The sequence below is a fragment of the Intestinibacillus sp. Marseille-P6563 genome, from assembly GCF_900604335.1.
Taxonomy (GTDB): Bacteria; Bacillota; Clostridia; order Oscillospirales; family Butyricicoccaceae; genus Butyricicoccus_B.
This window is the reverse complement of record NZ_UWOD01000002.1, coordinates 1,199,183-1,256,853: the sequence shown is the minus strand read 5'-3', so window position 1 is coordinate 1,256,853 and position 57,671 is coordinate 1,199,183. Positions and strand designations below refer to the sequence as shown.

At 54.0% G+C, this 57,671-nt stretch carries 50 protein-coding genes, 2 tRNA genes, 2 pseudogenes and 1 riboswitch (2 of these 55 running past the window's edge); of the genes and pseudogenes, 35 read left to right on the top strand and 19 right to left on the bottom strand.

The window, feature by feature from the left end:
• The 5 genes from EFB11_RS14405 to EFB11_RS14385 all read right to left on the bottom strand — a co-directional run.
• Window positions 1-54, bottom strand: partial view of an Mrp/NBP35 family ATP-binding protein gene (locus EFB11_RS14405; protein WP_122790878.1) — the 5' end (the start) only. The gene continues 768 nt to the left of window position 1, outside the view; only the first 54 of its 822 coding nucleotides appear in the window; its start codon is at window positions 52-54; its stop codon lies off the left edge, out of view.
• A 543-nt stretch (window positions 55-597) separates the two neighbouring features.
• Window positions 598-963, bottom strand: a complete 366-nt coding sequence (locus tag EFB11_RS14400) for a hypothetical protein (RefSeq protein WP_122790876.1) — start codon at window positions 961-963, stop codon at window positions 598-600.
• Between the two features lie 48 nt (window positions 964-1,011).
• On the bottom strand, window positions 1,012-2,184 hold the full coding sequence (locus tag EFB11_RS14395; protein WP_122791330.1) for a cation:proton antiporter domain-containing protein: 1,173 nt from the start codon (window positions 2,182-2,184) through the stop codon (window positions 1,012-1,014).
• 60 nt (window positions 2,185-2,244) lie between these two features.
• Window positions 2,245-2,317: riboswitch (Fluoride riboswitch) on the bottom strand.
• A gap of 76 nt (window positions 2,318-2,393) precedes the next feature.
• The gene (locus EFB11_RS14390) at window positions 2,394-2,789 is read right to left on the bottom strand and encodes a PadR family transcriptional regulator (RefSeq protein WP_164706791.1); all 396 of its coding nucleotides are present in this window, start codon (window positions 2,787-2,789) and stop codon (window positions 2,394-2,396) included.
• Window positions 2,790-3,036: 247 nt separating this feature from the next.
• Window positions 3,037-3,795, bottom strand: a complete 759-nt coding sequence (locus EFB11_RS14385) for a tRNA lysidine(34) synthetase (protein WP_279220566.1) — start codon at window positions 3,793-3,795, stop codon at window positions 3,037-3,039.
• Window positions 3,796-4,343: 548 nt separating this feature from the next.
• Here EFB11_RS14385 and EFB11_RS14375 point away from each other — a divergent pair.
• The 4 genes and pseudogenes from EFB11_RS14375 (at window position 4,344) to EFB11_RS14355 (ending at window position 6,660) form a co-directional block, all read left to right on the top strand.
• Window positions 4,344-4,428 (top strand) — tRNA-Leu (locus tag EFB11_RS14375).
• A 24-nt stretch (window positions 4,429-4,452) separates the two neighbouring features.
• Window positions 4,453-4,538, top strand: a tRNA-Leu gene (locus tag EFB11_RS14370).
• A 119-nt stretch (window positions 4,539-4,657) separates the two neighbouring features.
• Window positions 4,658-4,780: pseudogene (locus tag EFB11_RS14365) on the top strand (helix-turn-helix domain-containing protein); the annotation flags it as partial.
• A 513-nt stretch (window positions 4,781-5,293) separates the two neighbouring features.
• A protein-coding gene (locus EFB11_RS14355) for an IS3 family transposase (protein ID WP_122789290.1) occupies window positions 5,294-6,660 on the top strand; the annotation gives its coding sequence in 2 pieces (ribosomal slippage) (window positions 5,294-5,795 and window positions 5,795-6,660; 1,368 coding nt in all).
• 72 nt (window positions 6,661-6,732) lie between these two features.
• Here EFB11_RS14355 and EFB11_RS14350 read toward each other — a convergent pair.
• Window positions 6,733-7,509, bottom strand: a complete 777-nt coding sequence (locus EFB11_RS14350) for an ANT(9) family aminoglycoside nucleotidyltransferase (protein ID WP_002578722.1) — start codon at window positions 7,507-7,509, stop codon at window positions 6,733-6,735.
• Window positions 7,510-7,811: 302 nt separating this feature from the next.
• On the opposite strand from EFB11_RS14350, the gene EFB11_RS14345 reads away from it, so the two are divergent.
• Window positions 7,812-9,059 carry an IS110 family transposase gene (locus EFB11_RS14345; protein ID WP_122790868.1) on the top strand — a complete coding sequence of 416 codons (1,248 nt, stop codon included), beginning with the start codon at window positions 7,812-7,814 and terminating at the stop codon, window positions 9,057-9,059.
• 123 nt (window positions 9,060-9,182) lie between these two features.
• Here the strand turns inward: EFB11_RS14345 and EFB11_RS14340 are convergent, their stop codons facing one another.
• Entirely contained in the window at window positions 9,183-9,953 is a 771-nt protein-coding gene (locus EFB11_RS14340) for a nucleoside phosphorylase (protein ID WP_002578723.1), read from the bottom strand.
• A 24-nt stretch (window positions 9,954-9,977) separates the two neighbouring features.
• Window positions 9,978-10,775 carry a helix-turn-helix domain-containing protein gene (locus EFB11_RS14335; protein WP_002578724.1) on the bottom strand — a complete coding sequence of 266 codons (798 nt, stop codon included), beginning with the start codon at window positions 10,773-10,775 and terminating at the stop codon, window positions 9,978-9,980.
• A 339-nt stretch (window positions 10,776-11,114) separates the two neighbouring features.
• Here EFB11_RS14335 and EFB11_RS14325 point away from each other — a divergent pair, with 339 nt between their 5' ends.
• The 6 genes from EFB11_RS14325 (at window position 11,115) to EFB11_RS14295 (ending at window position 15,653) form a co-directional block, all read left to right on the top strand.
• A complete protein-coding gene (locus EFB11_RS14325) occupies window positions 11,115-11,528 on the top strand; it encodes a cysteine-rich VLP domain-containing protein (RefSeq protein WP_058722955.1) in 414 nt (137 codons plus the stop codon).
• 111 nt (window positions 11,529-11,639) lie between these two features.
• Window positions 11,640-12,035: a replication initiator protein A gene (locus EFB11_RS14320; RefSeq protein WP_008666017.1), complete on the top strand. Its 396-nt coding sequence runs from the start codon at window positions 11,640-11,642 to the stop codon at window positions 12,033-12,035.
• Between the two features lie 182 nt (window positions 12,036-12,217).
• The gene (gene mobV, locus EFB11_RS14310; protein ID WP_122790866.1) at window positions 12,218-13,162 is read left to right on the top strand and encodes a MobV family relaxase; all 945 of its coding nucleotides are present in this window, start codon (window positions 12,218-12,220) and stop codon (window positions 13,160-13,162) included.
• A gap of 72 nt (window positions 13,163-13,234) precedes the next feature.
• Window positions 13,235-13,429: a hypothetical protein gene (locus EFB11_RS14305; RefSeq protein ID WP_002334813.1), complete on the top strand. Its 195-nt coding sequence runs from the start codon at window positions 13,235-13,237 to the stop codon at window positions 13,427-13,429.
• A 99-nt stretch (window positions 13,430-13,528) separates the two neighbouring features.
• On the top strand, window positions 13,529-15,151 hold the full coding sequence (locus EFB11_RS14300) for a recombinase family protein (protein ID WP_087231426.1): 1,623 nt from the start codon (window positions 13,529-13,531) through the stop codon (window positions 15,149-15,151).
• Between the two features lie 61 nt (window positions 15,152-15,212).
• On the top strand, window positions 15,213-15,653 hold the full coding sequence (locus EFB11_RS14295) for an XRE family transcriptional regulator (RefSeq protein ID WP_206424194.1): 441 nt from the start codon (window positions 15,213-15,215) through the stop codon (window positions 15,651-15,653).
• A gap of 37 nt (window positions 15,654-15,690) precedes the next feature.
• Here the strand turns inward: EFB11_RS14295 and EFB11_RS14290 are convergent, their stop codons facing one another.
• The 3 genes from EFB11_RS14290 to EFB11_RS14280 all read right to left on the bottom strand — a co-directional run bounded on the left by EFB11_RS14290 (window position 15,691) and on the right by EFB11_RS14280 (window position 19,956).
• Window positions 15,691-16,896 (bottom strand): cofactor-independent phosphoglycerate mutase, encoded by a 1,206-nt coding sequence (locus tag EFB11_RS14290; protein ID WP_122790864.1) that lies wholly within the window; start codon window positions 16,894-16,896, stop codon window positions 15,691-15,693.
• Window positions 16,897-17,123: 227 nt separating this feature from the next.
• Entirely contained in the window at window positions 17,124-18,521 is a 1,398-nt protein-coding gene (locus tag EFB11_RS14285; RefSeq protein ID WP_122790862.1) for a sodium-dependent transporter, read from the bottom strand.
• Between the two features lie 184 nt (window positions 18,522-18,705).
• Window positions 18,706-19,956 carry a glycosyltransferase family 2 protein gene (locus EFB11_RS14280; RefSeq protein ID WP_122790860.1) on the bottom strand — a complete coding sequence of 417 codons (1,251 nt, stop codon included), beginning with the start codon at window positions 19,954-19,956 and terminating at the stop codon, window positions 18,706-18,708.
• Window positions 19,957-20,227: 271 nt separating this feature from the next.
• Between EFB11_RS14280 and EFB11_RS14275 the strand changes: the two genes are divergently transcribed.
• The 10 genes from EFB11_RS14275 to EFB11_RS14230 all read left to right on the top strand — a co-directional run bounded on the left by EFB11_RS14275 (window position 20,228) and on the right by EFB11_RS14230 (window position 30,421).
• Window positions 20,228-20,452 carry a hypothetical protein gene (locus EFB11_RS14275; RefSeq protein ID WP_122790858.1) on the top strand — a complete coding sequence of 75 codons (225 nt, stop codon included), beginning with the start codon at window positions 20,228-20,230 and terminating at the stop codon, window positions 20,450-20,452.
• The gene (locus EFB11_RS14270; protein WP_122790856.1) at window positions 20,439-21,770 is read left to right on the top strand and encodes a terminase large subunit domain-containing protein; all 1,332 of its coding nucleotides are present in this window, start codon (window positions 20,439-20,441) and stop codon (window positions 21,768-21,770) included. Before EFB11_RS14275 ends, EFB11_RS14270 begins: the two co-directional genes overlap by 14 nt.
• Window positions 21,771-21,784: 14 nt before the next feature.
• Window positions 21,785-22,015, top strand: coding sequence for a hypothetical protein (locus EFB11_RS14265; RefSeq protein ID WP_164706790.1), 231 nt, complete (start codon window positions 21,785-21,787; stop codon window positions 22,013-22,015).
• Complete coding sequence (locus EFB11_RS14260) at window positions 22,002-23,555, top strand: hypothetical protein (RefSeq protein WP_122790852.1); 1,554 nt, start codon at window positions 22,002-22,004, stop codon at window positions 23,553-23,555. Before EFB11_RS14265 ends, EFB11_RS14260 begins: the two co-directional genes overlap by 14 nt.
• On the top strand, window positions 23,521-23,982 hold the full coding sequence (locus EFB11_RS14255; RefSeq protein ID WP_122790850.1) for a hypothetical protein: 462 nt from the start codon (window positions 23,521-23,523) through the stop codon (window positions 23,980-23,982). The genes EFB11_RS14260 and EFB11_RS14255 overlap by 35 nt, the downstream gene beginning before the upstream one ends.
• A 20-nt stretch (window positions 23,983-24,002) precedes the next feature.
• Window positions 24,003-25,028, top strand: coding sequence for a chitobiase/beta-hexosaminidase C-terminal domain-containing protein (locus tag EFB11_RS14250; protein WP_122790848.1), 1,026 nt, complete (start codon window positions 24,003-24,005; stop codon window positions 25,026-25,028).
• A gap of 61 nt (window positions 25,029-25,089) precedes the next feature.
• Window positions 25,090-25,458 carry a hypothetical protein gene (locus EFB11_RS14245; protein WP_122790846.1) on the top strand — a complete coding sequence of 123 codons (369 nt, stop codon included), beginning with the start codon at window positions 25,090-25,092 and terminating at the stop codon, window positions 25,456-25,458.
• Window positions 25,458-27,275 (top strand): hypothetical protein, encoded by a 1,818-nt coding sequence (locus tag EFB11_RS14240; protein WP_122790844.1) that lies wholly within the window; start codon window positions 25,458-25,460, stop codon window positions 27,273-27,275. Before EFB11_RS14245 ends, EFB11_RS14240 begins: the two co-directional genes overlap by 1 nt.
• A 21-nt stretch (window positions 27,276-27,296) precedes the next feature.
• Window positions 27,297-28,361, top strand: a complete 1,065-nt coding sequence (locus tag EFB11_RS14235; RefSeq protein WP_122790842.1) for a hypothetical protein — start codon at window positions 27,297-27,299, stop codon at window positions 28,359-28,361.
• A gap of 188 nt (window positions 28,362-28,549) precedes the next feature.
• Window positions 28,550-30,421 carry a DUF4914 family protein gene (locus EFB11_RS14230; RefSeq protein WP_122790840.1) on the top strand — a complete coding sequence of 624 codons (1,872 nt, stop codon included), beginning with the start codon at window positions 28,550-28,552 and terminating at the stop codon, window positions 30,419-30,421.
• 80 nt (window positions 30,422-30,501) lie between these two features.
• Here EFB11_RS14230 and nrdG read toward each other — a convergent pair whose 3' ends face one another.
• The 3 genes and pseudogenes from nrdG to EFB11_RS14215 form a co-directional block, all read right to left on the bottom strand.
• On the bottom strand, window positions 30,502-31,011 hold the full coding sequence (nrdG, locus tag EFB11_RS14225; RefSeq protein ID WP_122790838.1) for an anaerobic ribonucleoside-triphosphate reductase activating protein: 510 nt from the start codon (window positions 31,009-31,011) through the stop codon (window positions 30,502-30,504).
• Between the two features lie 3 nt (window positions 31,012-31,014).
• Window positions 31,015-31,152: pseudogene (nrdD, locus tag EFB11_RS14220) on the bottom strand (anaerobic ribonucleoside-triphosphate reductase); the annotation flags it as partial.
• Window positions 31,153-31,249: 97 nt separating this feature from the next.
• Entirely contained in the window at window positions 31,250-33,568 is a 2,319-nt protein-coding gene (locus EFB11_RS14215; RefSeq protein ID WP_122791328.1) for an anaerobic ribonucleoside triphosphate reductase, read from the bottom strand.
• A 285-nt stretch (window positions 33,569-33,853) separates the two neighbouring features.
• Between EFB11_RS14215 and EFB11_RS14210 the strand changes: the two genes are divergently transcribed.
• Entirely contained in the window at window positions 33,854-34,357 is a 504-nt protein-coding gene (locus EFB11_RS14210; RefSeq protein WP_164706789.1) for a ferritin family protein, read from the top strand.
• A gap of 138 nt (window positions 34,358-34,495) precedes the next feature.
• The gene (locus tag EFB11_RS14205; protein WP_122790832.1) at window positions 34,496-34,876 is read left to right on the top strand and encodes a desulfoferrodoxin family protein; all 381 of its coding nucleotides are present in this window, start codon (window positions 34,496-34,498) and stop codon (window positions 34,874-34,876) included.
• A 125-nt stretch (window positions 34,877-35,001) separates the two neighbouring features.
• Here EFB11_RS14205 and gap read toward each other — a convergent pair whose 3' ends face one another.
• Window positions 35,002-36,030: a type I glyceraldehyde-3-phosphate dehydrogenase gene (gene gap, locus EFB11_RS14200; RefSeq protein ID WP_122790830.1), complete on the bottom strand. Its 1,029-nt coding sequence runs from the start codon at window positions 36,028-36,030 to the stop codon at window positions 35,002-35,004.
• A gap of 246 nt (window positions 36,031-36,276) precedes the next feature.
• Between gap and EFB11_RS14195 the strand changes: the two genes are divergently transcribed.
• The 8 genes from EFB11_RS14195 (at window position 36,277) to EFB11_RS14160 (ending at window position 44,171) form a co-directional block, all read left to right on the top strand.
• Window positions 36,277-37,344: a sensor histidine kinase gene (locus EFB11_RS14195; RefSeq protein ID WP_164706788.1), complete on the top strand. Its 1,068-nt coding sequence runs from the start codon at window positions 36,277-36,279 to the stop codon at window positions 37,342-37,344.
• A 299-nt stretch (window positions 37,345-37,643) separates the two neighbouring features.
• A complete protein-coding gene (gene rsxC, locus EFB11_RS14190; protein ID WP_122790826.1) occupies window positions 37,644-39,032 on the top strand; it encodes an electron transport complex subunit RsxC in 1,389 nt (462 codons plus the stop codon).
• A gap of 14 nt (window positions 39,033-39,046) precedes the next feature.
• A complete protein-coding gene (locus EFB11_RS14185) occupies window positions 39,047-40,057 on the top strand; it encodes an RnfABCDGE type electron transport complex subunit D (protein ID WP_122790824.1) in 1,011 nt (336 codons plus the stop codon).
• A 1-nt stretch (window position 40,058) separates the two neighbouring features.
• Window positions 40,059-40,637, top strand: a complete 579-nt coding sequence (locus EFB11_RS14180) for an RnfABCDGE type electron transport complex subunit G (RefSeq protein ID WP_164706787.1) — start codon at window positions 40,059-40,061, stop codon at window positions 40,635-40,637.
• 21 nt (window positions 40,638-40,658) lie between these two features.
• Window positions 40,659-41,288: an electron transport complex subunit RsxE gene (gene rsxE, locus EFB11_RS14175; protein ID WP_122790820.1), complete on the top strand. Its 630-nt coding sequence runs from the start codon at window positions 40,659-40,661 to the stop codon at window positions 41,286-41,288.
• A 42-nt stretch (window positions 41,289-41,330) separates the two neighbouring features.
• Window positions 41,331-41,921: an electron transport complex subunit RsxA gene (gene rsxA, locus EFB11_RS14170; protein ID WP_122791327.1), complete on the top strand. Its 591-nt coding sequence runs from the start codon at window positions 41,331-41,333 to the stop codon at window positions 41,919-41,921.
• A 26-nt stretch (window positions 41,922-41,947) separates the two neighbouring features.
• Complete coding sequence (locus EFB11_RS14165; protein ID WP_122790818.1) at window positions 41,948-42,853, top strand: RnfABCDGE type electron transport complex subunit B; 906 nt, start codon at window positions 41,948-41,950, stop codon at window positions 42,851-42,853.
• Window positions 42,854-42,977: 124 nt separating this feature from the next.
• Window positions 42,978-44,171, top strand: a complete 1,194-nt coding sequence (locus EFB11_RS14160; protein ID WP_122790816.1) for an iron-containing alcohol dehydrogenase — start codon at window positions 42,978-42,980, stop codon at window positions 44,169-44,171.
• A 41-nt stretch (window positions 44,172-44,212) separates the two neighbouring features.
• On the opposite strand, the gene EFB11_RS14155 is transcribed toward EFB11_RS14160, so the two are convergent.
• Window positions 44,213-44,977 (bottom strand): M23 family metallopeptidase, encoded by a 765-nt coding sequence (locus tag EFB11_RS14155; protein WP_122790814.1) that lies wholly within the window; start codon window positions 44,975-44,977, stop codon window positions 44,213-44,215.
• Window positions 44,978-45,042: 65 nt separating this feature from the next.
• Entirely contained in the window at window positions 45,043-46,053 is a 1,011-nt protein-coding gene (spoIID, locus tag EFB11_RS14150) for a stage II sporulation protein D (RefSeq protein ID WP_164706786.1), read from the bottom strand.
• Window positions 46,054-46,182: 129 nt separating this feature from the next.
• Between spoIID and EFB11_RS14145 the strand changes: the two genes are divergently transcribed.
• Window positions 46,183-47,559 carry a citrate/2-methylcitrate synthase gene (locus EFB11_RS14145; RefSeq protein WP_243115257.1) on the top strand — a complete coding sequence of 459 codons (1,377 nt, stop codon included), beginning with the start codon at window positions 46,183-46,185 and terminating at the stop codon, window positions 47,557-47,559.
• Window positions 47,560-47,891: 332 nt separating this feature from the next.
• On the top strand, window positions 47,892-51,986 hold the full coding sequence (locus EFB11_RS14140) for an S-layer homology domain-containing protein (RefSeq protein WP_122790810.1): 4,095 nt from the start codon (window positions 47,892-47,894) through the stop codon (window positions 51,984-51,986).
• Between the two features lie 71 nt (window positions 51,987-52,057).
• On the opposite strand, the gene EFB11_RS14135 is transcribed toward EFB11_RS14140, so the two are convergent.
• Window positions 52,058-52,723 (bottom strand): hypothetical protein, encoded by a 666-nt coding sequence (locus tag EFB11_RS14135; protein WP_122790808.1) that lies wholly within the window; start codon window positions 52,721-52,723, stop codon window positions 52,058-52,060.
• Between the two features lie 155 nt (window positions 52,724-52,878).
• Between EFB11_RS14135 and EFB11_RS14130 the strand changes: the two genes are divergently transcribed.
• On the top strand, window positions 52,879-53,508 hold the full coding sequence (locus EFB11_RS14130) for a hypothetical protein (RefSeq protein ID WP_122790807.1): 630 nt from the start codon (window positions 52,879-52,881) through the stop codon (window positions 53,506-53,508).
• A gap of 53 nt (window positions 53,509-53,561) precedes the next feature.
• Here the strand turns inward: EFB11_RS14130 and EFB11_RS14125 are convergent, their stop codons facing one another.
• Window positions 53,562-56,765, bottom strand: coding sequence for an S-layer homology domain-containing protein (locus tag EFB11_RS14125; RefSeq protein WP_122790805.1), 3,204 nt, complete (start codon window positions 56,763-56,765; stop codon window positions 53,562-53,564).
• A gap of 534 nt (window positions 56,766-57,299) precedes the next feature.
• On the opposite strand from EFB11_RS14125, the gene EFB11_RS14120 reads away from it, so the two are divergent.
• Window positions 57,300-57,671, top strand: the 5' portion of a protein-coding gene (locus EFB11_RS14120) for a hypothetical protein (protein ID WP_122790803.1). 255 nt of this gene lie beyond the right edge of the window; the window shows 372 of its 627 coding nt (coding positions 1-372); its start codon is at window positions 57,300-57,302; its stop codon lies off the right edge, out of view.

Sequence of the window (57,671 nt, the reverse complement as noted above, 5' to 3'; positions counted from 1 at the left end):
TTCCGGCTGGCCGCAGGAACCCGAGCAGGATTCGCAGTTGTGCGAGCAACCCATGGTTAAAACAACTCCTTTTGATGTACGATTATCCCTAGTATACCGCATTTGGGGCGGTTTATCAATGTTTGCACCGCTTGTTAGCACAGGCAAACCGAGAGACGGCAAAGCGGTAGCTGGCTGTCCACTGCGGCTTTACTAAATAAACAACATTGAGACTGTGAAAAACGCAAAAGGAAACGGTGGATTCTGTACAAAAAATCACAGAGAATACACAACATATTGGACAAAAATACCGTTGCATTCTGCGTAATATTGACTATAATAAAATCAAACAGCAAAACAAATGCTTTGGTATCCAGCCGAAGCGTCCACACGATGGAGGTGTGAAAAATGAACAAAAAGACTTATATTCAGCGCTTGGGTGAAATCTGCGACTCCATGGCGATGGCCAATGGCGTGATGACAGCTGGCCTGGCAATGTGCCGCCGCAAGAACAAGTAAAAAAACAGACTGCAAAACCGGACGGAGTGGGTCAAACCAGTTCCGCCCGGTTTTTTTAAGCGAAAAAAACCCCGCCGGATGATTCCGGCGGGGAAAGGGTCAATCTTGAGCCGATTCGTTTTCACGCTGTTTTTCGATGTGGCCGCCCAGTTTGCCCAGGCCATACATCAAAACAACCATCAGGCCATATTTGAAAACCGGATTTTCCAAAACACTGCGGATGCCGAAGGAAAATTTGCTGTCCAGCAGGCCGAGGACGCCGATGAGGATGTAGCCAAGCGCCAGACCCAGGATGCCGCCATGCCAAGTTCCGGCGGTGAACCGGCCAAAGTACAGCTGCTTTTCTTCCTGTGGTGTGTTTTCCGCCTCGTCCGGTGCATCGGAAATATCGGCTGCCTCATCTACCGGCGCGGGGACCTCTTCGGTTTCGGCCTGCGGCGCGGTGCGGGCTTCTTTCTCTTCCATCGTCGTTACACGTCCTTTCTGCGGGGATAGGACAATTATAGCAAACTTTTATGGTTTCGACAACAGTTTTTCGGCAAAATGGTCGATGAGAAAGGCGCCGAGCGGGGCGGTCAGCAGAATGGACAGCACGGCGGCCGTCAGCACCGTATGGCCGCAGGCAAAGCCCATGGCGAGAGGGACGCCGCCGATGGCCGCCTGCACGGTAGCCTTGGGCGAGTAGGCGAACATGGAAAACAGCCGCTCACGCGGGGTCAGGGCCGTGCCGGTCACCGATACGCCCACACCGGCCATACGGAACACCAGCGCGCCCAGCACCAGTGCAATGGCGGCAAGGCCGGCCATGCGCACATAAGCGAGATCGACAGCGGCGCCGACCAGTGCAAACAAAATCAGTTCCGCGGCCACCCAAATCGACCCCAACTTGGCCGAAAAGGCTTGCGCCAGTTCGGCATCCCGCCGCAGGATGGTGATGCCCAGCACCATGACGGCCAGCATGCCCGAGAAGGGGATGGGGCTCATATCTTCCAGCGTCATCAGCAGGAAGCAGAGCGCGAGCAGTACCAGCAATTTGGCGGTCACGCGTAGCAGCATCCGGCGGAAAAAGGCGACGAACAGCACGCCGATGACCAGTCCGGCGGCACAGCCCAGGGCAATCGATACCGGCACACGGGCCAGCGTCAGCGGAGAGAAGCCGCCGCCCGACAGCATGGAGCAGAACGCCGAAAACATGACCAGGACAAACACATCGTCCACCGAGGAGCCCGCCAGAATCATCTGGGGGATGGAATGGCTGGTACCCAGACCGCGATCGATCAGCGAAAGCATGCGCGGTACGACCACGGCAGGCGATACTGCCGCGATGACCGCGCCCAGCAGCGCCGCTTCCAGGCGGGTCAGCCCAAGAAGCGGGGGCGCGAGCACGATGCAGCCCACCATTTCAAAGCAGGCGGGCACAAAACACAGCAAGACCGCCGGACGGCCGACCTGTTTGAGTGCGCCCAGGTCGAGCGCCAGTCCGGCGCGCAGCAGGATGACGATGAGCGCCAGCCGCCGCAGTTCGGCCGACAGGGCGAGAAAGTCCGGCTGCAAGGCGCCCAGCACATCAGGCCCGAGCAGGATGCCGGCCGCGATGTACCCGACCAGCGCGGGCAGGTGCAGCCGCACGCACAGCTGGCCGAGCGCCAGACCCAGAAGAAACAGAAAAGCAAGACTCAGAAGCATAACAAAAATACGTCCTTTCGTGGTGCAGGCAAACAAAAAAGCCGATAACTTGCCTGCAAAAGATTTGCAGAAGTCATCAGCCGGAAATGGCGGTTTGGGTTTCCCCGAGGAGCACTTCATTCCTCTATTTCGGTTGTGATTATACCCCAAAGGGCGCGGTCTGTCAAGCACAGAAAAAAGCACATCCGAAAAAGGGATGTGCCTCTTGCTTACGGGGAATCAGACGGGCTGGCCAGAATTTTGGCCACGCCGTCGGACAGATGCCGGTAAAACGCCAGAAGCTCCTTGAGATAGGACGAGCCATCGGGCGTGATGCCGTAATACTGGCGCAGCCGCCCGTCGGGCGCGCGCTGCTTCTGCGTCTCATCGATGTAGCCAAAGCGCTGCATCCGGTAAATGACCGCGTAGGGAAATACGATTTGGAAGGATTCGCCGCTGCGGCGGGACAGTTCCGCGGTGATTTCGTTGATGTACATCTCCCGTTCGTTGAGCAGGAACAGCACCAGTAATTCGGTGATTGCCTTTTTGAAATTGTTTTCCATGCCGGCCAGCGAACCGCTGCGGGAATGGGCGGCTGCCGCGGGCGGATAAGTCGAATGTTCCATGTCAGGTCCCTTCTCCGAAACAAATAAAATGGGGTAAACACATTTCCTGTGATACCGCCAGGAGAAGCAATGCTTCTGCAAGACGGAAGGGGAATACATGCCGTGCGCAGGCCAAACGCTGAAGCGGTGCTACGAAAAAGCGTGCAAATGGTATGTCGTCTTATGGTTTCATTATAGCGTAGAAAGCAAAAAATGGCAAGTGTTAAATCTTTTTTTAGGACAAAAAATGGACCAATTCGACAAAATATCAAGAAAATTTGTCAACGAAAGTATGTTTTGGCCCCGAGCCTTCCCGCCAGCCCAGCACCTTGTCCACATCCACATTTTTGACCGCGTTGAGGATGTTGGCTTCGATCTGCGGGTTCTCGGCCGCCAGCGAGGCGATCAGCGCTTTGATTTGCGCGCGTTTGGTGTCCTGCTTGCGCGCGGATGCCGGGCAGCCACAGGGGAGAAAGGTCAGACCGCAGGCCTCGGCCCAGTCCTGTACGGCGCGCTCGCGCACCTGATACAGCGGACGGATGAGCTCCATACCCGGATAGTTGCGGCTTTGCAGCCGGGGCAACATGGCCTGCACCTGGCCGCCATACATCAGGCCCATCAGAACGGTTTCAATGGCGTCATCGTAATGGTGGCCCAGGGCAATTTTGTTGCAGCCGCGGGCCTGTGCCTCGGTATAAAGATGGCCCCGGCGCATTTTGGCGCACAGGAAACAGGGGTGTTCGGCGGCATGGTTGGCCGCCACGCGCAGTACATTGGTGTGGAAGAATTCGACCGGAAGTTCCAAGCGTTCGGCATTTTCCTCAATGTGGCGGCGCACTTCGGGTGCATACCCAGGGTCCATGGCCAGAAAAATCAGGGAAAAGGGGATGCGGCCATACTTTTGTTGGTTTTGCAGCAGTTTGGCCAGCAGCATGGAGTCCTTGCCGCCCGAAATGCAGACCGCAATGCGGTCGCCGGGGACGATCAGATGGTATTCGTTTAACGCGCGGACAAAGGGGTCGCGCAGGGTGCGCGCAAAGCGGGTGGTCAGTACGCGTTCAATCTCACGGCAGTCGATGAAAACCGCTCCTTTCTATTTGACAGTGCGAATGTTGCATAAGATTATGATGCACCAAAATGCGCGGTCTGTCAAACCGGCGGCATGCGCAGGCCGGACCGGCAAATCAGGCAAAATGTGCAGGGTTTCCGCCGTTCGCCGGATGGCATCCGGAAGTGTTGGGCGAAATGTCTATTTTGAAGCGAAAAAATTCGTGTATTTTGTCTATTGCTATGCTTGCATTTTTTTTGTATTCGCAGTATCCTAAATACATCAAAAGAAACAAACAAATGGTCAACCGGAACCAGAAATGCTCATAAAGCAGACTGGCCGACCGGCATTTCAATTGCTCATATCACCTCTTTTCTCTTCTTCTCAGGCAACTTCGCTCCCAAAGAGCGAAGTTGTTTTTTTGTTGGAAAAAATCGTGCAAAAAAATTTTTTTAAAAAATTGCAAATTTCCTCTGGACAAATGCCGCCCCATGCGCTATAATAAATATCGCTGACGCGGAAGAAACGCGGGTATGGCGGAATTGGCAGACGCGCCAGATTTAGGTTCTGGTACCGCGAGGTGTGCAGGTTCAAGTCCTGTTACCCGCACCAACTTCGACCAAAAAAATTTGACATGCAGATGTGGCGGAATGGCAGACGCGCTAGCTTCAGGTGCTAGTGCTCGCAAGGGCGTGAGGGTTCAAGTCCCTCCATCTGCACCAAACACATCGCAGACGATAGTCTGCGATGTGTTTTTTTATATCCAAATGCCAAACTCTACGGAGCGTTCCTTGCCCGGATGCGCAAATCCGGGTACAATAAGCTGCGGGAGGTGAAAACCGTGGATGCAAGCAAAATCGGTGCGCTCATCCGTTCGCTGCGGCGCGAAAAGGGATTGACCCAAAAACAACTCGCCGACCGGCTGCTGGTCAGCGACAAGGCGGTGAGCAAGTGGGAGCGTGGGGGTTCACTTAGATAAAGATACCACATCAATCCCACGCTGACTTTTGCTCAACCGATACAGCCGGAGGGCTGGATAACAAGAAAAGGCGGTATGCGCCCCGTGGAGGGGTAGCGTACCGCCTTTTCTTGTGGGGGTTTCCAAAGGGGGCAACGCCCCCATTTGGCACACGACTTTGCGAAGCAAAGTGTAGTGTGTTATACGCTCTGTCGGCGTTGCCGTGAAAATGCCGTTGCCGCCGGGGAGGGCAAGGGCATTTGGAGCAGCAGGAAAACAGGGCTGTGCTTGCGTGGCGTAGAGCCGTAAGCACAGGTCTGGTTTCAACAGCAGACTGGGCGTATATGAAAGCCCCCGTCCCTCGTCCTACGCTCCGACTTGTGGACAAAGTGTCCCGAAGTTGTGGCTACACTCCCGGAAAAGTAACAGGACAGCGGGCAACCGTCAAGGCTGAAATGAACGGGTGAACTGCACCCCAAAAGTTGGACAAGAAAGTCAACGAAAGGGGTGCAGAAATCTATGGGAAAAGAATTGTTCAGTGAGGAATTAAAATTAGCAGTTGTTCAGTATGTACTGGAAGGGCATACACGCAAAGAGGCATCCGAGAAATTTTGCGTATCCTGTACGCCGATTGAAAAATGGGTAAACTTGTATAAGCTGCATGGTGCAAAAGGACTTCTAAGCAGAAATCTGGTTGGCCGACAAAAAGGCTTTGATGGCGAGTTTCGCCTAAAAGTGTTACAATACAAGCAGGAACATCACTTATCCTGTACACAGACAGCTATGCACTTTTGCCTTGATGTTGTAACAGTGTGCCGGTGGGAGAAGAAATTCCAAAAGGAAGGTGCACGGGGACTTATGAAAAAGCAGGCGACAAAAGGTAGCGAAAAACGACAAAAGAAGCAGGAACAGTCGGAGCTGCAACAGGAAAACAAGCGGCTGTCAGAAGAAAATTACCGGTTGAGAATGGAGAATGATTACCTAAAAAAATTAAACGCCTTAATTCAGAAGCGGGAAGAACCCGAATAAGCGATGTTGTGGCTGCTGTTACAGAATTAAGGCGTGATTATCCTCTGGCAGCATTACTTAAACTGGCCGGCATTCCCCGAAGTACATACTACTATCATTCCCGGAAAGCCAATGCTGTGGATAAATACGCAAAAGAAAGGGCGGAAATCATAGCAATTTATCAGGAGAATCAAGGCCGGTACGGGTATCGGCGGATTGGTATGGAATTACGCAACAGAGGCTTTTGTCTGAACCACAAGACGGTACAAAAGCTGATGAAGGAGTCAGGCCTAAAATGTATGGTACGAATGAAAAAGTATCGTTCTTACCGTGGAGAAGTCGGCAAGATTGCACCAAATCTACTGGCTAGAGATTTCCATGCGGAAAGGCCGAATCAGAAATGGGTAACTGATGTGACTGAGTTTTCCCTGTTTGGAAACAAACTTTATCTTTCTCCTGTGCTTGACCTGTATAATGGTGAGATCATCAGCTATGCCATCAGTGAACGGGCTAATTACCGCCAGGTGGATGAGATGCTGGATAAAGCATTCTCCCGGCTCCCGGACAGCAGCGGGCTGATCCTTCATTCGGATCAGGGCTGGCAATATCAGAACGTCAGGTATCAAAAAAGACTGTTAGAAAAAGGCATTCGGCAAAGTATGTCCAGAAAGGGAAACTGTCTGGACAATGCGGTTATGGAAAACTTCTTCGGACTGTTAAAATCGGAACTGCTATACCTGCGGACGTTCCAATCATTAGACGAGTTCTGCCAGGAACTGATCGCTTATCTTGAATACTATAACCATAACCGAATCAAAGAAAAATTGAATGGGTTAAGTCCTGTCCAATACAGAATTCAAAATGGCTTTGCCGCATAACTTTTGTCCAACTTTTGGGGAGCACTTCAATGCGCCGTTCATCTTGACCGTTGATTGGCCCCGCTAACTTTGCTACTCTGTTCTAAGTAATTCCTCAATTTGTTTTTTCATATATTCTACAAGTGCCATCGCTTCCTTTTCTACAGTCTCCCATTCATCAGACAAATTTCCCAAATAAGCTTCCTTTGCCGTTGTTAGCAGGGGGGGAAATCTCTCCGGCAATTTTAAAATTACCCATTTTGCGGCAACATCTTTTGTCGTGATTTCTTCTGTTACTAAAGTAAACCACATTCGTGATAAGGTTAATAACACATTTCTTTCATCACCCTTAAAGCTGGAAATCAAACCAGGTAAAGAAAACCGAATTGCTTTTTTAATTTCGTGAAATGGGATAGCGGGAATAAGCTCTTTGCTTTCCGCCCCCTTCAAAGTTATGCTATTTTTTCTTGCTTGCCATAATAAAATCATTATATCTGGGTCATTGCAGGCTTGCGGATATTCTCCTGCTTCCATCTCTCCCCTTAGCCATTCACCATACATATACTGACATTTTGGCGGAAATTGCAGCGGAACAATATCAGATTGATTGATAATAGTTACCTCTAAAGGTCTTTTTTCAATACAGCCTACGGAGCCAGAAATTTTCAATAATTGCTTTGTTAGATCTGCTCTGATTGAATTACTCAATTCTTGTTTAGTAATTATCAGTATATCTATATCACTATCTGGACGCAGCCCATTCATTGTTGCTGAACCATATAAATATATCCCCAATATTTGACCTTGTAATATGGTTTCTGCTATTGAAATAACTTGATTTACTTGTTGTGGAAATTCATTTATATTCATTGTAATCAACCATTCGGCCGCATTGCGTCCGCACAAATAGGGATGAAAGAGTGCAGACAAACGACCGCCTTTCTTGTAGAATTTTGTTGAGGGGGAAGCACACTACAACGCACGGTAGGGTGAGTCGTAGATTACATCCAGAGTTCAAGCCAGTATTGTAATCAGTGTTAGAACCGCCTTTTCAAGCACAAATAAGTGGCGCTACGAGCCCGCACACTAAGAATTGTATTAACACCTGTTAATTGCTTGGCAGTTCAGTCCCTGCATTCTCCTTGCTACTATTTTGATGAGGAGGTTTTACTGTGAAAGTCGTATTCCCAACCTGCTGCGGTGTAGATGTTCACAAAACATTTCTGGTTGCTACCATCATCACCACGCCCGCAGACAGCTTGCAGCCCCACTATCAGAAAAAGCGATTCAGCACATTTAACTCGGACTTGAACCGTTTTGCCGACTGGCTCCTGGAACGCGACTGCCTGGATGTCTGCATGGAGTCTACTGGGAAGTATTGGGTTCCTGTATTCAACATCCTCGAAAAGCGCGGCATTCGTGTCGTGATTGCCAACCCCAAATGGGTAAAGGCTGTCAAGGGAAACAAGGATGATACGAAAGACTCCAAGTGGATCGGGGATCTGTTTCGTATTGGTCTCGTGAAAAGCAGCTTCATCCCCAATTTGGATATCCGCATTCTGCGCGAGTTTACCCGCTATCGTTATAAGCTGGTTTCTATGAAGAGCAGCGAGAAAAATCGCTTTCAGAACGCTTTTACCGTCTGCAATGTGGCGCTGGATTCCGTTGTGTCCGATATGTTTGGCAAGTCCGCAACTGCTATTACGGACTACCTCGCATCCGATGAATCCTTTGACGCTGACCATTGTGTTTCCCTGTTACAGCGCTCCCTCAAAAAGAAAGCCGAGCAAGTTCTGGAGTCTATTGTGGGCTTCTCTATTGCCGATGAACAGAAAGCTCGCATCAAAATTATCCGTGAGCATTATGATTTTATTGGGATGATGATTGCTAAGGTAGATGCCTGTGTCAATGAGATGGTCGCAAAATATGAAGGTGAAATCAATCTTCTTTGCACCATTCCGGGTATTAACCGCAACTCCGCAATCACCATCATCTCTGAAATCGGCATAGATATGCATCAGTTTGGCTCTTCCAAGCGGCTTTGCTGCTGGGCCGGATTGACTCCCGGCAATAACGAATCTGCAGGAAAGAAAAAGTCTGTTCGTATTTCTCGGGCCGGTGTTTATCTCAAGCCTGCTTTGGTGCAAGTCGCTCACGCTGCGGTGAAGGACAAGAAAAATCCTTATTACGCCCTGAAATATGAGCGCATTGCCAAGCGCAGGGGCAAGAAACGGGCAATCATTGCTATTGCCAGAATGATCCTGACGGCGATCTACTCTATGTTCTGTACCGGCGAAGTATGGAACCCGGTGGATATCTTCAAAATTGATATGCCGGAACATCTGAAAGAGCAGCAGCTTGCTAAAGCAATCAAGCAGGCTAAACGATTCCTCGAGAAGCAGGGATTAACAGTTGCTTAACTCTGGTTGGATATGCTTCAACCTTGCAAAATGTATTGTTTGCAGGGGCGTCTTTCTGCGCCTTTTTGACCTCTGTGCTGGAACGTTGCTTACTTTCACACTAACTCCTATATGTATTTATTTTTACTCCTCAACAACTGATAAAACAGCGTCTAAGGCTAATTCTAAGGCTATGGATATACTTGTTTTTCCCCATTCTCTTTCTTGGTATTTATGAGGGTCTGCAAGAGTATCGGCTGAAAAAAGCAGCATAGCCCATGTAACTTTTCTAAATTTTGCACACGCCGCCAATGCGGAACATTCCATTTCTACTACTTGACATCCCTCTTCTTTCCGATACTGAACCATTTCTACTGTTTCTCGATAAAAACCGTCTGTTGTCCATGTTTTAACTTCCCAATATGGTATATTCTTTTGGCTTAAAGCAGATTCAATCGCATTTATACCAGCCTTTGAAATCTCTACTTCTCGGGAGGGAGGAAGATAATGGTAAGATGTTCCCTCATCTCTCAATGCAGAAACAGGTATCAAAAATCTATTTTCCGGGATGTCTTCCAATACGCCGCAGGAGCCGACGGAAATAATCTTTGTTACACCCCCTGCAATTAAATATTCTAAAACTTGGACGGCAGCAGCACTTCCCACAGGAGCCGGACATAGACATATTTTCTCCTGATTATAAAGACATTCATAAATAGGATATCGTCTTGTTGCACTTTCAAATTCATCTATCTGTATTCCATCATGGGTATGTGCATAATTTTCAACCTCGTCTCCTAAAAAAGCAAACACTGCTTTTGCAGGAAAACATTTTTTCCCATTTCCCGGCTGAAAAACAGCTTTTGATGCGGTATCGTACTCTAAAACAGGGTAGTCATGCTTTACTAATGGCATATTATTATCTCGAATAACAGGCTATTATTCTATTCCTTTCATCATCTTTTTTGCCAACTGCTTGAACAGGTCGGCAGTTTCTTCATCCATCGGCGTAAGCTGTCCGATCTGTCCGGCAACCATCGCCGCTACATCGTCAATGGAAAGCGGGTTTTGCTTCTGTTCCGCCAATGCGTCCCGCATGGCTTGGAACATCGCGGCGGTCACAGCTTCTCCCGGCTGTTCCCCGTTGTCAATGTCTTTCTTAATATCCCGCAGGATAGCAAGGAACACATTTTTGATTTTCTCAATCTCCGCCTCATGTTCCCCCATCTTCTGGGCGTTCAAAAGCTGTAAATCCTGCTTTGCTTCCGCCCGGTGTTCCGGGTGTTCTTTCATCAGGTCGGACAGGGAAGCCGTTGCTATCTCGATAAGCTGGTTTCTTGCTGTTATGCCTTTTGCCGCTGTGTCCTGAAAATAAATCCGTATCAAATCTATCAGCTTAGGGAAATTCCTGTGTTCCAACAGGCGGTTGAGGATTTGCACATCAACAGCACCCGTCACGAGCCCCCTCACGGCTCCCTCGGACAAGCCTAATTCAGAAATATCGTAGCTTTTACGGACGCTCACGGTGGATAAGCCCAGTATGTAGTCTGTCGATACCTTAAATTCCTTTGCCACGCCTATGAGAATATCACTGCTGACCGTTCTCGTTTCGCCGCTGACAATGCGGCTCAACTGGGAAGCGGAAACCCCTATCTTCTCCGCAAGCTCCTTTTGTGTGATGTGGTTCCCGTTGCATAAATCGGAAATCCGCTGTCCGGGTGTTCCGGGTAAAGCCATAGATACGCACCTCCTCCGCATACTTCCATTATACAGAATGATTGTAAAAAATGCAATTTCCAAAGTGTAAACTTCATCAAAATGCAATTCTCGCAAAATTCCGGGGATTGCATTTTTTTCGTGTAGACTTAGGGTAGTTCATCGATGGACAGCACCTTGAAAACAGAATGACCGTCCGAAAAGGAATACCCCGGCTGGGGAAGCACCGCAAGGAACCGGACTTCGAGACAAAATGTCCCGAAGCTGCGGGGAGCGTGCCAACGCCGGAACACGCCGCAGGAATGGGGCAGGAAACCTTTTCGGGGAGAACGGCAACGGAAAGCAAAATGGAGGGAACGCATGAGAGATAACCCCTATAAAGACTTGCCGCCACTGGAACGCAGGCCGGACGGTTCCCTTTACCGCATGACACCGGCGCAGAGAAAACAGGCGGCCAGCCTGATACGCCGGGAGTGTTGTTGCTGTGAGGACGGCAACTGCATTGTCCTTGATGATGGGGACACCTGCACCTGCCCGCAGACGATTTCTTTCTCGGTCTGCTGTAAGTGGTTCCGCTGGGCGGTCTTGCCGCTGGACGGGACGCTGGAAGCGGAAATTTTCCGGGATAAGGACTTGAAACGCTGTGCGGTCTGCGGTGGCGTGTTCGTCCCCAAATCCAACCGGGCAAAATACTGCCCCGGCTGTGCCGCCAGAGTTCACAGGCGGCAGAAAACAGAAAGTGAACGGAAAAGGAGGTCTGCTGTGGACAGTTAGGAGCGAAAAAAGCCTTGATTTATCAGGCTTTGCAAGCCCCAAACCGGGGCAGGTGGTATAAAGTATCGCCCGCCCCGGAAAACGGGCTTCTAACCGTCCACAAAACGAACTATGACAAATACCATCTATATCCACCAGCCGGAAAAGGCGTTCAGCTTCACCCGGCTCCCGAATTTTCTCTTTGAAGCCCCCACATTCAAGCCCCTGTCCAACGAGGCAAAGGTTCTGTACGCCTTTATCCTGCGCCGGACAGAGTTATCCCGCAAGAATGGGTGGGCGGATGACTGCGGACGGATTTTCCTGTATTACCCTATCTGTGAAGTGGTCACACTGCTCCATTGTGGGCGGCAGAAAGCGGTGAATACCCTGCGGGAACTGCAATACGCCGGACTGGTGGAGATCCAGAAGCAGGGCTGTGGAAAACCCAACCGCATTTTCCCAAAATCCTATGAAGCGGTTCCAAACACCGACTTTAAGAAATCCCGTTCTGGTACACCGGAGGACTGAAAACCGTACCCATGAAGTACGGAAATCACTCCTGAGACGTACGAAAACCGGACGGTATATAGAAATACAAAGATAAAAAGACTGATTTATATTCTATCCATTCCAATCCTATCCGAGCTATTTTCTGCGGGATTTTCCCTGTGGAAAACCCCGGATAGGAAAGGAATGGGGAAAGGAGCAGAATGGCACAACACGCAATTTTACGGTTTGAGAAGCACAAGGGCAACCCGGCAAGGCCGCTGGAAGCCCATCACGAAAGACAGAAAGAACAGTATGCCAGCAATCCCGACATTGACACAAGCCGGAGCAAATACAACTTCCATATCGTCAAGCCGGAGGGACGCTATTACCACTTCATTCAGAGCCGGATTGAGCAGGCCGGGTGCCGAACCCGCAAGGACAGCACACGGTTTGTCGATACGCTGGTAACTGCCAGCCCGGAGTTTTTCAAGGGGAAATCCCCAAAGGAGATACAGGCGTTTTTCCAGAGGGCGGCGGACTTCCTCATTGGCCGGGTAGGACGGGAAAATATCGTGTCGGCGGTGGTACACATGGACGAGAAAACGCCCCACCTGCATTTGACCTTTGTTCCGCTGACAAAGGACAACCGCCTGTGTGCAAAGGAGATTATCGGCAACCGGGCAAACCTGACGAAGTGGCAGGACGATTTTCACGCCTATATGGTGGAGAAATATCCTGACTTGGAGCGTGGGGAGAGCGCCAGCAGGACAGGCCGGAAGCATATCCCCACCCGGCTTTTCAAACAGGCGGTTTCCCTCTCCCGGCAGGCAAGAGCCATTGAAGCCACACTGGACGGCATTAACCCGCTGAACGCCGGAAAGAAAAAAGAGGAAGCCCTCTCCATGCTGAAAAAGTGGTTCCCGCAGATGGAGAATTTCTCCGGGCAGTTGAAAAAGTACAAGGTCACAATCAATGACCTGCTGGCGGAGAATGAGAAGTTGGAAGCAAGGGCAAAGGCCAGCGAAAAAGGAAAGATGAAAGATACGATGGAACGGGCAAAGCTGAAAAGCGAACTGGACAATTTACAGCGGCTGGTTGACCGTATCCCGCCGGATATACTGGCGGAACTGAAACGTCAGCAGCGGCACACGGTAAAGGAAAGGTGATAGATATAAGCAGAAATTTTCGCCGCCTTTGTGCGGCATTGTACCTTGAAAACTGAATATGGAGGACACTGGATGGCAAAAAGTGAAAGCGATATTTTTACACCCCGAACAGGGCAGGTTATACAAGCAGAGAACGGCACGCAGTATTTTGTATGTGGGAACAACCGTATAAAAATCTCCGAACACTTCGCCGCAGGCGGGAAGCCCCTCGGTGATCTGATTGTAGATGTGGTGCGGCATACCGCAGAAAAAGCCGCTTCAACCTGATAGCCCATCATTGATAACACGCCCACGCTTATGATATAATTGCCATAGAGCAAAAGTATTGTAAGCGTGGGTTGTTTCTTTAGAAGGAGGATTTTTACGGTGAAACAACCTTACAATACTACGATTTACAACACGGCGCTTTATATGAGATTGAGCCGGGACGATGAACTGCAAGGAGAAAGCGGGAGTATTCAGACACAACGCATGATGCTCCGGCAATATGCCGCCGAGCATGGCCTGAATGTCATAGATGAATATATCGACGATGGATGGTCTGGAACGAACTTTGACAGGCCGGATTTTCAGAGAATGATTGATGACATTGAGGACAGGAAAATCAACTGCGTTGTTACGAAGGATTTATCCCGCTTAGGCAGAAACTACATTCTGACCGGCCAGTACACGGAAATCTACTTTCCCAGCAAAGGCGTCCGCTATATCGCTGTCAATGACAATGTGGACACCATCAACGGAGAGAATGAGCTTGCCCCATTCCTCAACATTCTGAATGAAATGCACGCCCGCCAGACCAGCAAAAAGGTAAAGGCGGCCATGCGGACACGGTTCGCAAATGGCGCACACTATGGAGCCTATGCTCCGCTTGGCTATGTCAAAGACCCAGATAAGAAAGGCCATCTTCTGATTGACCCGGAAACAAGGTGGATTATCGAAAAGATTTTTGACCTTGCCGTTCATGGCCGGGGAGCCGCCAGCATTACACGGATTTTGGTCGAAGAAAAAGTACCTACTCCCGGCTGGCTGAATTTCCAGAGATACGGCACTTTCGCAAATATCTATGCCGGAGCGCCGGAGGAAAAAGCCTATGCGTGGACGATAGCGCAGGTGAAAAGTATTCTGAAAGAGGAAACCTATATCGGACACAGCGTCCACAATAAGCAGACCAATATTTCATTCAAAAACAAGAAGAAAGTACGCAAGCCAAAAGAGGAATGGTATCGTGTGGAGAACACCCACGAAGCGATTATTTCCGAAGATGTGTTCCGTCAAGTACAGGAGCAGATTTGCAACAGGCGCAGACGGCAGAAGAACGGCACAACACAGATATTTTCCGGGCTGGTAAAATGTGCGGACTGCGGCTGGTCGCTGGCCTATGGTATGAACAGCCAGAACAAAAATCCCTATGCCCACTACCATTGTAGCAAGTACGGGCAAGGATTGCACCAGTGTTCCATGCACTATATCCGCTATGATGTGCTTTACGCCTATGTCCTTTCCCGTCTGCAATACTGGTCTGTGCTGGCACAGCAGGATGGGGACAAACTTCTGAAACGGCTACTTAACGCCAGCGACAAGGAACGCAATACTGCAAGGAAGCGGCAGACAGCCGAACTGAAAAAGGCGGAAAAGCGCAAAGCAGAAGTAGACACCCTGTTTGCAAAAATGTATGAGGACTGGTCTGCCGGACGCATTACAGAATACAATTTCAATATGCTGTCCGAAAAGTATCAGGGCGAACAGCGAGAATTGGACGCAAAAATTGAACGGCTTCACGAAGCGATGGAGGCCGCCGCCCAGACAGCGGTTGACGCTGAAAAGTGGATAGGTCTGATGAAACAGTATGTCAATCCCACAGAATTGACGGCTGAACTTCTGAATACGCTGATTGAAAAAATCCTTGTCCATGAAGCGGTCAAAAGTGAGGACGGAAGCCGGGAACGGGAGGTAGAAATCTTCTACCGCTTTATCGGCAAAATCGAATGACACATCTTGAGATACCCAACAATATCTTTAACTAAGGGAAACCGGCGGCGGCTGTCCAGACGTGTCTTTGCTTCCCGACCTGTCGCGGGCGCTGGGGGTCGACTTGGAAGGCCTGCTGGCCGGCGACCTGGGCGAAAACGAACGGACAGGAGGCAATATGAAACACCTGAAATTTTTTGTATGCCCGCAATGCGGGAATATTTTGACCGCGTCGGCCGACACCAGTTTGTCCTGCTGCGGCAAGAAGCTGACCGCGCTGACACCGTACAAGGCGGAGGAAAAATTAAATGTGGAACTGATTGAAAACGACTATTTTGTCAGTTCCGGGCATCCGATGGAAAAGGACCATTACATCAGCTTTGTCGCCCTGTTGACCGGCGATGCGCTGGTGCTGCGGCGGCAGTATCCCGAATGGGATTTGCAGACCCGTCTGCCCCGGCTGGGGCACGGCAAGCTGGTCTGGTATTGCAGCCAGCATGGTTTGTTCTATCAGTTGGTTTGAGAAAAAAGCGGCTCCCAACTTGGGAGCCGCTTTTGTGTTACCGCTCAAACAGATGGTCGATCAGGGTGTAGCCCTTTTCGATATAGACGCCGGTCTGCTGCGCCGATGCTTCATTGTAAAGAGCGCCGGTGCCCAGCTTAGCCGTGCTGTCATACAGCAGATAGGGGACCGGGTCGCCGATGTGCGTACGCAGGCGGATGGGCGTCGGATGGTCGGGCAGGATGAGCATGCGGAAATCCTCACCCGAGGCCGTCAGCGCGTCGTACAGCGGACGGATGACGCGGCCATCCAGATACTCAATGGCCTTGACCTTGTTCTCTACGCTGCCCTGGTGGCCCATTTCGTCGGGCGCTTCGACATGAATGTAGGCAAAGTCATTGCCGTCCTCCAGCAGCGCCTTGGCCGCCGCAGCCGCCTTGCCTTCGTAGTTGGTGGTCAGGCCGCCGGTGGCGCCTTCGACCTCCAGAACCTGCATGCCTGCGCCGACTGCGATGCCCTTGAGCAGGTCGACGGCCGAAATCATTGCGCCGCGCTTGCCGGTCTTTTCGGTGAACGACGACAGGGCCGGCTTGGTGCCTGCGCCCCAGAACCAGAGCGAATTGGCCTTGTTTTTGCCCGCCTTGGCACGTGCGACGTTCAACGGATGGTTGTCCAGAATGTCAAAGCTCTGCTCCATCATGGCGCGCAGCTTGAGATCTTCGGGCAGATAGTCGCCGATGACCTTGCCCAGGATGTCATGCGGGGGCGTGATGTCCTGCACGACGCCGCCAGCCCAGATCAGGCAATGGCGGTAGCTGGTGCCAACATAGAACTGATAGGTTTCATTTTCAAACACCGGACGCACGGCTTCGATGAGCTGGGCTGCGTCTGCGGTCGAAATTTCATCGGCGCTGTGGTCGATGATGGTGCGCTCGGCATAGGGAACGCCGGGTTCATCGGATAGGGTGACGGTATTGCAGCGCAGGGCGATGTCGGTCGCCTGCATGGGCACACCGATACTCAGCGCTTCGAGCGGCGAGCGGCCCGAATAATATTTCTCCGGGTCATAGCCCAGTACGGCGAGGTTGGCCGTATCGCTGCCCGGTTTCATGCCGGTCGGGATGGTCTTGGCCAGGCCGACTTCACCCGTCTGCGCCAGCTGGTCGATCATCGGGGTCTTGGCAAAGGCCAGCGGCGTCTTGCCGCCCAGCGCTTCGATCGGTTCATCGGCCATGCCGTCCCCTAAGACGATTACGTATTTCATAGGCGAGTTCTCCTTTGTGCTTTTTTCCATTTCGCGTATTATTATGGCGCAGAAAATCGGTTTTGTCCAGTGTTTGGCGGGTTTTCAAGCAAAATGGCCACGTCCTGGGGACAAGGGGATGCGGTGTCTTTGGGTGAAGGACAGTTGACCGCCAACACCTATCGATACAATCCGCAGGACAACAAAAAAGCTGCCGCATAAAACGGCAGCTTTTTTTAAAACCAGACTTAGATGGTGAACAGGCCAAAGACCTTGGTGGCCAGCTCGGAGAGCAGAATCGCCATCAGCAGAACTGGCGCGATCCAGCGCACCATAACGCGGTGCAGCTTTTCGCGGTGGAACGCATTGGCACCCTGCTTGACCTCGTCGGCAATGACCTTGGTACCGACCACATGACCGATGAGGATACAGGTGAGGAACGCCACGATGGGCATGAGAACCGAGTTGGACAGGAAATCGAAGAAATCCAGGAACTGCATGCCGATGATCGTGATACCAGCCCACGGGCCATAACCCAGGCAGGACGGAATGCCGACCAGCAGAACGACTACGGTCATCAAAATGGTCGTCGGACGACGCTTGAGCGGCGTCTTATCCATGACAACCGATACGATGGTTTCCATCAGCGAAATGGACGAAGTCAGTGCGGCAAACAGCACCAGCAGGAAGAAAACAGCACCGACAACCGTACCAAAGGCCATGGATTCGAAAACCATCGGCAGGGTGACGAACATCAGGCCCGGGCCCGCATTGATCTGGGACGGATCGCCGCCGTTGAACGCAACGACCGCCGGGATGATCATCAGACCGGCAACAAAAGCGAACAGGGTGTCGAAAACTTCGATCTGGGTGACCGAGTGCTCCAGGATGTTTTCACGCTGCATATAGGAACCATAGGTGATCATGATACCCATAGCCAGCGACATCGAATAGAACATCTGGCCGAGTGCGCCCAGCACGGTGGAAGCCGAGAACTTGGAGAAATCGGGCATGAGGTAGTATTTCAGGCCGGTCATCGCGCCATCGATGGTCAGCGAGTAGATCGCGATGAGGATCGCCAGGACGGCCAGAACCGGCATCATGAACCGGCTGGCGCGTTCAATGCCCTTTTCAACGCCAAAGATAACGACCAGAGCGGTCAAAAGTACAAAAATCAGGAACCACGGTGTCGGGCCACTGAAATCCAGCATGGTGCTGCCGATGGAGTCTGCATCAAAGCCGATGAACGAATTGAAATAATCGCCGCCGTCTGCGGTAGCCATAGCGCCGCCGGACACAAACTCAAACAGATATTTCATAACCCAGCCGCCGATGACACAATAATACGGCGTGATGATGACCGGTACAAAGGCGGCAATCCATCCGAGGAAACCAAACCGCCGGTCGAGCGCCTTATAAGCACCGATGCACGACAGACGGGTCTTACGGCCGATTGCAATCTCGGTGATCATCAGCGCAAAGCCAAACGATACGACCAGAATCAGATACACCAACAGGAAAATACCGCCGCCATATTTTGCGGCAAGGTATGGGAAGCGCCACAGGTTGCCAAGGCCGACTGCGGAGCCTGCCGCCGCCAGGACGAAGCCCAGACGGCTGGAAAAGCTGCTACGTTCTTGTTTCACGTCAATTACCCCTTCTTTTTTGCCGCCTCCAGCGTGCGGCGAATTCCCTTATCCGCTTCTGCTGTCCGCAGGAAACAGATATAGATATTATGCCACAAACAGACCCGAGATGCAATATCTTATTATCAAGCTATCTTGCCAAAACCAAAAAAACCTCTCCCAATGGAAGGGAGAGGTTTTTTTACTACTTGATTTGCGAGAGTTTGACGCCACGGGTGTGCGCAATGGCCTTCCATTCGGTGGTGCGGTGCACCAGGCAATAGGCGTTGATGGGCAGCCAGCTCATAATAAAGACCCAATAGGTCAGGATGCCCCGCAGCATAGGCAGCATGGGTTTGCGTTCCAGAATCATGACCAGAATGGACATGCCCAAGGTGATGCCATAGGATACCACCACAGACAGGAACAGCTGGGTGAAGATCGGTGTGCTTGGGAACAGGTTGTAATGCACTTGCAATATGCGCAAAAGTTGTCCCAAAATCAGCGACGCCAGCCACGAAAGCTGCATCAGCGGCGCAAGCAGGAACACGATCTGGTCAAACCGCGCACGCATGCCATGGAAACCATGGGAAAACAGACTGCGTACCAGCGGCATGAAATACCGGGCCAGACACTGGTATGTACCCGTCGACCAGCGGCAGCGCTGCCGCCACGATTGCAGGAAGGTCAGCGGCTGCTCGTCGTAGGTGATCGCCTGCGGCACCCACTCGACCCGCACATCCCGCAGGATGCACTTGGTGGTAAATTCGATGTCCTCGGTCATGGTATGGGTGTTCCAGCCCCCCATGGACTGCAACAGTCCCAGGTCGGCCATGAAGCCCGAACCGTTGACGATGGCCGACAGGCCAGCCGAATTGCGGGCATGACTATAAAACCGGTTGACCATCCAGTAATACAGCGAATAGTTGCCCGAGATGACCGTATCGTGCGGGTTTTTGCTGTCGCGGAAGCCCTGCGCAGCACGTGCGCCCGAACACCAGGCATTGTTCATGGCCCGCAAAAAGCCCGGGTCCACGACATTGTCGGCGTCGAAAACACAGATGGCATCATGCTCGCCCTTGGCGCTCAGTGTGGCAACCACCTGACGCAGCACATCGCCCTTGCTGTGCACCGGGAATGCACAATCGAGAATCTGCGCGCCCGCCGCACGCGCCACCTGCTCGGTTTGGTCGGTGCAGTTGTTCGGGATGACATAGATGTCAAACAGTTCTGTTGGATAGTCCTGCGCCACCAGGCTTTCCACCAGATGCCCAATGACCGCTTGCTCGTTGCGGGCCGCCACCAGCACAGCAAAACGACATTTGGGTGCGTGCTCCTTCCAAACCCGCTTGCGGGTGAAGGCATGGGGCACGAAGATGATGTAATAACACATGTAGACGGTTAGGAATAGGCTGAAAAGCCATAGCGCGGTATCTAGGATCGATATAAAGCGCATAACACACCCCCTGAATTGAACTCCGTGAATCTCTTCACTGTACTACATCGTTTCATACAGTATAAAACTTGTCCGGGAGTGGTGTCAACTAGGTTTTCGATATCTTATGGAAAACTTAAAAATTTTTTTGGTTTGTAAATTTTTTGCATCCTGTGGAGAAAAGAATGGAAAAAATCAAGGTAGACCGGAAAATTTTTCTTGACAGACCGCCAATCGTCGGCTATTATCAAGAGCAACAAAAAACGAACATTAGTTCGAGAAAGGAGGAGCTGTGACCAGACAGCAACGGCAGGAAGAAGAGATGCAAAGGCGGCTGTGGGAGAAAATGCCGGCGCTCATCGACCGGCTGATCGAACTGGCCGAGGACGGCGAAACCAAGCCCACGACCATCGTATCAGCCATCAAGGAAATCAAGGCCATGGCCGAGGAGATGCGCGAGCGGCTGCCCCAGCGGGTGGAACTGACCGTGAAGGTGGTGGAGGATGCGGGCGCGTAAAAAACGATATGGGTTCGAGATCACCCGGCGGCAGGCCGATTTTATCCGGTCGTCGGCCGTAGAAACCCTGTTCGGCGGCGCGGCCGGCGGCGGCAAGAGTTATGCACAGCTTGTGGATGCTTTGGTGTTCGCCGTGCAGTATCCGGGCAGCCGGCAGCTCATCCTGCGGCGTACCATGCGCGAACTTGAACGCTCGCTCATCGCCGTGAGTGAACAGCTTTATCCACAGGTTGTGGGTAAGTTTGTGCGCAGCGACGGGGTGTGGCGGCTGGTGAACGGTTCGGTGATCGAATTTGGGCACTGCCAGTATGAAGGCGATGTGACCCGGTACCAGTCGGCTGAGTATGATGTGATTCGGTTTGACGAACTGACCCATTTTTCCTTTTATCAGTATACGTATCTCATCAGCCGCGTGCGCGGCGCGAATGGATACCCCAAACAGGTCAAATCGACCACCAATCCGGGCGGCCCCGGGCATGACTGGGTGAAAAAACGCTTCATCGACGCCATGCCGCCCGATACCGTGGCCGAGTTCGAGGGCGGCACCCGGGTGTTCCTGCCCGCCCGGGTGACCGACAACGTCTTTTTGATGCAGCGCGACCCGCGCTATGTGAGGCGCCTGGAAAACCTGCCGCCGCGCGAACGCAAGGCCCTGCTCGAAGGAGACTGGGATTTGCAGGAGGGCCGGTATTTTTCCGAGTTTTCCCGGGAAATCCATGTGGTCGAGCCGTTTGTCGTGCCCGACGGGTGGAAACGCTGGCTGACAGTCGACTATGGCCTGGATATGTTCGCCGCTCTGTGGGTGGCCCAGGCTCCGGATGGCCACAGCTATGTGTACCGCGAGGTGTATGAGCCGGGGCTCATTTTATCCGAAGCCGCCGAACAGGTGCGGCGCGCCGAAGGCCGGGAGGTTATCGATGTGCGGCTGGCGCCGCCCGATCTGTTCCACCGCAGGCAGGAAAGCGGCCGATCGGCCGCCGAGATTTGGCAGGACAGCGGGCTGTATTTTGAGCCGTCCGGCAACGAGCGAGTCACCGGCTGGTATGCGGTCAAGGAACTGCTGCGGCCCATCCCGGATGGAGCGGGCGGGCTGACCGCCCGGCTGCAAATTTTTTCGACGTGCCGCAATTTGATCCGCACGCTGGGGGCTGTGCAGCACGACACGAAAAATCCCAACGATGTGGCCGGGCAGCCGCATGAACTGACCCATGCCCCGGACGCGCTGCGCGGCTATGCAGTTAGCGTATGGGAGCCCGGTGAGCCCGAGCCCGACCGGGCGGCCGGGGAAGTGCGGGAGTTTTTGGAGTTTCGCACCTAAAATGGGTGCACACAATGGGAGGAGGCAGGAACATGGAAACCATGGTATTGCAGACCCTTTGCGCGGGGGCGATGGCGCTCATCGGCGCCCTGATCGCGCGCGGCTGGCCGCATGGCCGGGACGAGGACGCCCACACGGCGGCACGCGAAGCGCCGCCGGATGCAGCCGACGACGCGTTCGCCGACGATCTGGCCGCCCTGCTCGCGTACACGGGCGAAAAGGAGGACAAGGATGAAACAATTTGATCCATCCCCGAGCGCGGTGTGGCGCGCCTATGAGCGCGGGCAGGACTACAAGCGCAGCATCGGTTTATATGAACAGGTCAAAAAGAACGAGGACTTCGTGCAGGGCCGCCAATGGGAAGGGCTGCGCGTCAATACCCTCGACCCGTTGATTTTTAATGTGCTGCGGCGCTGCGTCAATTTGTTTGTGGCCATGATGGTCAGCGACGACGTGGCCGTGAGCGCGGCCCCCTTTGCCCGCGACAGGGACAGCGACCAGACCGAGCGGGTGCTCGAGCAGGCCTTTGAAAGCGCCATGGAGCGCAGCAAGGTCAAGAACTTAAACCGCATGGTGCTGCGCAACGCTTGCGTGGACGGCGACGGCTGCTTGTACATCCATTTTGACCCGGACATCGAAACCGGGCAGTATGCCAAGGGCGACATCCGTGTGGAGTGCATCGACAACACCAACGTCTATTTTGGCAACACGGCGTCCGACGAGGTCGAGCGGCAGCCGTACATCATCCTGGCCATGCGCCGCGATGTCGATGAAGTCAAGACCGAAGCGCTCAAAAACCGCCGTCCGAGCGCGGATATCAACGCCATCCGTCCGGATGGGGAGGGCGAAAACATGACGCCCCACGAAAAAGACCGCCGTGTGACCGTGCTGCTGCGCATGCGCAAGGTGCCGGGCGGCGTGGCCTTTCAGAAAACCACCCGGCACGCGACCGTGATGCGTGAGAAGGTGCTGCCCTATACCCGCTATCCGCTCGCGTTCCTCAGTTGGGACCGGCGCAAGAATTGCTGCCACGGCGTGTCGCCCGTGACCGAGGCCATCCCCAACCAAATCGCCATCAACAAGCTGTACTCCATGTATGTGCAGTGCATCAAACAGGTGGCGTTTCCCAAGATCATTTACGACATGACCCGTTTCCCCAACGGGTACTCGAGCGAGATCGGCAAGGCCATCGGCATGCGCGGCAACCCCAATCAGGCCGTGCTGACTGCTTTCAAGGCCCCCGATATTTCCAGCCAGGTGCTGAACGTGCTAAAGCAGATGATGACCGACACCATGGAGCTCATGGGTGCGTCAGACGCCATGCTCGGTAACGTCACGCCGACCAATACCTCGGCCATCGTGGCCGTGCAGCAGGCCACGGCCGCGCCGCTCGAACTGGTCAAGCTGGAGTTTTACCGCTTCATTGAGGACTGGGCCCGTTCGTTTTTGGATTTGATGGGCGCGCACTACGGCGTGCGCCGTTATACCGTGACCGACGAAGAGGGCAACGAGCAGCAGGTGGAATTTGACTTTAACCAGCTGCGCGGCGGGGAGATGAAACTCAAGGTCGAAGTGGGTGAGGCGAGCTACTGGTCGGAGACCGTGCAGACGGTGACCAACGACCGGCTGGTCGAAACCGGTCTGATCGCTGACCCGCTGCTTTATTTGCAGAATGTGCCCGACCAGCACATGAAGGGCAAACGCGGCCTGATGCGTGCGCTCAGAAAACGACAGGAGGAGGAAAAGCAGAATGAACAAAACCGACAAGCAGACCAATCCGTTTAAGGAGGGGGAAGCGGCGCCTCCGGCAAGTGGCGATACGGTAACGCTCACTGTGGACGGGCAGCAGATCACGCTGACCATGGACCAGCTTATCCAGGCGGCCGTGAGCGGGCTGTCCCGCCGGGGCGAGATGATCCGCATGGCCGGGGCGTCCGGCCAGGTGCCCAATGGCCAGGTGTATGCCAATTTCATTGCCGCCTATCCGGACGTGCAGCCGGGCGACATCCCGCAGGAGGTCTGGCAGGACGCTCAGACCGAAGGCAGTCTGGTATCGGCTTACCGCAAGTATGAGATCGCGCTTTTAAAGGCGCAGCTCCAGGCGCTCGAACAGAACGCCCGCAACCGCCAGCAGGCCGTCGGCTCTGCCGCCGGGGACGGCCAGCCCGCGCAGATGGACCCCGTCATCGCCGCGCTGCGCGGAGAAATGTAAGAGAATAGGGAGGAAAGCATATGGCAATCAATTTAGCAACCGGGTATTCCGACGAGATCGCATCCGCATTCAGCCGCGACTCGTTCATCAAGGGCAAGACTGCGACCACCTTTGACCTGACGGGCGTGAAGACCCTCAAGGTGTATACGCCCGTGACCGTGGACGAGGTCGATTATGTGCGCGAAGGCTCCAGCCGCTACGGCGCGCCGATCGAAATGCAGGACACCGTGCAGGAACTGACCATGACCCAGGATAAGGCGTTTACGCTGACCATCGACAAGGGCAACAATCTGGACCAGAACCTCGTGAAGCGTGCGGCCGACATGCTGCGCTTGCAGCTGAAAGAAAAGTCGGCGCCTGCGGCGGACAAGTATGCGCTGCGCCGCTTTGCCAACATGGCCGGCACCATTGCGGTGAGCGATAAGCCGACCAAGAGCAATATCATTTCGCTCATCGGTGAGGGCATGCAGGCGCTCGATGACGGTCTGGTGCCGCCCGATGGACGCTACCTCTATATTTCCTCGGAAATGCACAAGTTCATCTGTCTGTCCGACGAGTTCACGGCCATTGACCCGCTGGGCGCCAAATCGGTGGCCAAGGGTATCTGCGGCGAGGTGCTGGGTATGGAGGTCGTACGCGTGCCCGAAAGCTACATGCCCGAAAACTGCTGGTTCCTCATCACCCACAAGGACGCCGTGCTCATGCCGTACAAGATCGCGGATGCTAAGGTGCACGAGGACCCGGTGGGTGTATCCGGCGCTCTGATCGAAGGCCGCCATTATTACGATGCCTTTGTGCTCGGCGCCAAGTGCGCGGGCGTTTATGCCTGCGTGAACACCGGCACCGTGACCGCCGACCCGGTCAACTCGGACGGTACGCTGACCTGTGCCGACGGCGGCGCGGTTATCCGCTACACGCTGGACGGCTCCGACCCGCGCTACTCGGATTCGGCCAAGGAATATGTCAGCAAGGTGACCGTGCAGGAGGGCGAAACGCTGCGCGCCTATGCGGTCGCGGACGGCAAATATCCGTCCAAGGTGGTATAACGCCAGAACCGGTGCGGGCCAAAGCCCGCACCGGCCATTCCCAGACAAAGGAGGACCGACGATGACCGGAAAAGAATGCTTTTTGGCAGCCATGAACCTGCTGAGTGAACAGGAGGAGGGGGCGGCGTATTACGAAACCTTTGCGCTTGGGGCGCTCAACCAGCTGTTGGCCAACTGTCTGCGCGAAATCAATGCGCTGCGCCAGGCGGATGGGCAGGAACCCCTGCGCGTCGCCCCTCGGCTGGACGCCCTGACCGATGAAATCGACGCCGGGGAAGCCATGGTGCGCGAATGCTTCCCCTATGGGCTGGCTGCGCTGCTCATCTGCGACGAGGACCACGAAAAATTCAACTGGCTGGGCGCGGAATTTGCCGCACGGCTGGATATGCACTGTCCGGCTGCCCAATTTGCCATTAAGGAGCTGTATTGATGCAGGCCTATCAGTTTCCAAATTATGCGGCCGAAAACGAAGTGGTGGCCGAACGCTTCGGCGGTGTGGATTTTTCGGTGCATTCGACCAAGGCCGATCTGGCCCATTCGCCCGACGCCTGCAACATGATCGCCGAAGAAACCGACTTTTTGAGTAAGCGCACCGGATACAAACGAATGGCCGAGGCCGAAGGGGTCATCTATGGACTGTTTGCCCTGCCGAGCGGGATGGGGGCGGTGGTGCATGCAGGCACCAAGCTGCTGCACATGAATGGCGAATGGGCGCTGACTGAACTGTGCACCGACATGAACGAAGACTATTCACAGGGGTTCTTTATGAACGGTGCCCTCTATCTGCTCGACGGCAAGACCTATCGCAAGGTCTTTCAGAAAGAGGACAAGTGGACAACCGCACCCGTGGCCGATGAGGCCTTTGTGCCCACCACGACCATTGCCGCCGAGCCGACCGGCGGCGGCACCAGTCTGGAAGCGGTCAATCTTCTGACCCCCAAGCGCATCAATACTTTTGTGGGCAACGGGTCGGCTACCCAGTTTTATCTGGATGCACAGGATATCGATGATGCCGAAGTCACCGCCACCGTGGGCGGGGATAAAGTCACCGTTTCGTCGGTTGACCGGGCAACCGGCGTGGTGACACTCGGTTCGCCCCCCGCCAACGCCAACGGCATCGCGAATGTCACGATTACGTTCAGTAAGACCATCAAAGGCAATGCCGACAAGATCAACAAATGCCGCTTTGCAGGGCTGTACGGCGGCAAAAACGATACCCGCGTGTTTTTGTCCGGCAACCCGGACGAGCCCAACTGCGACTGGCAAAGTGGGCTGTATGACCCGGCCTATTTCCCCGACACCGGGTATACCAAAATCGGTTCGGATGCTTCGGCCATTGTCGGCTATGTGCGGCAATACGAAAGCCAGTTGGTCATCAAAGAGGGCGGGAATCAAGAGGCGACCCAATATCTGCGCACCTTTTTGCTCGATGACAACGGGACGGCTGCCTATCCCTTGCAGCAGGGCGCGCAGGGCGCCGGCGGGCTGGCGCCGCGCAGTTTTGCCAGTCTGGGCGATACCCCGCTGTTTTTATCGTCCGACGGGGTGATGGGCGTGTTTGGTACTGCCGTGACCGCCCAGCGCGCCATCCGGCGCATGTCCCGCGCGGTTGATCCGCGCTTGACGGGCGAAAACGGGCTGGCCGATGCGTGCGCTGTGGTGTGGAAGGACAAATATTATCTGGCTGTGGACGGCAAGTGCTATGTGGCCGACGGGAGAGTATCGCGGTCGGACGGTTCGCCCGAATGGTATTACTGGGATTCCTTCCCGGCGGTCTGCTTTATGGTGCTCGACGGGCGACTGTGGTTTGGTACGACCGATGGCCGCATCTGCCGGGTGAGTGATAAGGACGAGCGGGATGCCTATTTGGATGACGGTCAGGCGATCGACGCCTGGTGGTGTACGCCCGATCTGCCGCTGGGTACCTGGGGACGGCAGAAAAATGTGCGCGAAGTGATGGCCACGCTCATGGCCTATACGCGCTCGGGCGTGCGGGTGACCTATGAGACCGGGGAAGGCGAGATTTTGGCACTCGACCGGAATCTGGATTTGTTTTCGTTTGAAACGCTCGACTTTTCCCGTTTCACCTTCCGTTGTCAGCCCGGGGCGGTCAACATGCGGGTGCGGCGCAAACTGCACCGGGCACGGCTGGTACGGGTGCGCATCCGCAACAACCGGGCGGGCGAGCCCTTCGGTCTGCTGGCGCTTGGTATCCGCTACACGCTGGGCGCGCGCGGGCTATCATAAAGAAAGAGAGGATGGAGAAAGATGCTTTCAGGAATGATCAGCGGCGCGATCAGCGCAGCCATTGGCGCGGCGAGTGCCGCAAGCAAAAAGCCGAGCAGTTCGGGAGGTTCCAGCAGTTCTTCCAGCAGCAGTAAGGGCAGCGGTTCGGTGTCTTTTGACCCCAATTTTGACTATGCGGAAGCGATTGCCAACACCACCGATGCGGCCGAACGCGCCCGCTTGCTTAAAGAGCGGCAGGCCAAAATCGATGCCATGGGGCTGGCCGGCAAGGTCGGCAGCAACGAAGCGGTTTCGGTATGGACCCAGAATTATCGGCCGTATTGGATATCGAGCGGGGAAGAGGACAGCGAGCTGGGAGTGACCGGACTGTACGATGCCGCTGCCAAAGCGCGACTCCAGGCGTTTGAAACCGCCCGGCAGGCCATTGGGCAGCGGCTGCAAAGCCAGTATGCCGACATTGAACAGAGTTACCGGCAGGGGATGACCCAGGCGGATGTCAATGCCCGCCGGTCGGCGCTGGGCAATGAAGAAAAACTGGCGGCTTTGGGGCTGAGTACCGGCAGCGCCTATGGCGCGCCGACCTCCGGCTATACCGAAACCAGTCGGGTGGCGATGGACAACGCCTACCGCAGTGACCTAAATAATCTGGCCGCGGCGCGGCTGGATGCGCGGTCGGCTGCCGCCCAGTCGGCCGCCGATCAGGAGGCCAGTCTGCTGAGCGGATATTATAACAGCGAGGCCTCGGCAGCCTTGCAGCAGGCCCAGGCGGCGCTCAGTCAGTACAATGCTGACCGCGATTATTCGATCTCGCTGGCCGGGCTGACCGGATATCTAAACGGTATGCCTACGATGGCCTACCAGCAGATGCAGTCCGATTGGGCGCTGAGCCAAAGCCAGATGCAGGCTGACGCCGAACAGACTGCATATGAACGAGCGGTGGAACGTTGGAAAACCTACGGGTATGTTCTGCCTGCGGACGCGGCGTTGCTGGGTGTAGCCGCAGGGACGCCGACTTCCGACCAGAGTTATCGCACTGCGCAGCTCAAGCTCAACCAAATCAAAACAAATTACCAAATCAGTAAATAAAATTTTCTGCAAGTCACCAAACAAAAACTTGCAAATCACAAGAATGCAAGATTGACGGATGGCCAATTTCGTAGTATAGTATAATCAGTGATAAATCGATTGTTTGTTCTCGCACAGGAACAAGCAAAAATCGGCGGCCCGAAAGTCCACGTCTGACCGGTGCGCCGCGAAAAGGAGGAACTGATTGTATGAACCGATTGCTGAAAAAATTCACTTTTTCACCTGAGATCGTCGATGTGATCGAAAACTGCAAGGGCATTTACATCCCGACGACCAAGCAGGAATTGCATGAAATGGTGTTCGGCACTGGCCGCTCGGGCAAGTACGATGTGGTCTATGATGTACCGGGCCGCGGCGAGGTCGTCGAAGCGACCGTCGTGCGCGCCAAAAATGGCGTTGTGGTCAATTATGTAGAGGATTACATGCGCCGTCGTGACCCCGATTGCATGCGCATCGGTGACGATAAGCCGACCGATAAGCCGCGCTTTGCCGACGTATATGGCTTCCCGTTCGCGGACATGAAGAAGCAGACGCTCGAATGGCTCAAGGGACAGGAACTCATCTTTATGCCCTTCAACTCGGGCGGTAATATCTATGGGTATGGTTCGATGCTGATCTGCCCGCGAAATGCGGCTTTTTTTGCATTTGCAATGGCGAATTTGCAGGGCTTCGTTTCCGCAGAGGAAACCGAAGGCTACAAGCCGCGCGCAATCGTTTACGTTGCGCCCCCGTTCCGTCACACCCACTTCAACGGCAAGCAGGTCGTTGTACACAACCGTCTGGACGACTGCCACGAAGTCTTCTCGTATAACCTCTATCCGGGACCGTCTGCGAAGAAGGGCGTTTATTCGGTTCTGCTCGACATCGGTGAGCAGGAAGACTGGGTGACCGCGCACGCTTCGGCAGCCCGTCTGACCACCCAGTACGATAACGAACTGGTCATCATGCACGAAGGCGCATCGGGCGGCGGTAAGAGCGAAATGCTCCAGGATATTGCCCGTACCGAAGATGGCCGCGTGCTGCTGTCGGTTAATACTGTGACGGGCGAACCGACCATCCTGAACCTGGGCCGTACGGCACGCATCGAGCCGGTATGTGACGATATGGCGACCTGCTATCCCAAGCTGCAGACCGGCAGCGGCAAGCTGACGCTGGTCGATGGCGAGGACGGCTGGTTCCTGCGCATGGACGGCGTGACCCATTATGGCTGCGACCCGGTATATGAACGCATCTGCACCCAGCCGAGCGAGCCGCTGTGCTTCTTCAACATTCAGGGCGTCGTGGGCGCGACCAGCCTGATCTGGGAACACACCCTGGACTCCAACGGCAAGCCCTGCCCGAACCCCCGTGCGATCGTTCCGCGTGAAATGGTGCCGCACATCGTTACCGAGCCGGTTGAGGTCGATATCCGTTCGTTCGGTACCCGTATGCCCCCGTCTACCCGCGATAACCCGAACTACGGCATCATGGGTATGCTGCACTTCATTCCGCCGGCACTGGCTTGGATGTGGCGTCTGGTCGCACCGCGCGGCTTTAAGAATCCGTCCATCGTGGGCGGCGGCGAACTCAAGAGCGAAGGCGTTGGTTCGTACTGGCCGTTTGCAACCGGTAAGCGCGTTAAGCAGGCAAACCTGCTGCTTAAGCAGATCATTGATAATCCGAACACCCGCTATGTGCTCATCCCCAATCAGCACATCGGTGTATATCGCGTTGGTTTTGCCGCCGAATGGCTCAGCCGTGAATGGCTCAGCCGTCACAATGGCCATGTCAAGCGCGACAAGGTAACGCCGGCTCGCTGCCCGCTGCTCGGCTATGCGATGCTGGAAATGACCATCGAAGGCCAGTCCATCCGTTCCAAGTTCCTGCGCACTGAGACCCAGGACCGTATGGGCGAGGACGGTTACGATGCAGGTGCAAAGATCCTGACCGACTTCTTTGCCAAGGAGCTCGACAAGTTCTACACCGACGAACTCGACCCGCTGGGCAAGGAAATCATCGACTGCTTCCGCAAGGGCGGCACGATCGAGGATTACTGCAAGCTGACCCCCATGCACTTCTAAGAGATACAAAACCCCATGGTTTCAAACCATGGGGTTTTTTGATGATAAAAAAAGCGCCTGCGGAAGCAGGCGTTTTGTATTTATCGATAGGCTTCTGCCCAAACCGGAGCATTGGCCTGGAGAGAGGCGGGCACATCCAGCACACGCTGGTTGGAACTGCCGCGGAATTTTAGTGCCAGACTTTTTTCGGCTTCGATAAAACGGCCATCGACCAGCAGGTCGAGTTGCTCGAGCAGGGGCCGGACAGCCGAATCATTCAGAGAGAGCAGTTCTTCAAAGGTATAGCCCGTATAAGCCATCAGATGCTTGCCACGGGCTTTAAGGGCCTTGGCCAAGGGTAAGAGCCCTGCCGCCTGGCAAAACGGCTCACCGCCCGAAAAAGTGACCCCTTTGAGAAAGGGGCTTGCGTCGATCTCATCGAGTACGGTTTGGATGGGGGTGTCCGTACCGCCTGCAAAGTCGTGGGTCTGCGGATTGTGGCAGCCCGGGCAGTTATGCGGACAGCCCTGCACAAAAATCGTATACCGGATACCGGGGCCGTCCACGATCGATTCGCGGACGACGCCGGCCAGGCGTAAAGAATCTTCCATATTTTATGCGCTACGAGTACCGGTTAGAGAGCAGCAGGAAGCGTCATGCTTCACGCGGTCATGTTCTTCGGCGCGCTTGCCGTTGTTGAAACGGTCCAGGGTACCAACCAGGTAACCCGTGATGCGGCGGATGCGCTCAAAACCAATGCCTTCGCCGACCATTTCGACGCCGTTGACTTCGGTAACTTTAAACTGCTTTGCCATGATGCTGACTTCCTTTCCAAATATAACGGGAGAGTTACTTGACCGGATTCGGCCGGCGGTCCGCTTCCTCGCTGGGATCGCCGTGATAGCCGATGGTCGTACTGTTGTAGTTCTTGTAAAGCCCAAGCTTGCGCAGCTTGGCCAGCGGGACGCCTTCCCCCTCGTGCCGCCCACAACGGGGGCAGACATCGCCGATGATTCCAGTATACCCGCAAACCGGGTCACGGTCAATGGGGTGGTTGATGGCACCATAGCCGATGCCGGCTTCCTTCATGAAGCGGACCACCTGCTCAAAGGCTTCGAGATTCTGGGTCGGATCGCCGTCCAGCTCGATGTAGCTGATGTGACCGCCATTGGTCAGCGCATGATAGGGCGCTTCGCGGCGGATCTTCTCAAACGCGCCGATCGGGAAATACACCGGAACATGGAACGAGTTGGTGTAATACTCACGGTCGGTCACGCCTTCGATCAGGCCGTACCGCTCGCGGTCGATTTTGACAAACCGTCCGGCCAAGCCTTCGGCCGGGGTCGCAATGAGCGAGAAGTTGAGGTGATATTCCTGCGATGCCTGGTCCATGCGGTCCCGCATGTGCTTGACGATCTCAAGGCCCAGGTTCTGTGCTTCCTCACTTTCGCCGTGGTGGACGCCCAAAAGTGCTTTCAGGCATTCGGCCAAACCGATAAAGCCGCAGGTCAGGGTACCGTGTTTGAGGACCTCCGCGACCGAATCATCGGGGTTCAGCTTTTCCGAATCGATCCATACGCCCTCACCCATGAGGAAGGGGTAGTTGCGGACCTTCTTCTGGCACTGGATTTTAAAGCGCGCCAGCAGCTGGTCGATGACCAGATCGATCTTGCGGTCCAGATCTTCGAAGAAGAAATCGATGTCGCCGTGCGACCGCATAGCGATGCGCGGCAGGTTAATAGACGTAAAGCTCAGGTTGCCGCGGCCATTGACGATTTCCCGGGTGGGGTCGTACACATTGCCGATGACGCGGGTGCGGCAGCCCATATAGGCACATTCGGTTTCCGGATGGCCGGGCTTGTAGTATTGCAGATTAAACGGCGCGTCCAGGAACGAGAAGTTCGGGAACATACGCTTGGCCGATACCCGCATGGCCAGCTGGAACAGGTCATAGTTGGGTTCGCCGGGGTTGAAGTTGATGCCATCCTTGACCTTGAAGATGTGGATGGGGAAGATCGAAGTTTCCCCATTGCCAAGGCCAGCTTCGGTGGCCAGCAGCAGGCATTCCATGACCAAGCGGCCTTCGGCCGAGGTATCGGTGCCGTAATTGAGGGACGAGAACGGAATCTGTGCGCCGGCGCGCGAGTGCATGGTGTTGAGGTTATGTACCAGCGCTTCCATGGCCTGATAGGTCGCGCGGCGGGTCTCCTTGACCGCATACTTGCGGACAAAGCGCAGGATTTTATCGGCCAGCTTTTCGTCCATCTGCTCGAGGAGTACGGCGCGCACGGCTTCGTCAAAGCCGTTGTCGCCCGCAAAGCAGGCCCATTTGCCGGTCTCCTTTTCGCAGCGACTGATGATGGCTTTGCTCATCAGTTCGCCATCTTCCTGCTCGAGATAAATTTCCAGGGCTTTGGTTAAATTATCGGTAAAAGCGCGGCGGAAGGTCTTTTTTACGCCGGGCGCCATAGAATAGTCAAAGTTAGGGACGCTCTGCCCGCCATGCTGGTCGTTCTGGTTGGACTGGATGGCGATGCAGGCCAGTGCCGAATACGAACGGATATCGTTGGGTTCGCGCAAAAAACCGTGACCGGTGGAAAAACCGTCCTGGAACAGTTTCAGCAAATCGATCTGGCAGCAGGTGGTGGTGAGTGTTAAAAAGTCCAGGTCGTGGATGTGGATATCGCCTTCGCGGTGGGCCTTGGAATGCTCGGGGTCGAGGATGAACATGTCATAGAACTGCTTGGCGCCCTCGGAACCGTATTTGAGCATGGTGCCCATGGCGGTGTCGCCGTCGATGTTGGCGTTTTCACGCTTGACGTCGTTTTCGAGCGAGGACTGGAACGTCAGGTCCTCGTAAACTTTCATCAGGCGAGTGTTCATCTCGCGCACGCGGGTGCGCTCGTTGCGGTAGAGGATGTATTTTTTTGCCGTGCGGGCATGGCCGCTTTTGACCAGGACCTTTTCCACGACGTCCTGCACCTGTTCGACCGTGGGGCAGGTGAGCGATTCGGCTTCCAGCTCCTGTTCGACCTGGCTGGCCAGCTCGGTGGACATCTCATAATCCCGGCCGCCGGAAGCCTGCGCGGCCTTGAAAATCGCGTCCGCGATCTTGTCGAGCTCGAAGGCGACCGTGCGGCCGTCGCGCTTGACGATCTGCGTTATCATGTGCATTGCCTACTTTCTCCAAAAGAGGACGGGAACCGGCAGAAAGCAGCCGATTTCGACCATTTTACCAAATTTCGTGGGTACAGCTTGTCCTCCGCACAAGATATGGTGCTTAAGAACAAGCTGTACTTAGTATTGTAGCCTGTTTATCCGGCCTTGTCAAGGCGACCGGAAGCCTTTCGGCAGAATGAACGAAGTTTGTAGTTTTTTTTCTCGCACCCAAAAATATACCTATTGATAACTCTGTGCATAAGCTGTTCAAAGACGAAATGGAGGCGGATGACTGTGAATAACTGTGTGCATAACATGTTAATGCTGCCCTGGCCCAAAGTGGGCGCGCAAAACTCCAATCCGGCGCTCGTGCGGGCACTGTTTGGTGTGTATGCCGGGGCGCACAGCGAGCTGACCGCGGCGTCGCAATACTTCTACAACAGCCTGCGGCTGGAAGAAGATGCCGACCTTGCCGAACTGTTTGCGTGCATCGCGCAAAATGAAATCTTGCATCTGCGCCGGTTGGGCGAGCTGATTGGGCGTTATGGCGGCAACCCCAAACTCCTGAGTTTTGCGGGCGGACGGCCGCACTGGTGGTCGTCGGGTGTGGTGTCCTATGAAAAGGACCGGGACAAAATGCTGCGCCAGGCCATTGCCGGGGAACGCGAAGCCATCCGCGCGTATCGCCAGCTGGCTGCGCGCATGGACGAACAGCCGCGTGCGCTCATCGAGCGTATCATTCAGGATGAGCAGCATCACATCGAACTGTTTCAGCGCGCGCTGGGGGAAACTGTATAATCGTGACAAAATCACATAGAATACACTTGACGCGGCAAAGCCGGTGGGGTATAGTAAAGACAGGAATAAAGATGATTCCTATTTATGAATGAGTGTGTAACAAATATCCCTTTTGTTTGAATGAGGAGGAAGTTTTCCATGAGTGAACCCCGTTTTTTTGTATGTGAACACTGTGGCAACCTGGTAGGCATGATCCACGATTCCAATGTGCCCATGATGTGCTGCGGCCAGAAGATGACCGAGCTGGTGCCGGGCAGCGTGGACGCGGCGCAGGAGAAGCATGTGCCGGTCATCCAGGTGGAAGGCGATAAAGTAACTGTTTCGGTTGGCTCGGTAGCCCATCCGATGGCAGAAGAGCACTTCATTGGCTGGATCTATCTGCAGACCGAGCATGGCGGTCAGCGCAAGGCGCTCAAGCCGGGTGAGGAGCCCAAGGCTGTATTTGCTCTGGCGGGCGACAAGCCGGTTGCAGCCTATGCTTACTGCAATCTGCACGGCCTGTGGAAGGCAAACGTATAAAAAGAAAAAGAAAACACCCTGTCCAGCCGGGCAGGGTGTTTTTTATGGCACAAAGGAGGAATAAGAAAGATCCCCCGCCAGGAGAGGACGGGGGATCCGCAGTCAGAGTTTAATGGGGGAACAACTTACTTGTTGTCAACCTCAGCCATGTGCTCGATGAGCATCAGCAGCTTGTTGGAGTAGCCCCATTCGTTGTCGTACCAGGAAACAACCTTTACGAAGGTGTCGGTCAGCTGGATGCCAGCCTTCTTGTCGAAGATCGAGGTGCGAGCATCGCCCAGGAAGTCGGAAGATACTACGTCGTCCTCGGTGTAACCCAGAACGCCCTTCAGGCCGCCTTCGCTCATCGGCTTCTCAGAAGCAGCCTTCATAGCAGCGCAGATTTCGTCGTAGGTTGCCGGCTTAGCCAGGTTGCAGGTCAGGTCAACAACAGATACGTCCAGGGTCGGAACACGCATGGACATACCGGTCAGCTTGCCGTTCAGCTTCGGGTAAACCTTGCCAACAGCCTTTGCAGCGCCGGTGGAAGACGGGATGATGTTGCCGCAAGCTGCACGGCCGCCGCGCCAGTCCTTCTTGGACGGGCCGTCAACAACCTTCTGGGTACCGGTTGCAGAGTGAACGGTGGTCATCAGGCCTTCGGTGATGCCGAATGCTTCGTCCAGAACCTTAGCGATCGGAGCCAGGCAGTTGGTGGTGCAGGAAGCGTTGGAAACAAAGGTCATGTCCTTGGTGTAGGTGTCCTGGTTAACGCCCATAACGAACATCGGGGTGTCGTCCTTGGACGGAGCAGACATGATAACCTTCTTCGCGCCGCCGTCGATGTGTGCCTGAGCCTTTTCCTTGGTCAGGAATACGCCGGTGGACTCAACAACGTAATCAACGCCGTCCTTGCCCCACGGAATGTTCTTGGGGTCCATTTCAGCGTGGAAGAGGATCTTCTTGCCGTCAACGATGATTGCATCGTCGGTGTATTCGATGGTGCCGTCGTACTGGCCATGCATGGTGTCATACTTGAGCATGTAAGCCATGTAGTCCGGGGTCATGAACGGATCGTTTACCGCAACAAATTCAATGTTCGGGTTCTTCAGGCCCGCGCGGAATACCATACGGCCGATGCGGCCGAAACCATTGATACCAACTTTGATAGCCATTTCAATAATTCCTCCTAAAACTCCTTAATAGCTTTGCTGAATAAATTATACCGCATCTGCTGCATTTTCCGCAAGTGGGATTTGTGAAAAGAATGTCAAATTTACGCTCCCATTTCCACAATATTCTTTGCAAACTATACAGCCATGATGCTATAATAATAATATCTTGGCGCTTTTCTGGTCAGTTATACGCACAAGATGAATACAAATGGGAAAAAGATGGCGGTGCATACTTTGAGAAACTTTATGAATTTGCAAAGCAGCGACCTTTCAAATCTGGCCCTGGAGATGTTGGATGCAGAGGATGCGGCGTTCGTGCTGGTGTCCCCTGGCGGGGACATTATTTCCCAAACAGCCGGGGCAGGGCGGCTGCTCAAAAGCATGCCGCTGCGGCCGGTGGGCGAGGTGCTCAGCGAGCGTGCCGCGCAGGCGCTGAAGTTCGTGCAGACGACCGGCGGAGAATCCAGCATTCACGAAGACATCGACGGCAAGACCTACCGTATGGAGGTCCGCCCGGTCGAGCAGGGCGTGTTGCTGTATTTTGCGCCGATGGAGCAGCAAGCCGCGCATTTGCCGGCCAATTTCTCGCGGCAGATCGTCGATTCGCTGTCGCATATTTTGGCGGCCGTTCATTTAATGCTGGGCAGCCAAGGCGAAAAAAGTGAGCGTCTGCTCGACGGCATCCGGCGGGACAGCCTGCGCATTTACCGTGGTTTGGCGCATCTGCAATTTTTGGAAAGCGATGCGGCCCCGGAGGAAGCAATGAAGTTGGAATTGGGCGATTTGGCTGAGCTGTGCCGGAGTGCGGTGGAGCGCTGCCGCGCTGCCTGTGCGGCGCGCGGCCGAACGGTGGAACTGACCGTGGACGCGCCCGATGCCTGTCCGGTCGCGTATGATCGCGCGCTTTTGCTGCGCGCGCTGCTCAATTTGTTGACCAACGCCCTGCGCACCCCGGAGGTCAGTCGGGTATGTGTGCGGCTGACACATGGCCAGGGCCGGGTGAGCATCGTGGTTGCGGACGATGGCCCGGGCGTACCGGCTGAGCAGCTGAGCCGGCTGTATCATGATTGGGCGCGGCCCTGGGATGAAGCCGGCTGGATGGAACAGAGCATGCCCTGTGGTCTGGGGCTGCCGCTGGTGCGGCAGGTGGCCGGATGGCATGGCGGCACGCTCCTGCTCGAGCAAGGGCAGGAGGGGGGGACGGTGTTCCGTCTGTCCTTCCCGGACGATCTGCCGCCCGACCCGCCGCAGCTGGGACAGAGCCTGCCTGATGACAGCCTGGACCTGGTCGAAATCGAACTTTCTATCTTATAATAAATAGGATGCCCGCCTCTGTTTTGGAGGCGGGCTTTTTTGATGTTTGCCAGACAACGTCTATACCAGTTGGCAAGATGGGCAAAAATTTTCCACATATTTTTTATTTTTTTTGCATATATCTGTTGATTCTTGAGGGGGGAAGTTAGTATAATTTATTGTATGGCAAAGTGTCCTTTGCCATCTGCACGTCCGCGCGGCTGTGCGGATGAGTGATAAGTAGGCGCCCGCTGCCGTGGCATTCCGGTGGCCCCGGCGCTTATTTGGGTACACACAAAATAAATGGAGAGGTGAATTACATGGTGTACACGTTCCGTGGCGGCATACATCCGGGTCCGCATAGCGATCCAGGGTATAAGGCCGCAACAAACACCAAGCCCATCGAGGCCATGCCGGCGCCCGACCAGGTGATCCTGCCGGTCTCCATGCACATCGGCGCACCCGCAAAGCCGATTGTCAAGGTCGGCGATATCGTCGATATGGGCCAGATGATCGCAGAGGCAGGCGGGTTCGTATCCGCCCCCGTACATGCGACAGTTTCCGGTAAGGTCATCGCGGTAGAGCCGCGGCTGCACCCCAACGGCAGCAAGGTCATGAGCATCGTCATCGAAAACGACAAGGAAGACCGTCTGCACGAGTCGGTCCATCCGTACGATTTCGCATCGATGAGCAACGAGGAGCGCATTGAGTGCATCCGTTCGGCCGGTATGGTCGGCCACGGCGGCGCGACGTTCCCCACGCATGTCAAGATCCAGTCGGGTATCGGCAAGTGCGATACGATCATTGTTAACGGCGCGGAGTGTGAACCGTACATCACCTCGGACCACCGTTTGCTTTTGGAGCGCCCGGAAGAAGTGGTTGGCGGCCTGAAGATGCTGGCCGACATCATGGGCGTTCAGAACGCGATCATTGCGATCGAAGAAAACAAGGCGGACACGTTCCCCAAGATCGAAGAACTGATCAAGGATGACAGCCGCCTGAAGCTTTACCCCCTGAAGTGTAAATACCCGCAGGGCGCAGAAAAGCAGCTCATCAATGCCTGCACCGGCCGCGAGGTTCCCTCGGGCAAGCTGCCGGCAGACGCTGGCTGCGCGGTATTCAACGTGGACACCACGGGCGCGATCTACCGCCGCTTTACCACCGGTATGCCGGTTGTACGCCGCGTTGTTACCGTTTCGGGATCGGCGATCGCCAACCCGAAGAACCTGGAAACCCGCATCGGTACCCAGGTTGAAAAGCTCATCGATGCTTGCGGCGGCTTCAAGGAAGCTCCGAACAAGCTGCTGATGGGTGGCCCGATGATGGGTGTTGCTCAGTTCTCGCTGGAAATCCCGATCTTTAAGGGCACCAATGCGTTCCTGGCCTTCTGCGGCGACGAGGACAAGCGTGTCGAAGAGCCCAACTGCATCCGCTGCGGTAAGTGCATCAACGCTTGCCCGATGCACCTGATGCCCATGATGATGAACGCCTATGGCAAGGCCGGCGAATACGACCAGTGCGTTGAGCTGGGTGCCATGGACTGCATCGAATGCGGCTCGTGCGCTTACGTCTGCCCGGCCCGCATCCCGCTGGTTGCCCGTTTCCGTCTGACCAAGTTCCATGTGGGTGCGCAGCGCGCAGCGGCTAAGGCCAAGGCAGAGGCGGAAAAGGCCAAGGCGGAAGCTGCGGCAGAGGCCGAGAAGAAGTAAGGAGGTAAGGACGCATGTATGATCTGAGTAAAGTAGTTGTCACCTCCTCGCCCCACATCAAAGCGGAGGACGATACCAGAAGCCTGATGCTGGATGTGGTTCTGGCGCTGATTCCGGCGCTGGCTGTTGCGGTCTTCACGTTTGGCTGGCGCGCGCTGGTGATCACGGTGGCAACCGTAATTTCCTGTGTATTTTTTGAGTGGCTGTATTGCAAAATCGTACATAAAGCTCCGACCATCGGCGACCTTTCGGCGGTTGTAACCGGTGTGCTCGTGGCATTTAACGTGCCGGTTGCGGCTCCGATCTGGATGCCCATGATCGGCGGCGCTTTTGCGATCATTATTGTAAAGATGCTCTTTGGCGGCATCGGCAAGAACTTCATGAACCCGGCGCTCGGCGCTCGTGCCTTCATGATGGCTTCCTGGCCGGCACTCATGACCACCTGGGTGCAGCCCCATCAGAACATCCCGCTGTTTGGCAACGTGGAAGTGACCGACGCTATCTCCACCGCAACGCCTCTGGCTTCCATGAAGGCATCGGCAGAGGGCGGCGCATCCCTGCCCAGCGAAACCCTGATGGACCTGTTCTTTGGCCAGCACGGCGGCGTTATCGGCGAAACCTGTGCCCTGGCACTGCTCGCCGGCGGCGCTTATCTGCTGTGGCGTAAGGTCATCACCATCAATATCCCGGCAGCATACATCCTGACCGTTGCAGTCCTGACCTTCCTGTTCCCGCTGGGCGATGTCAGCCGCGTACAGTGGATGCTGACCCAGGTTCTGTCCGGCGGTCTGCTGCTCGGCGCCATCTTCATGGCAACCGACTATGTCACCAGCCCGGTTACCCCCAAGGGCCAGATCGTCTTTGGTATCGGCTGCGGTCTGTTGACTGTCTTTATCCGTTATTTCGGCGGCCTGCCGGAAGGCGTTTCCTACTCGATCCTCATTATGAACGCACTCGTTTGGATGATCGACCAGAAGTGCCTGCCGCGCAAGTTCGGCTATGCAGCAAAGAAGGAGGGCAAGTAACATGAGCGAAGCGAAAAAGGAATCCATGGGTATGCTTGCCCTGATGTTGTTCCTCATCACCTTTATTACTGCGCTGCTGCTCGGTTTTGTCAACCAGGTCACAGCGCCCCAGATTGCCAAGAATAACGAAGCGACCCGTGCAGCCGCTATGGCAGAGATCATTCCGGATGCAGAGTTTGTCGAAGCCGAGCCGTCGGAAGTACCGGCTCCGGACAAGGAAACCCCGGCCATTCAGAACATCTATGAAGCACAGAAGGACGGCGAAACGGTCGGCTACTGTATGGAAGTTCTGCCCTCTGGTTTCGGCGGCACGCTGACCGTCGTTGTCGGCATTAACACCGACGGCACGGTTGCTGGCGCAAAGGTCACCTCGCACGCAGAGACCCCGGGCCTGGGCGCAAAGGCACAGTCCGACCCGACCTGGATCGTGCAGTTTGCCGGTCAGGCAGCAGATGGCTCGCTGGCAGTTACCAAGGATGGCGGCACCATCAATTCCATCACCGGTGCAACCATTACCTCCCGTGCGGTAACCCTGGCAGTCAACACGGCGGCAAGCTATGTGCAGAGCCTGGCAGCTTAAGAAAAGGGGGAACGATTCAAAATGAAATTTACCGAACAGTTAAAAAACGGCGTCCTCCTGGACAACCCGGTCTTTATGCAGACCATTGGCCTGTGTCCGGCGCTGGCAACTACGACGTCGCTGTCCAACGCCATCGGCATGGGCGCAGCGGCAACCGTAGTTCTCATCTGCTCGAACGTGGTTATTTCGCTGCTGCGTAAGTTCATTCCGGATAAGGTCCGTATCGCAGCATTCATCACCATCATCGCAGGATTCGTTACCATCATCGATCTGTCCTTGCAGGCATTCGTGCCCAGCCTGGCAGCGTCCCTGGGTCTGTTCCTGCCGCTGATCGTTGTAAACTGTATCATCCTGGGCCGTGCGGAAGCCTATGCTTCCAAGAATAAAGTGCTGCCCTCTGCGCTTGACGGCGTATGCATGGGTATCGGCTTTACCTTTGCGCTGGTCCTGATGGGCTTCACCCGCGAACTGCTGGGCGCTGGCACCATCCTGTCCGGTTATGTAGGCGCTGACAAGCTGGGCATCATGATCCCGGGCCTGTCGACCTATCCGGTGACCATGATGATCCTGCCGGCTGGCGGCTTCCTGATGATGGGCTTCATCTTTGCTGCTATCCAGTACCTCATGAATAAGAAGAAGGGGGACAAGTAAATGAATTACTTTGCTGCTGTACAGGCAGGCTTGCCGGGCAGCATGGAACTGACTGATATTCTGTTCCTTGCGATCTCGGCTGTCCTCGTCAACAACTACATCTTAGTCCAGTTCCTGGGCTGCTGCTCGTTCTTTGGCGTATCCAAAAAGACCGATACCGCAATCGGTATGGGCATGGCGGTTATCTTCGTTATGGCCCTGGCATCCATCGTATCCTGGTGCGTGCAGTACTTCATCCTGACCCCGCTGGGTCTGGATTACATGCAGACCATCGCTTTCATCCTGGTTATCGCAACTCTGGTACAGTTCGTCGAAATGTTCATGAAAAAGGCAATGCCGTCGCTGTATCAGGCGCTCGGTATCTTCCTGCCGCTGATCACGACCAACTGTGCGGTTCTGGGTGCTGCGATCTCCAACATCGACAACGGCTATTCCTTCATCGGTTCGGTTGTTTACGGTGTGTTCGCTGGCGTTGGTTACACGGTTGCAATCGTTATCTTTGCCTCCATCCGCGAACGTCTGGCGGTGACGGCAAAGTGCCCGAAGTGCTTTGAAGGTTTCCCGCTTGCACTGGTTTCCGCATCTCTGCTGGCGATGTCCTTCATGGGCTTCTCCGGTCTGAAGATTTGGTAAGCGCTGTATAAAGGAGAGTGTGTGAAATGGATATTCAGAACATCATTTATGCAGTTGCTGCCCTGAGTATCATGGGTTTGCTGTTTGCGATCCTGCTCGGCATCGCGGCAAAGGTCTTTGCTGTTGAAGTCGATGAGCGCGTTCCGCTGGTGCGTGAATGCCTGCCGGGCGCAAACTGCGGCGGCTGCGGTTATCCGGGCTGTGACGGCCTGGCAGCAGCCATTGTCGAAGGCAAGGCGCCGGTCAACGGCTGCCCGGTCGGCGGCGCGGCTGCAGCAGAAAAGATTGCCCAGGTTATGGGCGTAGAGGTTTCTTCCGAGGAACCCAAGGTTGCACATGTACATTGTGCCGGCGGCTGCAAGGCAGTCGACAAGGCCAAGTACGAAGGCCTGAAGGACTGCAACGCAGCAATGCGTGTAGCTTCCGGCCCGAAGGAATGTGCATTTGGCTGCATGGGCCTGGGCTCGTGTGTGGCAGAATGTGCATTTGATGCCATCCACATCGTGGACGGCAAGGCTCTGGTTGATCCGGAGAAGTGTGTCGCTTGCGGCAAGTGTGTTGCCGTTTGCCCGAAGAAGCTGATCGATCTGGTACCCAAGTCCAAGAAGGTTCATGTCAACTGCACCAACAAGGATAAGGGTCCGGTAGCGATGAAGGTTTGTGAAGTTTCCTGCATCGGCTGCAAGAAGTGCGAAAACACCTGTAAGTTTGACGCCATCCATGTCGAAGGCGGCGTTGCACGCATCGATTATGATAAGTGCAAGAACTGCAAGATGTGTGCAAAGGCATGTCCGCGCAGCTGTATTGAACCCATCCCGACTGCAGAGGAGAAGGAAAAGTTCAATGCGATGATGAAGGCACAGGCTGAAAAGGCAAAGCAGGCAGCTGCTGCCAAGGCAGCAGAGGCTGAAAAGCCGGCAGACAAGGCATAAAAACGAACGCGCAGGGAACAACGCCCTGCGCGTTTTTCTTTACCCATTGGCAATCGGCTGCAAAAGGGTTTTTTGTTGGCCGGGCGCGTGCTATAATAAAACCAAATACAGGAGGAATGCGACTATGAATAACTTTATCTATTGCACCCCAACCAAGGTCATCTTTGGCCGTGAGATCGAGCCGCAGATCGGCCCGACATTGAAAAAATATGGCGCGACCCGCGTTTTGATCCATTATGGCGGTGGCTCGGTCAAAAAGACCGGACTGTTTGATAAAGTTACCGCATCGCTGGACAGCGCCGGCCTGAGCTGGGTCGAACTGGGCGGGGTAGAGCCCAATCCCAAGCTGTCCTTTATCCATCAGGGCATCGAACTGTGCCGCAAGGAGAAGGTCGATTTTATCCTGGCGGTCGGCGGCGGCAGTGTCATCGACTCGTCCAAGGCCATTGGTGTTGGTCTGGCCACCGGAAACGACCCCTGGCAATATGCTTCGACCGGCACCCATCCGGAGGACGATCAGGTATTCCCGGTCGGCGTGGTGCTGACTCTGGCGGCTGCGGGCAGTGAAATGTCCAATTCCGACGTTATCACCAACGACTTGGTCACCCCGTGGGTCAAGCAGGGCATCACCTCGGAAACCGTGCGCCCGATCGTAGCCTTTATGAACCCGGAAAACACCTTCACGGTTTCCAAGTTCCAGACCGGCTGCGGCATTGTGGATATTATGATGCACACCATGGAGCGCTATTTCCTGGGCACGCCCGACTGTGATTTGACCGAGCGTTTGGCCGAAGGCCTGCTCATCGCGGTACGCGATGCCGGCCGCCGTGCCATCGCGGACCCGAACGATTATGAAGCCCGTGCGACCCTGATGTGGGCGTCCTCGCTCAGTCATAACGACCTGACCGGCTGCGGCAAGCCGCGGTATTTCCCGGTGCACAAGCTGGAGCATCCGGTATCTGCGCTGCATGATCGGGTTTCGCATGGCGCAGGCCTGTCGGTTCTGTTCCCGGCATGGGCCAAATTCATCCTGGAACGGGATATTGATGTCATGAAGTTTGCCCAGCTGGCGAACCGCGTCTGGGGCGTGGAAATGAACTATGACCACCCGGAACGCACCGCAGCCCAGGGCATCGAAACCATGAAGGCCTATTTCCACGAAATCGGTATGCCGGTGACGCTGGCCGAACTGGGTCTCAAGCCCGAGGATTACGAAGCCATCATCAACCTGACCACCAAGAACGGTACCGCGACGGTCAAGAGCTACCTGCCGCTTGGCAAGGAAGAAATCCGCGCGATCTACAAATTGGCCGAATAACGAAAAAAGCGCTGCGGCACATTCGCCGCAGCGCTTCTCGTTTAACCGGCAGCCTGTTCGGGGTCGGTCGGCAGACCGTCGGCATCCAGAATTTCCAGATGCACATGGGCGCCCTGGTCGGTTTCGGCCGGGACGACCGAAGCCAGCGTTCCCAGCACATCCCCGGCCTTGACCGAACTGTCCTTTTTGACCTTGGGGTCCTCGGCCAGGCCGCGATAGACCGCCGTGCGGCCATCGCTCAGCTGTAAGGTGATGCAGGTGCCCCACAGGGCATCTTCGGTCACCTCGGTGACCGTGCCGTCAGCAACAGCATAGACCCGGTCGCCCGCCGAGGCGGCATAGTCCGCGCCTGTATGCACGCGCCAATCGCCAAAGGTTTCCTGATAGACCAGTTCGTCGCCCGAAAAGGCCTGCACGACTTCACCGTCCAGCGGCTTGACCCAAACCGGCGCCGCGGTTTCCTGCGATTCCTCCGCCGGTTCTTCCGGCTCGGCAGGGGCTTCCTCTTCCACCGGCTCCACCGGTTCGGTGGATTCGAGGACCGGCTCGGTCGCTTCCGGCAGTACCGTATCCACGACCGTCTGGTCCTCAGTTTCGGCATCGCCCGCCGTGGGCGTCCAGGCTGTCTCCTGTTTGGGCAGGTCCGGCGTGTATTCCACACCATCCATCGACGCGCCGTTGGTCAGCGGCGCAAAAAACAATACATAACCCGAGATCACAATTGCAGCAACGCAAAGGACCAGGATTATGTAAAATCCCTTGTCCTGTGCGGCGCGTGCGGCAATATGCCTTCCGTCTTTTCGCATATTTTCCACCTCCGCCCTTAGTATGGACAGGGTGTTTGCCGCTTATACCGCGTTTTTTTTGAAAATCAGGATACTCCTGACCAGGTGCCCAGCGTGGTGCCGGTGTAATAATGCGCCAGGATTTCTTCATAAGTGCTGCCTTGTTCGGCCATGTATTTGGCGCCATATTGGCTCAGGCCCACGCCATGGCCATAGCCGGTCGTTTGGAAGGTGATGCTGTCATCCTCCACCGAAATGGTAAAGTTGGTCGAGTTGAGCCCCAGCGTTTCGCGCAAATCGACACCTGTGACCTGTACGCCGCCCAGTTTGACCGTTTTGATGCCGCCTGCTGCCGAGCGGACGCTAGCCTTAAACCAGGTTCCGGGTGCGCCGGTCAGGTCGGCAGAGGGAAAAGCTTTGGCGATGGTATCGCGAAATTCCTGCAGGGTAAAGGTGACTTCGCCCTTGTATTTGGGGCATTCTTCTCCGCCGGGACTGTCCACATTGGTCAGGTAGGGGACTTCGCTACCCCAGACATCGGCCGAGGATTCGGTTTTTTCGCCCGCTGCGGCGCAGAACACAGCGATGATGGGTTGATCTTCGTATAAAACGATCTGTCCGCGGGTAGCCTCTACGGCCTGTAAAATGGCATTCTCATAAGTATCGGCTTCGCTGCCCCAGCGGCCGCTCGCCTCGGCAGCCAGGTCGATGTAGGCGGCGCAGTGGTGGTAATCGTCGCACACATCGGCATCCTCGTGTTCGGCCGGACGTCCGGCTGCCTGCTTGTAGGCCGCATAGGTCCGCGCTGCCACCGCCTGCGCCTTGAGCGCTTCTTCCGGGAAATTGGGGGAGATCTCTGCCGCAACTACCCCGGCGACATAATCCTCCAGATTCATCTCCTGCGTCTTGCCGTCCACCTGGACGGTGATTTTGACATCTTCGCCGTTTGCTGCGGCAGAGTCGGAAGATTCTGCATGTACGCTGAGCACATCTTGCGCCAGCTCTCCAATCCCCTGGCCATCCAGCCGGTTGGCTGCCAGCGGGAGAATATAGATAAAGCCGGTCAAAACCAGACCAAGTATCAAAAATTTTCGCATTTTCATCCTCCTTGACTTTTGTGCTTTCCCGGTATTTTCGTGCGCAGGCAGATTGACTTTATTGCAGGAATGCGATAAAATAAATTCATTACTCATAGATTCGGATAGAAGGAGTGTACGCCTATGCCTATGAACCATCAGATGCGGGAGATCGATTCCGATGTTGTCTCTACTCTATGCACGAATTTAGAGCCGTATAACACGATTCGTCCGGAAAAGTTCACCCGCTACGGCGTCAAACGCGGCCTGCGTAACGCCGACGGCACCGGCGTACTGGCCGGCATCACCCGACTGAGTAACGTACACGGTTACCTGCTCAACGAAGGCGAGCGCGAACCCATTCAAGGCCGGTTGAGCTATCGCGGCATTGATTTGTATGACCTGCTGCATGGATTTGAATCGGAAAACCGGTTTGGCTTTGGGGAAGTGGCCTTTTTGCTGCTTTCGGGCAAACTGCCCACTGCGCAGCAGCTTTTTGATTTCCGGCAGGCCATCGGCAAAGCCCGTGAACTGCCCGAAAATTTCACCGAGGACATGATCATGCGTGCCCCCAGCCGGGACATTATGAACAAGCTGGCCGGTGCCACGCTGGCGCTGTATTCGTATGACCCCAATCCGGACGATACCTCCCCGGAGAATATTATGCGCCAATCGATGAGTCTAATTTCCAAGTTTCCGGTCATCATTTCACATGCTTATCAAGCAAAACGGCGTTATTTCGACGGCGATTCCATGTATCTGCACAATCCCGACCCGGCTCGCTCGACGGCGGAGAATATCCTGCACCTCATCCGACCGGACGGCAACTATACCGATGCGGAAGCCAAGCTGCTCGACCGGTGCCTGATTATCCATGCCGAGCATGGCGGCGGTAACAACTCGGCGTTTGCGACCCGTGTCGTTTCCTCGTCGGGAACCGATACGTATTCGGCGATTGCTGCTGCAGTGGGCGCACTCAAGGGCCCCCGGCATGGCGGCGCGAACATCAAGGTTTGCCAGATGTTCGACGATATCAAAGCCCATGTGTCCGACTGGAAGGACGACGACGAGATCTATGCGTATCTGCTGAAGATCTTACATAAAGAAGCGGGCGACCATTCGGGCCTGATTTATGGTATGGGCCATGCCGTCTATACCCTGAGTGACCCGCGTGCGGTCGCACTCAAGGCAGCTGCCCGTCCGCTCGCGGAAAAGCTGGGCAAGACCGAAGAAATGGCCCTCATCGAAGCGGTGGAACGGCTCACACCCCAGGCATTTGCCGAAGTACGCGGCGACGATGTCAAAGTCATGTGTGCCAATGTGGATATGTATTCCGGGTTTGTCTATCATATGCTGGGCATTCCCCGTGAAATGTTTACCCCGCTGTTCGCCACGGCCCGCATCGCCGGTTGGCTGGCGCATCGGATGGAAGAAGTTATGACCGGCGGCAAGATCATCCGTCCGGCGTACAAGCCCATCATCAAAGACCGCAAATATGTTCCTATCGGCAAACGCACCGAAGAATAAACAAGCCCCCGACTGTTTTCCGGAACAGTCGGGGTTTTTGCATAACAAGCGGACAATTTCCATGAGAAATGAACGACCCGATATGGCAGTATGTTAAATGTCCATGGCATTGCTTATGAGACTTTATAAATAATAATGTTTCTCTTTACTCAAACAGCTATGCGTCTGAAATTATAATATGGCCTACATCACTTGCATATAGTGAGTAAATTAAAAAGCATAAAAATATTTCATCTTTCGATGGATTTTACCAGAAAAACGAAAAAACTTTTTCCATAAATATTGCTCTGGTACATGTCAAAAAGGTTCTCGCGCTGGTACTGGCGTTCGCCATGGCGTTCACCATGATGGCGACAGCTGGCGCGGCATACACGGACCAGGCCGACATTGAAGCGACCGAAGCCGTGGAAATGCTCAATGCGATCGGTGTAATGACCGGCGATCCGGACGGCTCCTTCCGCCCGAACGACACCATTACCCGTGCGGAGGCCTGCCGCATGATCTATTCGATTCGTACGAATAGCGACAATGCGGATGCATATGCAGATATGCAGACTACATTTAAGGATGTACCGGCGGATGCTTGGTACGCTGGCTATGTTAAGCATTGCCAGGCTGCCAACATTGTATCCGGTACTTCGGCAACCACTTTCGAACCCAATCGTGATGTAACCACGGTTGAACTGGCACTGATGTGCCTGCGCGTGATGGGTTATGACCCGGCTAAGGCTGACATCGGCGGCTCGACCTGGTCCACCAAGACCATCGGTCTGGCAACCGAAGCTGGCCTGCTGAAGGATGTCAACACTTCGGCAACCGCAGCTTGCCCGCGTCAGTGGGCTGCTCAGCTCATGTACAACATGGTTCAGGCTTCTACCGTTCAGTGGTCTACGGATACCAACTCTTACACCAAGTACTTTGATGATGGCAAGAAGCGTCCGTCTGTTGGTCGTGAATATCTCGACCTGTGGACCGATGTTGGTACCCTGACTCTGGTTGATGGCAAGGATCTGTCCATCAATGTAAGCACCAGCGATGCACAGGATAGCGACAACACTGAGGTTGGCGTACATAGCTTCACTGCAGTTGCGCAGGATTATACCTCTCTGCTCGGCCAGAAGGTTAAGGTTATGTACAGCGACGGCAAGACCAATGCTGTTCTGGGCGTATATGCAATTCCGGAGAACTCGATCCTGACTGTTTACAAGAACCAGATCGAAACCGAAAATGCAAAGATCAAGGTTGACGGCACCCTGTACACCCTGGAATCCAAGGGCGTTATCACCATCGTTGATGGTGTAGCTTCTGAGAAGAACTGGAATGCAGTTGACTTCAAGGACAGCCAGTCGGCTGACGTTGTTACCCTGATTGACTCGGACAACAACAACAAGATCGACACCGCAGTTATCAAGACCGTTAAGGTTGCAAAGGTTTCCTTTGTATCCAGCACCCAGATTATCGCTGACGTTCTCGGCGACAATGTTGGTGGTATGACCTACAAGACTGCGGAAGAAAACATCGCAGCAGATGTCGAGAAGGATGATTTCGTTATCATCACCAAGAACCTGTACAACGAGAACCTGGACATCGTTGTTGCAGAAAAGGCAACTGGTACTGTAAATGCAACCAAGGGTGCAAGCTCGGCTTACACCGACTACCAGATCGGCGAAGACTGGTACAAGGCTTACACCGACCGCTCTGAAATCAATGCTTCTGTAAAGGCTGGCAACGATGCAGAGTACGTTGTAGTCAACAACATTCTGTTCTACGCGAAGAAGGTAACTGGCGAGGCTACCCTGTCTGACGTTCTGTTCGTGGCCCTGGTTGGCCAGGATGGTCTGTCCAGCGACAAGGCTGTTGTCATGATGCCTGACGGCACCAAGAGCACCGTTACCCTGAAGGACAAGTACTACAACGCTGATAACAGCGCAGATGGCACCAAGGAAGCTCAGATCGTTGCTGGTCAGTTCTACGAGTTCAACAAGTCTGGCGACGAGTACGAACTGTTCCCGGTACGTGAGTACGATGCGAATAAGACGGCAGCGGCCGATGCAGTAGCGAACAAGGATCACAAGGATTACTACGGCGACTACACCTATGAAGGTACTACCGGCCATACGCTGAATGCAACCGCTACGACCAGCGATATCATCACTGGCACGGAAGCTCCGGAATTTGTAGCAGGTGTAGCAGAAATCGCTGATTCCGCAGACATCATCCTGTACGCTCCGCTGGATGCTGCTAATAGCGGCTCTTACGAATCCAATCCGCTTGATATTAAGGGCTACGAGATCATGCACATCACCGGCAAGCAGCTGAAGAGCAACGGCGGTAAGCTGAATGTGTCCAACCTGGGCACTACCGTTCTGGGTGCATTCTCTTCGGATGTAAACGGCCTGAAGCGTGCTTCTGTTGTAGCAGTTTGCTACACGGGTGCAGACTGGGCTGGTGATACGACTGGTCTGGTTTCCAACGCAAACTACGGCTTTATCGTTTCCGATGCAGTCAATAAGGACGGCGGCATCGAGTTCAAGATGTTCACCGGCGACTCCTCTGCTGATGCTGTAACCGTTTGGGCTGACAAGTCCAACGCTACCCAGTTCATCAAGGGTACTGTTGTTGGTTACTCCACCATCAAGACGGTTGACGACAAGAATGTCATCACCGATGTTGAAGTAGTTAATGCAACTGCTGGCACCATCTCGGATGTCAAGGATGACAACTCTGTAATCGTAGTAAATGGCGCTGAGCTGGAGATGAAGGACTTCAACACCGTCATCTACACCAACTCCTACAATGACACCATTACTAAGATTGTAGACGGCAAGGCTTCTGAGGCGAAGGACGGCCGCACCAATATCCTGTATATCAAGGATTCGGTTGCAATCATTGATGCAAACGAAATCGTTGGTCAGGTTTATGCAGCACCGCATGGTAACACGGTAACGGTACCGTCTACCATTGCTCCTGCTGATCTGTCCTCGATCGAATGGACCAATGCAGCTACCGGCGAAACCTGGGCTGCTGGCGAACGTGCAAACATTTACGACAATGCGCTCATGAACCTGCGCGTCACTGCACGCAATGCTTGCGAACTTACTGTGACTGTGAACGGCGTTGACGTTGTGAACTACACGCTGGCTGCTGGCGAAACCCGCGAGTTCGAGAGCATCAAGATCGTTGGCGCTGTAAATGTATCTACGGGTGCAACTCCGGCTGTAGGCGGCACTTACTCCTCTGCGGCTGATCTGCAAAAGGCTCTTGACAATGGTCCTGTAGTTGCTACTGGTGCAATTCCGACCGGCACCTACACCACCACGAACCCCCTGACCCTGAAGAATGCAACCATTACTAGTGATGTTATTACTTCCGGCGATGTAACGCTGGATGGCACCACGCTGTTTGGTTCGAATGGTTCTCTGGAAGTTCTGGGCACGCTGAACATCACCAAGGAGACCACGGATAGCACCCCGGTAGCTACCACCATCAACAACATGAGCAAGCTGGTTGCAGCGAACAAGATTGTTGATAACCGTGCTACCACGACGGCTGCTGACGTTGATACCATGCTGACGAAGTCCAGCGATATCACGGTACAGGATGTTTCTGGTACGGTAACCGCCACTATGGCGAAGAAGACCCTGAATGTTACCAAGGATGTTAATCTGGGTACTGCGGCTTCTGATGCTGATACCACGGTAAACGTTGGCGGTACTGCAACGCTGGGTGCAAGCTCTACGCTGAACGGCGATTGGACTGTTGGTTCTCTGAAGGGCGCTGCTACTTTGCTGACGGTTAATGGTGCACTGAATGTTAATACTTCGGTTGAAACTTCCGCTGCTAATACCGTTTATGCTCTGACCATGGGTGCAGATGCAAGCGTAACCCTGCCGGATTCGGTTACTGCTATCACCACGCTGACCACTAACGCTGGTTCTACTGGTACCACGAAGCTGGTTGCAGCGGGCGCAACGGTTGGCACTTATGCAACTCTGACCGACAAGACCGACCTGACTATTGCTATTATGTCCGGTACGGCTGCAACGGGCGGCGCTGATGCGAAGATCACCTTCAAGGGTGCGCAGACTGCGCTGGCTCTGGCACAGGGTACCTTCCAGTTCGATGCTGCCCCTGCTGCTGCGATGACTTCTTTCGCAAGTAACAGCAAGATCATCATCAACTACCAGATGGATGACAAGTCCAAGCTGGCAGCTCCGACTGCTGCTGGTACGACTCTGAAGTTCCTGGTGGCTCCGACTCAGATCGAGACGAGCGATAATACTGCTGGTGGCTTCTATGCTACTGGTGCTCTGACCACTGTTATCACGGATGCTGGTAAGATTCAGACTAACGTTGAGTATGTAGCTACGTCTAGCTGCGGTACTTCTGCTGGTTCGATCGGCTGGGTAGGCGCAATGAAGGCCTAAGCCTGTATCAACTTGATACCACCGCATTACGAAAACCCCCTCTTTCGAGGGGGTTTTCCCTTTTTATGCTATTACTTAAATGCAAAATAGTAATATTGGTCGCTGTCATCGTTCAGACGAATTCGTGTACTGCTGGTGCTGTTATTGCCCGAATAGGCCTTGAATCCATTGGTTACGATTTCCAACGCAGGGTCTTGTCCCCGCATTGCGGGGTGTCCGGTCAAAGCCATTCCACCGTATGACCAGGTATCTTCTTGAATATCCACACCGTGGCGCAGCACCAAAATGGCTTTGGGAGTAAACCCCAATGTTATGACTTGGTTGCCGATGCCAGTATGTGGATCGGCCGTACCGGTATAGGTGCCAAAATATACTTCGGATTTTTGCGATATCTGGCCAGATTGTACGGTTAGTTTGGTTTCTGCAGTTTTCAAACGGGTGTCCAATGCCATGTGAGCCTCTTGGTTTGACTCTTCATCGGCCTTTCCATTGAGCTTTTCGGCGAGTTCTTCGTCGAACATGTTCTCATGAATGGCGCCGGTAAAGGTCTCTGTGACAATACCTTCGACCTTTTCATCCAGTTTTTCATGCGCTTCGGCCAGAGCGTTATGCGCCTCGCGCACTTCATCCGCCGGGGCCTGGAACCGGCGCTTCAGTTCGGCCGCTTCGCAGGTCGGTGTGTCTGGCAAGCTGGTAATCGGCTCGGTAAACGCCGGAATGGTGTAGTTTGTATTCATCGCATATCCTCCTTTGTCCCGCTTTGTGGCGGGTTCATGATGGCGATGATAATAGCCGCGGCGTTTCATCTTTGTCAAGCCATATCGAGAGGGCAATTTTCCCAGGAAATGATCCCTGCAATATGGCTTGACATCTTGCAAATTTGGAAGCTATTATGAGCGGCAAATCCCAAATCAAAGGAGGACTCATCAATATGTTCACCGAACGAAAAATCTCTGCCTTTCAAAACCGTATTTCCGACTTGCCGGATACACCGACGTTGACAGCATCTGAGCTCAAAGCCCGGTTTGATGCCTGTCCGGAAGAGCTCCGAGAATCTCTCAACGGCATATGCGACGACGGCAAAATCCTGGAGGATCGCATGGATGAATACCGTGCGCAGACCTTCACAGGCGAAATCACGCGCGATATGCTGGCTCTTGCGGTGCGAGAGGAACTGGATAGCAAAGCCGATCAAAAAGAAAATACGGCCGCACATGAAGCTCTGGACAGCCGCCTGACAACGGCTGAAACACAGACAGCCCAGAAATGCGAACTTTATTTTGGCACTTATACGCCCAGCAAAACCGAAGAAACCGACTATGTGGAGTTGGGATTTCAGCCTAAGGCGGTCCTGCTGCTGGCGCGTCTGCCGGAGGGGAATTATGTTTCTCCCATCCGCTTAGCGTTGCCGGATGTGCCGCATTATGATCTGAGCATCTACGAGAAAGGGTTCTCCGTGGCCTACAATGACTACCGCGACTCGGCGGATGCTGCGCCGTACCGCTATATTGCGTTTAAGTAAAAGGGAAAACCCCCGAGGAGAAATCCTCGGGGGTTTTGGACGTGATAGAAAGATTAGAGACTAGCCTTAGTCCAGTCGCTGCCACCCCAAATATAGCTATTGTTAGCTACTACCTGTGTTACACCTTCACTATTCACATTCAGCTTCCACTCATTAGTGGTCAGAGTAGCGCTTTTGTAAACTGTAATCTTAGCGCCATCCTTACCAGTGACATTGAATGCACCCTTGAGCAGGTCGCCGCCAGCAATCTCCATATTACCAGCAACAACAGCATCAGCCGTCAGGGTATATTCCATTTTATTGTCAGCCAGAACCTTCAGAGAAATGTTGCCCGCAGAGGACAGGCTATTCGGGCCAACCATTTCTCGAGTGCCTGCAACGACAACCGATGCGCCCGGCTTAGCCGTCAGGGTGGAATTTTCTGCCACAGCAGCATCTGCAGAAATCTGCAGCTTTGCGCCATCTTCTACATTAATTGTCAAGGCAGAAGTCTGCGTAGCAGTAATAGACAGTGTGTTACCCTTTGGAACATCCAGGGTCATTGCATCCAGAGCGCCGTTGATGGTAACGTCGCCCTTGGTCAGAGCCTTGTTGATGTCGTCAGCCGTAGAACCTGCACCGAAGTTGTACTTGAACTCACCACGCAGATTGTTCTTTACGTCAACAATCAGGACAGATACATCTGCATCTGCGGTAGTACCATCCAACTTGTACATAACGTTTGTAATCTTGACGTCATTGAATTCATCAGCTTCCTGGATCTCTCCGTTTGCATAACCCTTGTGGTCCTTGGTATCTACGTACAGAACTACGGTATCCGAAGTAATCTCGTTCTGGTTCTTGCCATCCAGAGAAATCTTGGTCTGTGCATCATTTACGCCATAAACGGTACCGTCCTGCAGACCGAAGCTGTCATCAACATCCTCGATGGTGCCAACAACGCCGTCAGCCAGACCTTCTTCGGTGGTAACCTTGGAGTAGCCCAGAACTTTGCCCTTCTGACGAGTCGTGCTGCCCTTCTCCTGAACCTTTACATTTTCAGTACCATTCCAGATGGTGTATACTACGTAGCCGTTATCCGACTTGTAGGAATCCTCTACAACGTAGCCGTAGTTGTCGTTGGTTACGAAGTTATCCGCAATACCATTAACGCCTACTACTGCGTAGGTTACGCGCTTCACGCCGTCAACCTTAGAGGTGAATGCTGCGATACCGCCGTTGGTGTAAACATTGTCGGTAGAAGAGCCTACGGTCAGGGACTTGAACTGCTTACCATTGATGATCTTGTAATCAACATCCTTGGTCGGAACAGCCTTCTTATAATTGTCAATCAGGACAACCTTAGCAGAATCCGCAACGGTTACACCGCCGATGGTCTTGTCTGCGCCAGCAGCACCTTCTACCAGCAGACCATCAGAAGCGGTAACGGTAGCCGGAGCGCCGTCATTCAGAGAAGTGTAGTCGCCAAAGTAATCAGCAGTCTTATCCAGAGTCTTGAAGCGGTACTTGCTGCTCTTTACAGAGTATTCATAAACAGCACCCGCAACCAACTTGTCCTTTGCAACGTAGTCGCTGCCCGGATCGTTGTCGATGTCAACGATTTCGGTGGTGTTGCTATCGAGCTTCAGGATCTTAACCTTGTCGCCCTGGATATCGGTACCAATCGAAAGAACGATTGCCACGTCAGACAGAGTTGCATTTTCGCCAGAGGAACGCTTTGCGTAGAATACAGCGCCGTTTACAACGTAAGCGTCAACGGTATCGCCGGACTTCACGCTGTTCATTTCAGCGCCTACGCCTTCTACATACCAGGTGCCGTCGATGAGGTACTTCGTCGGGCTTTCCTTGGTACCAGTTACCTTCACGCCGCTCAGCTTCTGAGCAGGAGTGATGTCCTTGCAATCATCAAAGAGGTTTGCACGAATAACAACATAGTCGTTCTTCTTTACATCCTCAGAGATGTTGTGATCTTCGTACTTGTAGGTCTCGCCGCCAGCTACGATCTCGTCAGAAGATACGTAGGAAGCCTTCTTAACCTCAACAGTGGTTACGATTGCGGTATCGATCTTGCTGTTGTCGTCAGAGTCTACGAACTTCACTTCATCAGCCGAAACATTGTTAGCAATGGTGCGAGCGATGGTGTCGGCCGTACCATACTTAACGCGGGAACCGTTCAGCAGCGAAGCGGTATCAGCAAAGTCAGTTGCCTTGAAGTTGCCAGTCTGGTCGCTGGACGACGGTGCAATGCGAACGCCGTCTACATAAACAGCGATACCGGTGTTCTCAACCGAGTAGGTCTTGCTGTCAAACTTAACCTTGCCAGCATCTTCCGAAACAGCGTTCATAACGGTTTCGTAAGTCTGATTTTCTTCGGTTGCATAAACGCCGATGACATCGTTGGGCTTGTTATCGCGGTACAGAACCTTAACCTTCTGACCCAGCAGCGAGGAGTAGTTCTGACCCAGCTTGGTGAAGGACTTGATGGTCGAATCATCGCTGTCAGCTTCATCGCTCTTGCTCATAGAAATGGTCAGATCCTGCTTGCTAACGGTGGTCAGAGTACCAATGTTTACGTACAGCTTCATGTACTTCTTACCAACGCGATCCAGCGGATTGCCGCCCATGTCCAGATCGGTGTAGGTCTCGGAGTCGTTAGACCAACGAACGGTGCGAGCGTCGATGGTGTTGTACATGATCTGTGCAGCCCACTGACGCGGGCAAGCATCGGTGATGGTGGTGTTTACATCTTCCAGGATGCCAGCTTCGGTTGCCAGGCCAATGGTCTTGGTAGACCAGGTCGAGCCGCCGATGTCAGCCTTGGCCGGGTCGTAGCCCATAACACGCAGGCACATCAGAGCCAGTTCTACGCCGGTTACGTCACGGTTCGGCTCAAAAGTGGTAGCCGAGGTACCGGATACGATACCAGCAGCCTGGCAATGCTTTACATAGCCAGCGTACCAAGCATCAGACGGTACATCCTTAAAAGTGGTCTGCATATTCTTGTATGCATCTGCATTGTCGCTATTCGTACGGATCGTGTAGATCATACGGCAAGCTTCTGCGCGGGTAATGGTGTCGTTCGGGCGGAAGGAGCCGTCCGGATCGCCGGTCATTACACCGATCGCGTTGAGCATCTCCACGGCTTCGGTCGCTTCAATGTCGGCCTGGTCCGTGTATGCCGCGCCAGCTGTCGCCATCATGGTGAACGCCATGGCGAATGCCAGTACCAGCGCGAGAACCTTTTTGACATGTGCCAAGTATGCGTTTTTCGAAGAGATGGATACTCTTTTTAATTGAAAATGGATAAAATACCGAATTTTTTTGAATAATGTTTTTTTCTCTTTAAAAAAACATCTGTTTTTAATGTGATATTCCTTACATTTTTGAAAATATTGGAATGCATATATTCCAACTTGTTGAAAAATAAATCATAAAATTTAAATAATTTCCATATTCGCTAGCGGTAACAATTTTGCATCTGCCGTATACGGAATTAAATCATGATGGAAATTCTTGCTTTGGAATTGTCGTGATGTTATATCTGAAACAAGATACCAGTTAATCTCCCTCAATGACGGTTACATGATTCCCTTATTATATAGTATATATCTATTGCAGACGATTAGCTTATGAAGTTAGGATTCATATATTCCCTATTTCGCATCCTGCAAGCAGCAGGTCAATTTCCATAGAAAATGAACCTACCGAATATGGCTTGACAAAAATAAAAAATTACGGCTATTATCATCGTCATCATATCCCTGTTTAAAGCGGGGAAAGGAGGATAAACGATGAATCAAAACTTTACTGTTCCAGCATTTGCCGAGCCAATTACCAGTCTACCGGATACGCCGACCTGTGAAGCAGCTGAACTCAAACGCCGTTTCCAAGCGCCAGCGGATGAAGTCCGCGAGGCGCACAACGCCTTGGCCCAAGCACATGAAGCATTGGATATAAAGGTAGAAGGCATTGTAACCCAAGCATTTGTCGGCGCGATCCATGAGAGCATGTTGGATGGAGACCTCACAGAGAAGCTCAATGGGAAGGCCGATCAAACTGCACTGGATGCGCAGATTCAGGCACTTTCTACGGAGGAATCCAATCGTATGAAGGCAGATAATGTACTACAAACGCAAATTGCAGCCAAATGCGCCATTGTAACA

Bases quoted from the DNA above. Each gene is read 5' to 3' on its own strand.
- EFB11_RS14270 (WP_122790856.1), top strand. From the start codon at position 20,439: ATGCGGGCGCGTAAAAAACGATATGGGTTCGAGATCACCCGGCGGCAG.
- EFB11_RS14250 (WP_122790848.1), top strand. From the start codon at position 24,003: ATGGCAATCAATTTAGCAACCGGGTATTCCGACGAGATCGCATCCGCA.
- EFB11_RS14325 (WP_058722955.1), top strand. From the start codon at position 11,115: ATGAGAGATAACCCCTATAAAGACTTGCCGCCACTGGAACGCAGGCCG.
- EFB11_RS14235 (WP_122790842.1), top strand. From the start codon at position 27,297: ATGCTTTCAGGAATGATCAGCGGCGCGATCAGCGCAGCCATTGGCGCG.
- EFB11_RS14140 (WP_122790810.1), top strand. From the start codon at position 47,892: ATGGCGTTCACCATGATGGCGACAGCTGGCGCGGCATACACGGACCAG.
- rsxC (WP_122790826.1), top strand. From the start codon at position 37,644: ATGGTGTACACGTTCCGTGGCGGCATACATCCGGGTCCGCATAGCGAT.
- EFB11_RS14155 (WP_122790814.1), bottom strand. From the start codon at position 44,977: ATGCGAAAAGACGGAAGGCATATTGCCGCACGCGCCGCACAGGACAAG.
- EFB11_RS14340 (WP_002578723.1), bottom strand. From the start codon at position 9,953: ATGCCATTAGTAAAGCATGACTACCCTGTTTTAGAGTACGATACCGCA.
- EFB11_RS14240 (WP_122790844.1), top strand. From the start codon at position 25,458: ATGCAGGCCTATCAGTTTCCAAATTATGCGGCCGAAAACGAAGTGGTG.
- EFB11_RS14180 (WP_164706787.1), top strand. From the start codon at position 40,059: ATGAGCGAAGCGAAAAAGGAATCCATGGGTATGCTTGCCCTGATGTTG.
- EFB11_RS14255 (WP_122790850.1), top strand. From the start codon at position 23,521: ATGAACAAAACCGACAAGCAGACCAATCCGTTTAAGGAGGGGGAAGCG.
- EFB11_RS14400 (WP_122790876.1), bottom strand. From the start codon at position 963: ATGGAAGAGAAAGAAGCCCGCACCGCGCCGCAGGCCGAAACCGAAGAG.
- EFB11_RS14350 (WP_002578722.1), bottom strand. From the start codon at position 7,509: ATGAATATAAATGAATTTCCACAACAAGTAAATCAAGTTATTTCAATA.
- EFB11_RS14280 (WP_122790860.1), bottom strand. From the start codon at position 19,956: ATGCGCTTTATATCGATCCTAGATACCGCGCTATGGCTTTTCAGCCTA.
- mobV (WP_122790866.1), top strand. From the start codon at position 12,218: ATGGCACAACACGCAATTTTACGGTTTGAGAAGCACAAGGGCAACCCG.
- gap (WP_122790830.1), bottom strand. From the start codon at position 36,030: ATGGCTATCAAAGTTGGTATCAATGGTTTCGGCCGCATCGGCCGTATG.
- EFB11_RS14390 (WP_164706791.1), bottom strand. From the start codon at position 2,789: ATGGAACATTCGACTTATCCGCCCGCGGCAGCCGCCCATTCCCGCAGC.
- EFB11_RS14260 (WP_122790852.1), top strand. From the start codon at position 22,002: ATGAAACAATTTGATCCATCCCCGAGCGCGGTGTGGCGCGCCTATGAG.
- nrdG (WP_122790838.1), bottom strand. From the start codon at position 31,011: ATGGAAGATTCTTTACGCCTGGCCGGCGTCGTCCGCGAATCGATCGTG.
- EFB11_RS14265 (WP_164706790.1), top strand. From the start codon at position 21,785: ATGGGAGGAGGCAGGAACATGGAAACCATGGTATTGCAGACCCTTTGC.
- EFB11_RS14245 (WP_122790846.1), top strand. From the start codon at position 25,090: ATGACCGGAAAAGAATGCTTTTTGGCAGCCATGAACCTGCTGAGTGAA.
- EFB11_RS14335 (WP_002578724.1), bottom strand. From the start codon at position 10,775: ATGGCTTTACCCGGAACACCCGGACAGCGGATTTCCGATTTATGCAAC.
- EFB11_RS14165 (WP_122790818.1), top strand. From the start codon at position 41,948: ATGGATATTCAGAACATCATTTATGCAGTTGCTGCCCTGAGTATCATG.
- EFB11_RS14395 (WP_122791330.1), bottom strand. From the start codon at position 2,184: ATGCTTCTGAGTCTTGCTTTTCTGTTTCTTCTGGGTCTGGCGCTCGGC.
- EFB11_RS14230 (WP_122790840.1), top strand. From the start codon at position 28,550: ATGAACCGATTGCTGAAAAAATTCACTTTTTCACCTGAGATCGTCGAT.
- spoIID (WP_164706786.1), bottom strand. From the start codon at position 46,053: ATGCGAAAATTTTTGATACTTGGTCTGGTTTTGACCGGCTTTATCTAT.
- EFB11_RS14290 (WP_122790864.1), bottom strand. From the start codon at position 16,896: ATGAAATACGTAATCGTCTTAGGGGACGGCATGGCCGATGAACCGATC.
- EFB11_RS14215 (WP_122791328.1), bottom strand. From the start codon at position 33,568: ATGATAACGCAGATCGTCAAGCGCGACGGCCGCACGGTCGCCTTCGAG.
- EFB11_RS14195 (WP_164706788.1), top strand. From the start codon at position 36,277: ATGAATTTGCAAAGCAGCGACCTTTCAAATCTGGCCCTGGAGATGTTG.
- rsxE (WP_122790820.1), top strand. From the start codon at position 40,659: ATGAAATTTACCGAACAGTTAAAAAACGGCGTCCTCCTGGACAACCCG.
- EFB11_RS14160 (WP_122790816.1), top strand. From the start codon at position 42,978: ATGAATAACTTTATCTATTGCACCCCAACCAAGGTCATCTTTGGCCGT.
- EFB11_RS14130 (WP_122790807.1), top strand. From the start codon at position 52,879: ATGAGCGGCAAATCCCAAATCAAAGGAGGACTCATCAATATGTTCACC.
- EFB11_RS14205 (WP_122790832.1), top strand. From the start codon at position 34,496: ATGAGTGAACCCCGTTTTTTTGTATGTGAACACTGTGGCAACCTGGTA.
- EFB11_RS14305 (WP_002334813.1), top strand. From the start codon at position 13,235: ATGGCAAAAAGTGAAAGCGATATTTTTACACCCCGAACAGGGCAGGTT.
- EFB11_RS14320 (WP_008666017.1), top strand. From the start codon at position 11,640: ATGACAAATACCATCTATATCCACCAGCCGGAAAAGGCGTTCAGCTTC.
- rsxA (WP_122791327.1), top strand. From the start codon at position 41,331: ATGGAACTGACTGATATTCTGTTCCTTGCGATCTCGGCTGTCCTCGTC.
- EFB11_RS14145 (WP_243115257.1), top strand. From the start codon at position 46,183: ATGAACCATCAGATGCGGGAGATCGATTCCGATGTTGTCTCTACTCTA.
- EFB11_RS14135 (WP_122790808.1), bottom strand. From the start codon at position 52,723: ATGAATACAAACTACACCATTCCGGCGTTTACCGAGCCGATTACCAGC.
- EFB11_RS14185 (WP_122790824.1), top strand. From the start codon at position 39,047: ATGTATGATCTGAGTAAAGTAGTTGTCACCTCCTCGCCCCACATCAAA.